The sequence below is a fragment of the Kosakonia sp. H7A genome (assembly GCF_003028445.1).
In the GTDB taxonomy this organism is placed as follows: Bacteria; Pseudomonadota; Gammaproteobacteria; order Enterobacterales; family Enterobacteriaceae; genus Kosakonia; species Kosakonia radicincitans.
This window is the reverse complement of sequence record NZ_PYTZ01000003.1, coordinates 1-57,671: the sequence shown is the minus strand read 5'-3', so window position 1 is coordinate 57,671 and position 57,671 is coordinate 1. Positions and strand designations below refer to the sequence as shown.

Annotated in this window: 54 protein-coding genes (1 of these 54 running past the window's edge); 21 read left to right on the top strand and 33 right to left on the bottom strand. The window is 52.9% G+C overall.

The features are described 5' to 3' along the window. Positions 1-337, top strand: partial view of an oxalate/formate MFS antiporter gene (gene oxlT, locus CWM66_RS13180; protein ID WP_071921729.1) — the 3' portion only. 926 nt of this gene lie to the left of the window's left edge; the window shows 337 of its 1,263 coding nt (coding positions 927-1,263); its start codon lies beyond the left edge, outside the window; its stop codon occupies positions 335-337. Positions 338-379: 42 nt separating this feature from the next. On the opposite strand, the gene ibpB is transcribed toward oxlT, so the two are convergent. Both ibpB and ibpA read right to left on the bottom strand, forming a co-directional pair. Next, complete coding sequence (gene ibpB / locus CWM66_RS13175) at positions 380-808, bottom strand: small heat shock chaperone IbpB (protein WP_071921730.1); 429 nt, start codon at positions 806-808, stop codon at positions 380-382. Positions 809-919: 111 nt separating this feature from the next. Further along, positions 920-1,333: a small heat shock chaperone IbpA gene (ibpA, locus tag CWM66_RS13170; protein WP_007369404.1), complete on the bottom strand. Its 414-nt coding sequence runs from the start codon at positions 1,331-1,333 to the stop codon at positions 920-922. A 311-nt stretch (positions 1,334-1,644) separates the two neighbouring features. On the opposite strand from ibpA, the gene CWM66_RS13165 reads away from it, so the two are divergent. Next, entirely contained in the window at positions 1,645-1,974 is a 330-nt protein-coding gene (locus CWM66_RS13165; protein ID WP_007369403.1) for a YceK/YidQ family lipoprotein, read from the top strand. A 1-nt stretch (position 1,975) separates the two neighbouring features. Here CWM66_RS13165 and CWM66_RS13160 read toward each other — a convergent pair whose 3' ends face one another. The 6 genes from CWM66_RS13160 to dnaA all read right to left on the bottom strand — a co-directional run bounded on the left by CWM66_RS13160 (position 1,976) and on the right by dnaA (position 10,512). Further along, a complete protein-coding gene (locus CWM66_RS13160; RefSeq protein ID WP_007369402.1) occupies positions 1,976-3,202 on the bottom strand; it encodes a DUF3748 domain-containing protein in 1,227 nt (408 codons plus the stop codon). 115 nt (positions 3,203-3,317) lie between these two features. Next, positions 3,318-4,130 carry a sugar-phosphatase gene (yidA, locus tag CWM66_RS13155; protein WP_007369401.1) on the bottom strand — a complete coding sequence of 271 codons (813 nt, stop codon included), beginning with the start codon at positions 4,128-4,130 and terminating at the stop codon, positions 3,318-3,320. A gap of 222 nt (positions 4,131-4,352) precedes the next feature. Beyond that, positions 4,353-6,767, bottom strand: coding sequence for a DNA topoisomerase (ATP-hydrolyzing) subunit B (gyrB, locus tag CWM66_RS13145; protein WP_007369400.1), 2,415 nt, complete (start codon positions 6,765-6,767; stop codon positions 4,353-4,355). Between the two features lie 28 nt (positions 6,768-6,795). After that, positions 6,796-7,869 carry a DNA replication/repair protein RecF gene (gene recF, locus CWM66_RS13140; RefSeq protein WP_007369399.1) on the bottom strand — a complete coding sequence of 358 codons (1,074 nt, stop codon included), beginning with the start codon at positions 7,867-7,869 and terminating at the stop codon, positions 6,796-6,798. 140 nt (positions 7,870-8,009) lie between these two features. Beyond that, positions 8,010-9,110, bottom strand: coding sequence for a DNA polymerase III subunit beta (gene dnaN, locus CWM66_RS13135; protein ID WP_007369398.1), 1,101 nt, complete (start codon positions 9,108-9,110; stop codon positions 8,010-8,012). 4 nt (positions 9,111-9,114) lie between these two features. Further along, entirely contained in the window at positions 9,115-10,512 is a 1,398-nt protein-coding gene (gene dnaA / locus CWM66_RS13130) for a chromosomal replication initiator protein DnaA (RefSeq protein WP_007369397.1), read from the bottom strand. Between the two features lie 604 nt (positions 10,513-11,116). Between dnaA and rpmH the strand changes: the two genes are divergently transcribed. The 7 genes from rpmH to CWM66_RS13090 all read left to right on the top strand — a co-directional run bounded on the left by rpmH (position 11,117) and on the right by CWM66_RS13090 (position 16,498). Next, positions 11,117-11,257: a 50S ribosomal protein L34 gene (gene rpmH, locus CWM66_RS13120; RefSeq protein ID WP_000831330.1), complete on the top strand. Its 141-nt coding sequence runs from the start codon at positions 11,117-11,119 to the stop codon at positions 11,255-11,257. Between the two features lie 16 nt (positions 11,258-11,273). Next, positions 11,274-11,633, top strand: a complete 360-nt coding sequence (gene rnpA, locus CWM66_RS13115; protein ID WP_035886831.1) for a ribonuclease P protein component — start codon at positions 11,274-11,276, stop codon at positions 11,631-11,633. Beyond that, positions 11,597-11,854 carry a membrane protein insertion efficiency factor YidD gene (gene yidD / locus CWM66_RS13110; protein ID WP_071531959.1) on the top strand — a complete coding sequence of 86 codons (258 nt, stop codon included), beginning with the start codon at positions 11,597-11,599 and terminating at the stop codon, positions 11,852-11,854. The genes rnpA and yidD overlap by 37 nt, the downstream gene beginning before the upstream one ends. A gap of 2 nt (positions 11,855-11,856) precedes the next feature. Continuing rightward, a complete protein-coding gene (gene yidC, locus CWM66_RS13105; protein ID WP_007369395.1) occupies positions 11,857-13,503 on the top strand; it encodes a membrane protein insertase YidC in 1,647 nt (548 codons plus the stop codon). Positions 13,504-13,605: 102 nt separating this feature from the next. Continuing rightward, positions 13,606-14,970, top strand: a complete 1,365-nt coding sequence (mnmE, locus tag CWM66_RS13100; RefSeq protein ID WP_007369394.1) for a tRNA uridine-5-carboxymethylaminomethyl(34) synthesis GTPase MnmE — start codon at positions 13,606-13,608, stop codon at positions 14,968-14,970. A gap of 197 nt (positions 14,971-15,167) precedes the next feature. After that, entirely contained in the window at positions 15,168-15,911 is a 744-nt protein-coding gene (locus CWM66_RS13095; protein ID WP_007369393.1) for a 4'-phosphopantetheinyl transferase superfamily protein, read from the top strand. A gap of 20 nt (positions 15,912-15,931) precedes the next feature. Beyond that, positions 15,932-16,498: an NADPH-dependent FMN reductase gene (locus tag CWM66_RS13090; RefSeq protein ID WP_007369392.1), complete on the top strand. Its 567-nt coding sequence runs from the start codon at positions 15,932-15,934 to the stop codon at positions 16,496-16,498. A gap of 36 nt (positions 16,499-16,534) precedes the next feature. Here the strand turns inward: CWM66_RS13090 and CWM66_RS13085 are convergent, their stop codons facing one another. Then, positions 16,535-17,872 (bottom strand): NCS2 family permease, encoded by a 1,338-nt coding sequence (locus CWM66_RS13085; protein ID WP_035886832.1) that lies wholly within the window; start codon positions 17,870-17,872, stop codon positions 16,535-16,537. Between the two features lie 168 nt (positions 17,873-18,040). On the opposite strand from CWM66_RS13085, the gene yieH reads away from it, so the two are divergent. Genes yieH through CWM66_RS13070 form a run of 3 tightly spaced genes read left to right on the top strand, consistent with a single transcriptional unit; the run spans position 18,041 to position 20,244 of the window. Then, positions 18,041-18,706, top strand: a complete 666-nt coding sequence (yieH, locus tag CWM66_RS13080) for a 6-phosphogluconate phosphatase (protein ID WP_007369390.1) — start codon at positions 18,041-18,043, stop codon at positions 18,704-18,706. Between the two features lie 26 nt (positions 18,707-18,732). Then, a complete protein-coding gene (gene cbrC, locus CWM66_RS13075) occupies positions 18,733-19,320 on the top strand; it encodes a PF03691 family colicin E2 tolerance protein CbrC (protein ID WP_035886833.1) in 588 nt (195 codons plus the stop codon). A 27-nt stretch (positions 19,321-19,347) separates the two neighbouring features. Next, the gene (locus CWM66_RS13070; protein ID WP_007369388.1) at positions 19,348-20,244 is read left to right on the top strand and encodes an ADP-ribosylglycohydrolase family protein; all 897 of its coding nucleotides are present in this window, start codon (positions 19,348-19,350) and stop codon (positions 20,242-20,244) included. A 44-nt stretch (positions 20,245-20,288) separates the two neighbouring features. Here CWM66_RS13070 and phoU read toward each other — a convergent pair whose 3' ends face one another. The 7 genes from phoU to glmU all read right to left on the bottom strand — a co-directional run bounded on the left by phoU (position 20,289) and on the right by glmU (position 28,600). Then, positions 20,289-21,014 carry a phosphate signaling complex protein PhoU gene (gene phoU / locus CWM66_RS13065; RefSeq protein ID WP_007369387.1) on the bottom strand — a complete coding sequence of 242 codons (726 nt, stop codon included), beginning with the start codon at positions 21,012-21,014 and terminating at the stop codon, positions 20,289-20,291. Positions 21,015-21,083: 69 nt separating this feature from the next. Continuing rightward, positions 21,084-21,857, bottom strand: a complete 774-nt coding sequence (gene pstB / locus CWM66_RS13060) for a phosphate ABC transporter ATP-binding protein PstB (RefSeq protein WP_007369386.1) — start codon at positions 21,855-21,857, stop codon at positions 21,084-21,086. Between the two features lie 46 nt (positions 21,858-21,903). Further along, positions 21,904-22,794: a phosphate ABC transporter permease PstA gene (gene pstA / locus CWM66_RS13055; RefSeq protein WP_007369385.1), complete on the bottom strand. Its 891-nt coding sequence runs from the start codon at positions 22,792-22,794 to the stop codon at positions 21,904-21,906. Then, entirely contained in the window at positions 22,794-23,753 is a 960-nt protein-coding gene (gene pstC / locus CWM66_RS13050) for a phosphate ABC transporter permease PstC (protein ID WP_007369384.1), read from the bottom strand. The genes pstA and pstC overlap by 1 nt, the downstream gene beginning before the upstream one ends. A gap of 123 nt (positions 23,754-23,876) precedes the next feature. Then, positions 23,877-24,917, bottom strand: a complete 1,041-nt coding sequence (gene pstS, locus CWM66_RS13045; protein WP_007369383.1) for a phosphate ABC transporter substrate-binding protein PstS — start codon at positions 24,915-24,917, stop codon at positions 23,877-23,879. A gap of 303 nt (positions 24,918-25,220) precedes the next feature. Then, positions 25,221-27,050 (bottom strand): glutamine--fructose-6-phosphate transaminase (isomerizing), encoded by a 1,830-nt coding sequence (gene glmS, locus CWM66_RS13040; protein WP_007369381.1) that lies wholly within the window; start codon positions 27,048-27,050, stop codon positions 25,221-25,223. Between the two features lie 179 nt (positions 27,051-27,229). Beyond that, entirely contained in the window at positions 27,230-28,600 is a 1,371-nt protein-coding gene (gene glmU, locus CWM66_RS13035) for a bifunctional UDP-N-acetylglucosamine diphosphorylase/glucosamine-1-phosphate N-acetyltransferase GlmU (protein ID WP_107146752.1), read from the bottom strand. 344 nt (positions 28,601-28,944) lie between these two features. Between glmU and CWM66_RS13030 the strand changes: the two genes are divergently transcribed. Further along, entirely contained in the window at positions 28,945-31,053 is a 2,109-nt protein-coding gene (locus tag CWM66_RS13030) for a right-handed parallel beta-helix repeat-containing protein (RefSeq protein ID WP_107146751.1), read from the top strand. 337 nt (positions 31,054-31,390) lie between these two features. Here CWM66_RS13030 and CWM66_RS13025 read toward each other — a convergent pair whose 3' ends face one another. The 13 genes from CWM66_RS13025 to asnC all read right to left on the bottom strand — a co-directional run bounded on the left by CWM66_RS13025 (position 31,391) and on the right by asnC (position 42,904). Next, on the bottom strand, positions 31,391-31,810 hold the full coding sequence (locus CWM66_RS13025; protein ID WP_035886837.1) for a F0F1 ATP synthase subunit epsilon: 420 nt from the start codon (positions 31,808-31,810) through the stop codon (positions 31,391-31,393). Positions 31,811-31,830: 20 nt separating this feature from the next. After that, positions 31,831-33,213, bottom strand: a complete 1,383-nt coding sequence (gene atpD / locus CWM66_RS13020) for a F0F1 ATP synthase subunit beta (RefSeq protein ID WP_007369373.1) — start codon at positions 33,211-33,213, stop codon at positions 31,831-31,833. A gap of 26 nt (positions 33,214-33,239) precedes the next feature. Next, a complete protein-coding gene (gene atpG, locus CWM66_RS13015) occupies positions 33,240-34,103 on the bottom strand; it encodes a F0F1 ATP synthase subunit gamma (RefSeq protein ID WP_007369372.1) in 864 nt (287 codons plus the stop codon). A 50-nt stretch (positions 34,104-34,153) separates the two neighbouring features. Continuing rightward, positions 34,154-35,695 carry a F0F1 ATP synthase subunit alpha gene (atpA, locus tag CWM66_RS13010; RefSeq protein WP_007369371.1) on the bottom strand — a complete coding sequence of 514 codons (1,542 nt, stop codon included), beginning with the start codon at positions 35,693-35,695 and terminating at the stop codon, positions 34,154-34,156. A 12-nt stretch (positions 35,696-35,707) separates the two neighbouring features. Further along, on the bottom strand, positions 35,708-36,241 hold the full coding sequence (gene atpH / locus CWM66_RS13005) for a F0F1 ATP synthase subunit delta (protein ID WP_007369370.1): 534 nt from the start codon (positions 36,239-36,241) through the stop codon (positions 35,708-35,710). 13 nt (positions 36,242-36,254) lie between these two features. Further along, positions 36,255-36,725: a F0F1 ATP synthase subunit B gene (gene atpF, locus CWM66_RS13000; protein WP_007369369.1), complete on the bottom strand. Its 471-nt coding sequence runs from the start codon at positions 36,723-36,725 to the stop codon at positions 36,255-36,257. Positions 36,726-36,783: 58 nt separating this feature from the next. Further along, complete coding sequence (gene atpE / locus CWM66_RS12995; RefSeq protein WP_007369368.1) at positions 36,784-37,023, bottom strand: F0F1 ATP synthase subunit C; 240 nt, start codon at positions 37,021-37,023, stop codon at positions 36,784-36,786. A gap of 48 nt (positions 37,024-37,071) precedes the next feature. Continuing rightward, entirely contained in the window at positions 37,072-37,890 is an 819-nt protein-coding gene (atpB, locus tag CWM66_RS12990; RefSeq protein ID WP_007369367.1) for a F0F1 ATP synthase subunit A, read from the bottom strand. An 8-nt stretch (positions 37,891-37,898) separates the two neighbouring features. After that, positions 37,899-38,279: a F0F1 ATP synthase subunit I gene (atpI, locus tag CWM66_RS12985; RefSeq protein ID WP_035941962.1), complete on the bottom strand. Its 381-nt coding sequence runs from the start codon at positions 38,277-38,279 to the stop codon at positions 37,899-37,901. 617 nt (positions 38,280-38,896) lie between these two features. Beyond that, positions 38,897-39,520: a 16S rRNA (guanine(527)-N(7))-methyltransferase RsmG gene (gene rsmG, locus CWM66_RS12980; protein ID WP_007369365.1), complete on the bottom strand. Its 624-nt coding sequence runs from the start codon at positions 39,518-39,520 to the stop codon at positions 38,897-38,899. Positions 39,521-39,614: 94 nt separating this feature from the next. Then, a complete protein-coding gene (mnmG, locus tag CWM66_RS12975; RefSeq protein ID WP_107146750.1) occupies positions 39,615-41,504 on the bottom strand; it encodes a tRNA uridine-5-carboxymethylaminomethyl(34) synthesis enzyme MnmG in 1,890 nt (629 codons plus the stop codon). A gap of 372 nt (positions 41,505-41,876) precedes the next feature. Beyond that, positions 41,877-42,326, bottom strand: coding sequence for an FMN-binding protein MioC (gene mioC / locus CWM66_RS12965; RefSeq protein ID WP_007369363.1), 450 nt, complete (start codon positions 42,324-42,326; stop codon positions 41,877-41,879). A gap of 119 nt (positions 42,327-42,445) precedes the next feature. Next, entirely contained in the window at positions 42,446-42,904 is a 459-nt protein-coding gene (gene asnC, locus CWM66_RS12960; RefSeq protein ID WP_007369362.1) for a transcriptional regulator AsnC, read from the bottom strand. Positions 42,905-43,054: 150 nt separating this feature from the next. On the opposite strand from asnC, the gene asnA reads away from it, so the two are divergent. Further along, a complete protein-coding gene (gene asnA / locus CWM66_RS12955) occupies positions 43,055-44,047 on the top strand; it encodes an aspartate--ammonia ligase (protein WP_072440502.1) in 993 nt (330 codons plus the stop codon). Here asnA and viaA read toward each other — a convergent pair. Both viaA and ravA read right to left on the bottom strand, forming a co-directional pair. Continuing rightward, complete coding sequence (gene viaA, locus CWM66_RS12950) at positions 44,044-45,495, bottom strand: ATPase RavA stimulator ViaA (protein WP_007369360.1); 1,452 nt, start codon at positions 45,493-45,495, stop codon at positions 44,044-44,046. The genes asnA and viaA overlap by 4 nt on opposite strands. Further along, positions 45,489-46,985 carry an ATPase RavA gene (gene ravA / locus CWM66_RS12945; RefSeq protein ID WP_007369359.1) on the bottom strand — a complete coding sequence of 499 codons (1,497 nt, stop codon included), beginning with the start codon at positions 46,983-46,985 and terminating at the stop codon, positions 45,489-45,491. Before ravA ends, viaA begins: the two co-directional genes overlap by 7 nt. 222 nt (positions 46,986-47,207) lie before the next feature. Here ravA and kup point away from each other — a divergent pair, with 222 nt between their 5' ends. From kup to rbsR, 7 genes are all read left to right on the top strand, one after another. After that, positions 47,208-49,076 (top strand): low affinity potassium transporter Kup, encoded by a 1,869-nt coding sequence (gene kup, locus CWM66_RS12940; RefSeq protein WP_007369358.1) that lies wholly within the window; start codon positions 47,208-47,210, stop codon positions 49,074-49,076. A gap of 203 nt (positions 49,077-49,279) precedes the next feature. Continuing rightward, positions 49,280-49,699, top strand: a complete 420-nt coding sequence (rbsD, locus tag CWM66_RS12935) for a D-ribose pyranase (protein WP_007369357.1) — start codon at positions 49,280-49,282, stop codon at positions 49,697-49,699. A gap of 7 nt (positions 49,700-49,706) precedes the next feature. Then, a complete protein-coding gene (gene rbsA / locus CWM66_RS12930) occupies positions 49,707-51,212 on the top strand; it encodes a ribose ABC transporter ATP-binding protein RbsA (protein ID WP_007369356.1) in 1,506 nt (501 codons plus the stop codon). A 5-nt stretch (positions 51,213-51,217) separates the two neighbouring features. Continuing rightward, a complete protein-coding gene (gene rbsC / locus CWM66_RS12925) occupies positions 51,218-52,183 on the top strand; it encodes a ribose ABC transporter permease (RefSeq protein WP_007369355.1) in 966 nt (321 codons plus the stop codon). A 26-nt stretch (positions 52,184-52,209) separates the two neighbouring features. Then, positions 52,210-53,100: a ribose ABC transporter substrate-binding protein RbsB gene (rbsB, locus tag CWM66_RS12920; RefSeq protein ID WP_007369354.1), complete on the top strand. Its 891-nt coding sequence runs from the start codon at positions 52,210-52,212 to the stop codon at positions 53,098-53,100. Positions 53,101-53,212: 112 nt separating this feature from the next. Then, entirely contained in the window at positions 53,213-54,142 is a 930-nt protein-coding gene (gene rbsK / locus CWM66_RS12915; RefSeq protein WP_107146847.1) for a ribokinase, read from the top strand. 3 nt (positions 54,143-54,145) lie between these two features. Further along, positions 54,146-55,138, top strand: coding sequence for a ribose operon transcriptional repressor RbsR (rbsR, locus tag CWM66_RS12910; RefSeq protein WP_007369352.1), 993 nt, complete (start codon positions 54,146-54,148; stop codon positions 55,136-55,138). Here rbsR and mdtD read toward each other — a convergent pair. Together mdtD and CWM66_RS12900 are read right to left on the bottom strand one after the other, a co-directional pair. Continuing rightward, positions 55,130-56,533, bottom strand: a complete 1,404-nt coding sequence (gene mdtD, locus CWM66_RS12905; RefSeq protein WP_107146749.1) for a multidrug transporter subunit MdtD — start codon at positions 56,531-56,533, stop codon at positions 55,130-55,132. The genes rbsR and mdtD overlap by 9 nt on opposite strands. Before the next feature lie 11 nt (positions 56,534-56,544). Then, positions 56,545-57,234: a FadR/GntR family transcriptional regulator gene (locus tag CWM66_RS12900; RefSeq protein ID WP_007369350.1), complete on the bottom strand. Its 690-nt coding sequence runs from the start codon at positions 57,232-57,234 to the stop codon at positions 56,545-56,547. Positions 57,235-57,671: the final 437 nt, after the last annotated feature.

Genomic DNA, 57,671 nt, shown 5'->3' with positions numbered 1-57,671 from the left:
GGCGTTGTGGTTGTTGTGCAAAGACGATCCGCTGCTGTTTGTTTTGCTCTCCGGGGTGGTTTTTTTCGGCTGGGGCGAGATTTTTTCACTTTTCCCCGCCACGCTAACCGATACCTTCGGCACGCAGCATGCGACAGCGAACTACGGCTGGCTCTATATTTCGCAGGGGATTGGTTCCATCTTTGGCGGGCCGCTGGCGGCGCTAATGTATCAGCAAACGGGAAGCTGGAATCTGGTGTTTGGCTGCGCCATCACGCTTGATATTCTCTGCGCGCTGCTGGCCTTTTTCGTGCTCAAACCCTGGCGGCAGCGTTTTTTGCAGCGCGTTCACGCATAAACAATAAAGGCTCCGTATGCGGAGCCTTTTGTTCTGCAACCGTTAGCTATTTAACGCCGGTCGATTGCTGATGGCAATCCGTTGCGGCGCCGCGCTTTCCGGCACGTTACGCAGTAGATCGATATGCAGCAAACCGTTGGCAAAGGTCGCGCCGGAGACTTCCATAAAGTCGGCCAGCGTAAAGCTCAGGCTGAACGGCTGTATCACCAACCCCTGATGCAACCATTTCGGCTCGTTGGCCGGTTTTTCCGGCGTGCCTTTAATGGTCAGGCGGTTATTTTCCAGCTGAATATCCAGCTCTTCCTGGCGGAAACCGGCCAGCGCAAGGGTGATGCGGTAGTGGTTATCGTCGCCTTTCTCAATGTTGTAAGGAGGGAAAGACTGCTGTTCAGTGGTGCTTTGCAGGGCGTTAGCCAGTTTGTCGAAGCCAATCCACTGACGAAAAATCGGGGATAAATCATAGTTACGCATGAGTGTTTCTCCTTCTAAGAAGCGAGTGAATACCTGCGAGCGCAATGGCTCACATATGCCCCCTGTCGGCGAGCATGTCGGGACCGGGCCGCCAGTGGCAACCCGGAACAATTAGTTAATTTCGATGCGACGCGGTTTTTTCTCTTCCGGGATCACGCGTTCCAGATCGATGTAGAGCAGGCCGTTCACCAGGTTGGCACCATTGACATGAATATTTTCCGCCAGCTGGAATTTGCGTTCGAAGTTGCGCTCGGCAATGCCCTGATAGAGGTAAGTACGCTCTTTTTGCTCGTCACTGTGGGAGCCTTTCACCACCAGCAGGTTGTCCTGCGCGGTGATTTCCAGTTCGCTCTCAGCGAAACCGGCCACAGCAATGGCGATGCGGTAGTGGTTTTCATCCACTAATTCAACGTTGTACGGAGGGTAACCGCCATTGCTCTGGTTCTGGTTGTTTTCCAGCAGATTAAACAGACGGTCAAAACCAATAGCCGAACGATAAAGCGGGGAGAGATCGAAATTACGCATACTTAAAAGCTCCTGAAATCAGCGAGATTTTTCCATGCCTTCCACAAGGAACAGGCCATTACCGTAACCCAACACCCTTCCGGCGTGTTTCTTGGTTACATTCCTAAAATATGGCTGACGGGTCTGATTTCAAGGGTGGAATACCGACTTTTTTTTGCACTTTCTGGCGCAATGCATAGACTGGGATCACAGCACAAAAGGACAAAGTGCGAGTACCGCCACAGAGCGGAACCCGAATGCTATCCCTTTCCCAAAAGGGAGGCTATAACCGCCTGAGTAGCATTCAAACTACAAACAACGATGATTAATCGATGATGAAAACAACGCTTATAGTTTCTGTTTTGCTCTACGGAATGATGTTGTCAGGTTGCTCAAGCGTCATGTCGCATACGGGCGGCAAAGAAGGGGTTTATCCTGGAACGCGCGCCAGTTCGGCCATGCTTTCCGATGATGAAACTGGCATTGGCACCAAGTCGCTGGTGGTACTGGATATGCCTTTTACCGCTGTCATGGACACCTTACTGCTGCCGTGGGATCTCTTCCGCAAGGATGATTCCATCAAATCACGGGTTGAAAAGAGCGAACAGGCAAACCTGGCGACCAACTCGGTGATCCCGCCAGCGCCCATGCCTGCTCCCTGATTTACAGTCGGGTTTCCGTCATCCACAGCTGGCGGAAGCCTTCCACCTCTTCCATCCAGGCGATCAGCTTCCCGTCTGGTGAAAACACCACGGCATCGGCAGACGGTGGATTTACGTGATCGGATGTCAAAAAGGTGATGTCACCGCGCCCGGCATCGCATAGCGCAATGCGGTTTTCCAGTACAAATCCCAGCGCCTCGCCGGAGGGATGCCAGTTAAAGGCCGACTGGATACCACCGGCAGTAAAAGTTAACTGGCGCGGTTCACCGCCGTCCGGGCTTATCAACCACAACTGCACAATACCGCGCTCATCACGCATCAAAAACGCAATCTGCGTGGCCTGCGGATTGCTGCGCACCCAGTGGCGCGGCACATTTACTAAGCCAGGATAACGGCGTTGGTGAGTGAATGTCAGACGCTTTTGCACCACGCCTTTTGGCGGCGCGGGCAGAGTTTGTTCGCTGCCCGCCAGCGGCGCATCACCTGCGGTTTTCCAGCCTTGTTCATCGCCAGGCAGCGCGACAATAAACAACTCCGGCACTTTTTCACCGCCTGTCGAAAGCGTATCGCCGATGAACGCCAGCCTGTCGTTGCCAACCCATCCCTCTTCGTAAGCACGATTGATATCGTCGCTGCCCGGCACGGGCGTGGATGTTGTGCGGCTGATCAGTACGCACCAGTGGCTGCCGCCATATTCACGCGGATGTGTGCAGGGCGGCGTTACCGGGCCAAACGGCACCGCAACGCCGACATTACGCAGATCTTTTGCCGGAGAAAGCGCATGCATAACGTGGTCGTTATAGGTAAAGCTGACGTTTTCACCATTCGGGCTGAACACATGCACGTGCGTGCCGCCGCGCAGCGCGCCCGGCGTGTAAGGCGCGGTGATATCCAGCGCATCCAGATTCCGCGTTACGCCCTTTTCCGTAATAACGCCCCGGCGATGGTGAAAATCATACTGCCAGTTGTCGTCAGGGTTTTCCGGGCCATGGATAAAAACATATTTTTCCGCCTGTGGGCTGACCGTCACCACACCAACATGCGCGCCGTCCGTTGCCGTATACAGCACTTCAACCTCACCACTGTGCACATTGACACGCTCAATGGTTTTCCCGGTAAACGATGCGCCGGAGGGGCGAACATCGAAAACCAGCCACTGGCTGTCTGGTGTCCAGCTATGAATATTGGTCAGTTGATGGTGACGCGCAGCGAAGGTGAGTTGTTTCATTAGCGGATAAACCCGGAAGCGGAGTAAGCGCTTCAGAGTAATGGATCCGAGGGGAAATGACTACGATTCGGAAAGCCACAAGCAAGAGCAATGCGCTCCTGCCTGCGAGAATCGCTTAGTTCAGGGCAAATTTCTCGATGGCGTAAGCAACGCCGTCTTCAAGGTTGGATTTGGTGACAAAGTTCGCGATTTCTTTCACCGATGGAATGGCGTTATCCATCGCCACACCCACGCCAGCATATTCGATCATTGCGATGTCGTTTTCCTGATCGCCAATCGCCATGATCTCGTCCTGCTTGATATTCAGCGCCTCGGCAAGGGATTTCACACCGGTGCCTTTATTGACTCGTTTATCCAGTATTTCGAGGTAGTACGGCGCACTTTTCAGCACGGTATACTTCTCTTTCACTTCCTGCGGGATGCGGGCAATAGCCTGATCGAGGATCACCGGGTCATCAATCATCATCACTTTGAGGAACTGCGTTGCGGGATCCATCTTTTCTGCCTCGCAGAACACCAGCGGAATCGTTGCCACGTAAGATTCGTGCACCGTGTAGTAGCTGATGTCCCGGTTTGCGGTGTAAAGCGTATTGCGATCAAGGGCGTGGAAATGAGAACCAACTTCGCGGGAGAGTTTCTCCAGGTAGCGGTAATCATCATAGCTCAACGTCGTTTGCGCTACCGTGCTGCCGTCAATGGCGTTCTGTACCAGTGCGCCGTTGTAGGTGATGCAATAATCACCTTCCCGCTCCATATGCAGCTCTTTCATGTAGCTGTGAACGCCCGCATAGGGTCGGCCCGTGGTCAGCACCACGTTAATACCGCGCTCGCGCGCAGCGGCGATAGCATTTTTAACGGCGGGAGAGATGGTGTGATCCGGCAGCAGCAGCGTGCCGTCCATATCGATTGCAATAAGTTTTATAGCCATGAGATCCCCAGATGAGATTTTTCAGGACCCATGCTAACGCGATTCCGCTCAAAAAACAGCAGCGCGACGGGGTGAAAAGGGGGACAGGAAGGGGAACCGGGATTCCCCTTTTTCGCCATAAAACGGAGGATTCAGCCTCCAGGCCTGATAAGCGCAGCGCCTCAGGCGCTTTTCGCCGGGTGGCTCTGCGTTTACCCGGCCTACAATTCGGCCTGTAAGCCGTTAAATATCGATATTCGCCGCTTTCAGGGCGTTCTCTTCGATAAACGCACGACGCGGCTCAACGGCATCGCCCATCAGTGTGGTGAACAGCTGATCAGCAGCGATGGCGTCTTTCACGGTCACGCGCAGCATACGGCGGCTTTCCGGATCCATGGTCGTTTCCCACAGCTGTTCCGGGTTCATCTCGCCCAGACCTTTATAACGCTGGATAGCGAGACCGCGGCGGGACTCTTTCACCAGCCAGTCCAAAGCCTGCTCAAAGCTGGTGACCGGCTGACGGCGCTCGCCGCGTTCAATAAAGGCATCATCTTCAATCAGGCCGCGCAGTTTTTCACCCAGCGTGCACAGACGACGATATTCGCCACCGGTAACAAACTCGTGATCCAGCGGATAGTCGGTATCGACGCCGTGCGTACGCACGCGAATGATCGGCTCGAAGTGACTCAGCGCACTGTTTTCACGTACATCAAACTTCCACTGGCTGCCGTGCTGTTCGTTCTCATTCAGCTCGGTAACCAGCGCGTTCACCCAACGAGACACTTTCTGTTCGTCGGAAAGATCGGCTTCCGTCAGCGTCGGCTGATACACCAGCGCTTTCAGCAGCGTACGCGGGAAGCGGCGCTCCATTCGACCGATCATTTTCTGTGCAGCGTTATACTCGGCAACCAGTTTTTCCAGCGGCTCTCCGGCCAGAGCTGGTGCGCTGGCGTTGGCGTGCAGCGTTGCGCCGTCCAGCGCAATGGCGATTTGATACTGATCCATCGCATCGTCATCTTTAATGTATTGTTCCTGTTTGCCTTTCTTCACTTTGTACAGCGGCGGCTGAGCGATGTAGACGTGACCACGCTCAACGATTTCCGGCATCTGACGGTAGAAGAAGGTCAACAGCAGCGTACGGATGTGCGAGCCATCGACGTCCGCATCGGTCATGATGATGATGCTGTGATAGCGCAGTTTGTCCGGGTTGTACTCATCGCGGCCAATACCGCAGCCCAGCGCAGTGATAAGCGTCGCCACTTCCTGCGAAGAGAGCATCTTGTCGAAGCGTGCTTTCTCAACGTTGAGGATCTTACCTTTCAGCGGCAGAATCGCCTGGTTCTTACGGTTACGGCCCTGTTTCGCAGAACCGCCCGCCGAGTCCCCTTCCACTAAGTAGAGTTCGGACAGCGCCGGGTCACGCTCCTGGCAATCAGCCAGTTTGCCCGGCAGACCGGCCAGATCCAGCGCGCCTTTACGGCGGGTCATTTCACGGGCTTTACGCGCAGCTTCACGGGCGCGCGCCGCATCAATAATCTTGCCGACCACGATTTTCGCGTCGGACGGGTTTTCCAGCAGGTACTCAGCCAGCAGTTCATTCATCTGCTGTTCAACCGCCGTTTTCACCTCAGAGGAGACCAGTTTATCTTTGGTCTGCGAGGAGAATTTCGGATCCGGCACTTTTACCGAAACCACAGCAATCAGGCCTTCACGGGCATCGTCGCCGGTGGCGCTGACTTTAGCTTTCTTGCTGTAGCCCTCTTTATCCATGTAGGCATTCAGCGTACGGGTCATCGCCGCGCGGAAGCCAGCAAGGTGAGTACCGCCGTCGCGCTGCGGAATGTTGTTGGTAAAGCAGTAGATGTTTTCCTGGAAACCGTCATTCCACTGCAATGCCACTTCCACACCGATACCGTCTTTTTCCGTGGAGAAGTAGAAAATGTTCGGGTGGATCGGCGTTTTATTCTTGTTGAGATATTCAACAAACGCCTTGATGCCGCCTTCGTAGTGGAAATGGTCTTCTTTGCCGTCGCGCTTGTCGCGCAGGCGAATAGAAACGCCGGAGTTGAGGAAGGACAACTCACGCAGGCGTTTCGCCAGAATTTCATATTCGAATTCGGTGACGTTGGTGAAGGTTTCATAGCTTGGCCAGAAACGCACCATCGTACCAGTCGATTCGGTTTCACCGGTGACCGCCAGCGGAGCCTGCGGCACGCCGTGCTCATAAATCTGACGGTGGACTTTGTTGTCGCGCTGGATCACCAACTCCAGTTTCTGCGACAGGGCGTTAACCACGGAAACACCTACGCCATGCAGACCGCCGGAAACTTTATAGGAGTTATCGTCGAACTTACCGCCTGCGTGCAGAACGGTCATGATCACTTCCGCTGCGGAAACGCCCTCTTCCGGGTGAATACCGGTCGGGATACCACGGCCGTCATCCTGTACAGAGACAGAGTTATCGCTGTGGATGGTGACGACAATGTCTTTACAGTACCCTGCGAGCGCTTCGTCGATAGCGTTATCTACCACCTCGAATACCATATGGTGCAGACCGGTGCCGTCATCCGTATCGCCGATATACATACCCGGGCGCTTACGCACCGCATCCAGCCCTTTCAGGACTTTGATACTGGAGGAGTCATAAGAATTCGACATCAACGTTTCTCGCTCATTTTATCTTGGGTTAATCCGTTATTTTACCCTTTTCCACGGTGAACATCTTCGAATTTTTGTCCGACATGTCCATTACGTGCTCGGCGCTGATCGCGCTGACAAAAACCTGTGACTGCGTGGCTTTTAACCGGCTGGCTAACAGGCCGCGCTTCTCGTCATCAAGTTCGGAGGCAAAATCATCTATCAGGTATAAACAGCGTCGTCCGCTTTCACGCGTTAAAAACTCGCCCTGCGCCAGACGCAGCGCGCACATCAGGAGTTTTAACTGCCCGCGAGACAGCGTATCTTCAACCGGCGCACCGTCCGCCCTGATGCGGAAATCCGCTTTATGCGGACCGTGAGCGGTGTAAGTCAGCATGCGGTCGCGCTCAAAATTGCGCTCCAGCACCTCACTGTAATCGGTCTCCTTTTCCCACCCGCGCTGAAACGAAAAAGTGAGGGAGAACTCCGGTAAAAACTGGCGGCAGGTATCAGCCATATCTTCCGCAATGGCGGCACTGTATTCGGCACGCCAGCGGCTTAGCTGTTCCGCCAGCGGGATCAACTCTTTATCCCACGGACGAAGCTGCGCATAGTGGCTCACCTGGCGCAATGCGGCGTTGCGCTGCTTCAGCAGGCGCTTGAGATTGCTCCAGGCGGTAAAAAAACCGCTCTCATTGTGAAAACAACCCCAGTCAAGGAACGCTCTTCGATATTTGGGGCCGCCATTGAGCAAAGTAAACCCCTCAGGGGTGATGAGCTGCATCGGCATCAGCAGAGCCAGTTCAGCCACTTTGTGACCGTCGGTGCCGTCAATGCGCACCTTGCTGTCACCGAGCTTATCTTTGGTCAAACCAATCGAGGTTTCGCGCTCTTCGCCCTGCAATCGCCCATGTAAAACAAACGATTCCTGCTCATGACGAATCACGCGGCCGATTTGCAAACTGCGAAACGCCCGGCCATGACCGAGCGTGTAAATAGCTTCCAGCACGCTGGTTTTACCACTGCCGTTGGCGCCGACGAGGAAATTAAAGCCGGGAGATAATGCGAGATCTGCATTCTCAATATTACGGAAATCTTTGATCAGTAATCGGGTTAGCGACATGATTTACTCATCACCAGGGCGTTATCGTCGCAGTTAGTCTGGTTACGGCCAGCGCACAGCAACCGGAGCGTACTGAAGTACGTGAGGATTGCGAGCACTGCCCGGAGCCAGAATAACAAGTAAGATAGCCCGATACTTTTCTACAAACGCATTGGCATGACGACATAGGCCGCGCTTTGACTGGCCGCATCTTCAATCTGCACGCTGGAAACTGAATCCGTCAGCAGAATACGTACGTTCTCGCACTTCAGCGCATTCAGTACGTCCAGCACATAGCTGACATTAAAGCCGATTTCCATTTCGCTGCCAGCGTAGGTGACGTCGAGAAACTCTTCGGCTTCTTCCTGCTCCGGGTTGTTGGCGGTGATTTTGATCTGGTTCTCACTGACATACAGACGCACACCACGGAACTTCTCGTTGGAGAGGATCGCCGCGCGGGCAAATGCCTGCTTGAGCGAATCGCAGCCAGCTTCCAGCGTTTTGTCAGGATTCTTCGGCAGAACGCGACGATAATCCGGAAAACGGCCATCAACCAGTTTGGAAGTGAAGATGAAATCACCGACGTGCGCACGAATATTGTTGCTGCCAATCTGCACGCGCAGCGGCGTATCGCCACCATCAAGCATACGCATCAACTCAATCACGCCTTTACGCGGCACGATCACCGAATGGTTCGGCAATGATTCGCCAATTGGCATCGAACAGACCGCCAGACGGTGGCCGTCAGTGGCCACGGTACGCAGCTCTTCGCCTTCGGTTTCAAACAGCATGCCGTTTAAGTAGTAACGTACGTCCTGATGCGCCATGGAGAACTGTGTCGCTTCGATCAGGCGCTTCATCGTGGCCTGCGGCAGCGTGAACTCCACTTCGCTTTGCCAGTCGTCCAGATTCGGGAAGTCCGCAGCGGGCAGCGTGGATAGCGAGAAACGGCTGCGCCCGGAACGGATCAGCATACGCTCGCCTTCCAGCTGCACGGCGATTTCCGCCCCTTCCGGCAGACCGCGACAGATGTCGAAGAATTTACGCGCCGGTACCGTGGTTGCGCCCTGTTCATGCGGCTGAACCAGCGCAACGCGCGCCACCATCTCCATTTCAAGATCGGTGCCGGTCAGCGACAGCGCGCCTTCAGTAACCTGAAGCAGCAGATTACCGAGAATAGGCAACGTCGGGCGACCGCCCAATGGGCCGCTAACCTGTTGCAGCGGCTTTAATAAATGTTCACGTTCAACGGTAAATTTCATAGCGTCACGAAGATAATGTTCTGATTAAATTGGAAAAATCTTCTTTGATATCATGGCTTTCTTCACGCAACTGCTCAATCTTACGGCAGGCATGCAGCACGGTAGTATGGTCGCGACCACCAAAAGCATCACCGATTTCCGGCAGGCTATGGTTAGTCAGCTCCTTTGCCAGCGCCATCGCCATCTGGCGCGGACGGGCTACCGAACGGGATCGACGCTTGGAGAGAAGATCCGCAACCTTGATCTTGTAGTACTCGGCCACTGTCTTTTGAATATTATCAATGGTGACCAGTTTTTCCTGTAGCGCCAGCAGATCGCGCAATGCTTCACGGACAAAATCGATGGTGATCGCGCGGCCGGTGAAGTTGGCATTAGCAATCACGCGGTTCAGCGCCCCTTCCAGCTCACGCACGTTCGAGCGCAGGCGCTTGGCAATAAAGAAGGCCACTTCGCCCGGCAGACGAATATCGTTTTCATCTGCTTTTTTCATCAGGATCGCAACGCGGGTTTCCAGTTCCGGCGGCTCGATCGCTACCGTTAAGCCCCAGCCAAAGCGAGATTTTAAACGATCCTCAACGCCATTGATCTCTTTCGGATAGCGATCCGATGTAAGAATGATCTGCTGATTGCCTTCCAGCAACGCGTTAAAGGTGTGGAAAAACTCTTCCTGGGATCGTTCTTTATTGGCAAAGAATTGAATATCGTCAATCAGCAGGGCATCAACGGAGCGGTAGTAGCGTTTAAACTCTTCGATCGCATTGTTTTGCAGGGCTTTTACCATATCCTGGACAAAGCGCTCGGAGTGCATATACACCACTTTGGCATTCGGCTTTCGCGCCACAATGCCGTTACCCACCGCATGCAGCAAGTGCGTTTTACCCAGACCTGTACCGCCATATAAAAACAGCGGGTTATAGGCACCACCGGGGTTATCCGCAACCTGGCGAGCCGCCGCGCGAGCCAGCTGGTTGGATTTACCTTCAACAAAGTTATCAAAGGTATGTTTCACATTAACATTGGAACGATAGGTCGGCTCTGCCGGCGCAGGAACATTGTCCCAGCCAGGACGCGCTGCCGGCGCTGCACGCTGAACGACGACCTGCGCCGCTTGTGCGGGCGCAGCGATTGTCGCAGGTTCTTTCAGCGACTGGCTGACCGGGCGGGAACCCACCTCAAAACGCAGCTGCGGGGCATCCGGGCCGCAGAACTCATTCAGCAGTCCATTGATATTATTAAGATATTTGTCTCTTACCCAATCGAGCACAAAACGGTTTGGCGCGTACAGTGCCAGCGTGTTATCGCTCAGTTCCGCCTGCAACGGGCGTATCCACATACTAAATTCTGTGGCTGGTAACTCATCCTGCAATCGGGCAAGACACTGCTGCCAAAGCGAAAGTGACACGGCGGACTCCACTCGAACGAAAATCGATAAATAAAAAGACAGAAACATTAAAGTTTTTTGACGCACATCGATAAGACCCAACCGGGTGACGTGCGAACCGCTATCTACGGTTTGTGCCCTAAGAACGATCCTGGATCGCGATCGGGACCGCGGATCATAGCGTAAACCGCCGCAGAGATCTTCTGTTTCTCACAGATTCTTTATGATTTATCCACAGGGCAATTCGGAACCGGCTAAGTGTAATCGATCCGCGCAGGCGTGCGGGACGTTTTAGTCCGCATATTGGAAAATTTAATGAGTAATGATGATTTCTTGCTTAAACGATCTAATGAAGATCCTGGAGGATCCTTGCGCTTTGCCGTTTGCCCCGTATAATTCTGCCCCCGGCGCGTCTTGCTCGTTTTCAGGCGTCGAATGCAGCTTATTTTTTGCGCGATTATGTGCGAAAATACGTGCGCTATAAGGAAAGAGAATTGACTCTGGAGTGTACAATTATTACAATCCGGCCTCTTTAATTACCCATGGCTTGCGCGCCTGTCGTTCGATATCCGTTCAGGCATACGCAAAAGTCAGTGAATTTATTCAAGTTTAGGTAGAAACCGCCATGAAACGCACTTTTCAACCGTCTGTACTGAAGCGCAACCGTTCTCACGGCTTCCGTGCTCGTATGGCTACTAAAAATGGTCGCCAGGTTCTGGCTCGTCGTCGCGCTAAAGGCCGCGCACGTCTGACCGTTTCCAAGTAATAAAGCTAACCCCTGAGTGGTTAAGCTCGCTTTTCCCAGGGAGTTACGTTTGTTAACTCCCACTCATTTCACTTTCGTCTTCCAGCAGCCACAACGGGCTGGCACGCCGCAAATCACCATCCTCGGCCGCCTGAATTCGCTGGGGCATCCCCGTATCGGTCTGACCGTCGCCAAGAAAAATGTTAAACGCGCCCATGAACGCAATCGGATTAAACGTCTGACGCGTGAAAGTTTCCGTTTACGCCAGCATGAATTGCCAGCAATGGATTTCGTGGTGGTGGCGAAGAAGGGGGTTGCCGACCTCGATAACCGTGCTCTCTCGGAAGCGTTGGAAAAATTATGGCGCCGCCATTGTCGCCTGGCTCACGGGTCCTGATAGCCCTGATTAGGGTCTATCAACGCCTGATTAGTCCGCTACTTGGGCCGCACTGCCGTTTCACCCCCACCTGTTCGCAATATGGAATTGAGGCATTGCGCAGGTTTGGTATGTTAAAAGGCAGTTGGTTGACAATGAAACGCGTATTAAAATGCCACCCTTTACACCCGGGTGGCGACGATCCCGTCCCGCCAGGACCTTCTAAAACCAGAGAACACTAACGATGGATTCGCAACGCAATCTTTTTATCATCGCTTTGTTGTTCGTGTCTTTCATGATCTGGCAAACGTGGGAGAAGGATAAAAATCCTCCTCCGGCGCAGCAGCAGACCACGCAGACTACGACCACCGCAGCGGGTAGCGCAGCCGACCAGGGCGTACCAGCCAGTGGCCAGGGGAAACTGATCACGGTGAAAACCGATGTGCTTGAGCTGACCATCAACACCCGTGGTGGTGATGTTGAGCAGGCACTGCTTCCGACATACCCGAAAGAGTTGGGCTCCAATGAGCCGTTCCAGTTACTGGAAACTACGCCGCAGTTTATCTATCAGGCACAAAGCGGCCTGACCGGTCGTGACGGCCCGGATAATCCGGCTAACGGCCCGCGCCCACTGTATAACGTAGAAAAAGATGCGTTTGTGCTGGCTGATGGTCAGAACGAACTGGCGATCCCGCTGACTTACACCGACGCGGCTGGCAATACCTTCACCAAAACCTTCACGCTGAAACGCGGCGAATATGCGGTGAACGTAGGCTACAGTGTGCAAAACGCCGGTGATAAACCGTTGGAAGTAGCAACGTTTGGTCAGCTGAAGCAATCCATCAATTTGCCTTCTCACCGCGATACCGGCAGCAGCAACTTTGCGCTGCATACCTTCCGCGGTGCGGCGTATTCCACGCCTGACGCGAAGTATGAAAAATACAAATTCGACACCATCGCCGATAACGAAAACCTGAACGTCAGCTCCAATGGCGGTTGGGTTGCGATGCTGCAGCAGTATTTCGCTACCGCATGGATCCCTCGTAACGAAGGTGCGAATAACTTCTATACCAGCAACCTGGGCAATGGCGTAGCCGCTATCGGTTATAAATCCCAGCCGGTACTGGTGCAGCCGGGTCAGACTACCGCGCTGAACAGCACCCTGTGGGTCGGCCCGGAAATTCAGGACAAAATGGCTGCGGCGGCGCCGCACCTGGATCTGACCGTGGATTACGGCTGGTTGTGGTTTATCTCTCAGCCGCTGTTCAAACTGCTGAAGTGGATCCACAGCTTCCTGGGTAACTGGGGCTTCTCCATCATCGCAATCACCTTCATCGTTCGTGGCATCATGTACCCGCTGACCAAAGCGCAGTACACCTCCATGGCGAAAATGCGCATGCTGCAACCGAAGATTCAGGCCATGCGCGAGCGTCTGGGTGACGACAAACAGCGTATGAGTCAGGAGATGATGGCGCTGTACAAAGCGGAGAAAGTGAACCCGCTGGGCGGCTGCTTCCCGCTGATTATTCAGATGCCTATCTTCCTGGCGCTGTATTACATGCTGATGGGTTCCGTTGAACTGCGCCATGCGCCGTTCGCACTGTGGATCCATGACTTGTCTGCACAGGACCCGTACTACATCCTGCCGATCCTGATGGGCGTAACGATGTTCTTCATCCAGAAGATGTCGCCGACCACCGTGACCGACCCGATGCAGCAGAAGATCATGACCTTTATGCCGGTCATCTTTACGGTGTTCTTCCTGTGGTTCCCGTCAGGTCTGGTGCTGTACTATATCGTCAGCAACCTGGTGACCATCATTCAGCAGCAGCTGATTTACCGTGGTCTGGAGAAGCGCGGTCTGCATAGCCGCCAGAAGAAAAGCTCCTGATACGCGAGCCGGGTAAGCGAAGCGCCACCCGGCAAAAGGAACAACAAACAAAGGGCGGTCAGTTGACCGCCTTTTTTATTTTGAGATTTCGGAAAACATACCATGAGCCATAACGACACTATCGTCGCACAGGCCACCCCACCGGGACGCGGTGGGGTGGGGATCCTGCGTATTTCGGGCGTAAAAGCGCGAGACGTGGCGCAGGCGGTGCTGGGCAAGCTGCCGAAACCGCGTTATGCCGACTATCTGCCATTCCAGGACGCTGATGGCAGCGCGCTGGATCAAGGCATTGCGCTGTGGTTCCCGGGCCCGAACTCCTTTACCGGTGAAGATGTACTGGAGCTACAAGGGCACGGCGGCCCGGTGATCCTCGACCTGCTGTTAAAACGCATACTGACCTTACCGGGGCTGCGCATTGCCCGGCCGGGCGAGTTCTCCGAGCGTGCGTTCCTTAACGATAAGCTCGATCTGGCGCAGGCTGAAGCGATTGCCGATTTAATTGACGCCAGTTCCGAACAGGCCGCGCGCTCCGCACTGAACTCGTTGCAGGGCGCTTTCTCTGCCCGTGTTAACCACCTTGTGGAAGCACTTACTCACCTGCGAATCTATGTGGAAGCGGCTATCGACTTCCCGGATGAAGAGATCGACTTCCTTTCAGACGGCAAAATCGAAGCCCAGTTGAACGACGTTATCGCCGATTTGGACGCGGTACGAGCTGAAGCGCGTCAGGGAAGCCTGTTACGTGAAGGAATGAAAGTGGTCATTGCTGGTCGCCCAAATGCAGGGAAATCGAGCCTGTTGAACGCGCTGGCCGGGCGTGAAGCCGCTATTGTGACGGATATTGCAGGCACCACGCGCGACGTATTGCGCGAGCACATACATATCGACGGTATGCCGCTGCACATTATCGATACCGCCGGTTTGCGCGAAGCCAGCGACGAAGTGGAACGTATCGGTATCGAACGCGCCTGGCAGGAGATTGAGCAGGCCGATCGCGTGCTGTTTATGGTTGATGGCACCACCACCGATGCGGTTGATCCGGCAGAAATCTGGCCGGACTTTATTGCCCGTCTGCCCGCCAGATTACCGATCACCGTGGTACGCAATAAAGCGGATGTTACCGGCGAGCCGCTGGGTATCAGCGATGTGAACAATCACTCACTTGTGCGTCTCTCCGCGCGTACCGGCGAAGGCGTTGACGTGCTGCGTCAGCATCTCAAGCAGAGTATGGGGTTTGACACCAGCATGGAAGGCGGTTTCCTGGCGCGTCGCCGGCACTTACAGGCGCTTGAAGCGGCCGCAGAGCATCTGCAACAGGGTAAAGCGCAACTGCTGGGTGCCTGGGCAGGTGAATTGCTGGCCGAAGAGCTGCGCCTCGCGCAGCAGAACCTGAGTGAGATCACTGGCGAATTTACCTCCGATGATTTGCTGGGCCGTATCTTCTCCAGCTTCTGTATTGGTAAGTAATCGTACCGAACGGCCATAAAAATGGCCGTTCCTGTTATAACGACGAAGCCTCGTAAAGTGCGGGATTGGCCAAACAAAGTGTAAATATCCCCGCCAGGACTTTTCAGAAACCAATTTCCGCATTAAAACCTATGGACTATGGGCGATAATATTCACTATCGATTCGATTCATTCAGACCATTATCACGGAGAGAAAAATGGCTACGCATTTTGCACGAGGGATAATTTCCGAAGGGCATCTTGTCTCCACGCGACTACCGGTGTCCTGTCACGATACGGCTCGCCAGCTTCCTGAGCATCGCCGAACACGTTTTCTTGCTTCCCGTGCATTACTCGCTGAAATGATGTTTATGCTGTATGGCACCAGCGAACTGCCAGAGATAGTCATTGAATCCAGCGGCAAGCCGAAGTTTGCCGACGTGAGGCTGCCGCACTTTTCGCTGGCCTATGCCGGGAATATGGTGGGTGTCGCCATTACGACTGAAGGCGAATGCGGTCTGGATATGGAGTTGCAACGCGCTACGCGCAGTTTTCACAGTGTGCACGCGCAGAAGCCCCTTTTCAGCAATAATGAACTGCTGTGGATCAATAACCAAAACGATCCCAACGAAGCGCAAACTCAACTTGTCACGCTGCGCCAGAGTGCAATGAAATTGATCCATCAAATGCACGATGATCAAGGCCTGCTGCAACTGTTGCCTGGCTCCGGACGTCTGCGTCTGACGCCGCTAACGCGGGTTGAAGTGATGTCTGATGCAGAAGATGTGCTGATCTGGTCTGTAGCGGTATCTCCGGCCATCGAAAGCCTGAAAATATGGGAATTCGATAGCCGTACAGGGTGGCGTTATCTCTCCGATGTGCAAACGCGCGCCAACGATCCCGCCTCCCGGTTAATGCGTTTCACCAGCTTGCCCGCAGAAAAAGCCCTGATCCTTAATTGATCCCATAATGAGGAGTCATCATGTCTGTTGAACTCAAGGTTGTGACCCTGCTCGGTAGCCTGCGTAAAGGCTCTTTTAATGCCATGGTCGCGCGCACATTGCCTAAGCTTGCGCCAGCGGGCATGGACATCACGCCATTGCCTTCGATTGCCAATATCCCGCTGTATGATGCCGATATTCAGCAAGAAGAAGGTTTCCCGGAAAGTGTGCAGGAACTTGCCGAACATATCCGTGCGGCTGACGGCGTGGTGATTGTGACGCCGGAATATAACTACTCAGTGCCGGGCGGCCTGAAGAATGCGATTGACTGGCTGTCTCGCTTACCAGAGCAGCCGCTGGCGGGTAAGCCGGTGCTGATTCAGACCAGCTCAATGGGCGCGATTGGCGGCGCGCGTTGCCAGTATCATCTGCGCCAGATCCTGGTGTTCCTTGATGCGATGGTCATGAACAAACCGGAGTTTATGGGTGGGGTGATTCAAAGCAAGGTTGATCAGCAGACGGGAGAAGTGGTTGATCAAAGCACGCTTGACCATCTGACTGGCCAGCTTACGGCTTTCGGCGAGTATATTCAGCGCGTTAAGCCGTAATGGAACCCCCTCCCGCAGCGCGAGAGGGGAAAAGCATTAATGCGCGTCGATAAAGACGATTTTCAGCAGGAACAGCACCGCAACCACAATCACGCATGGGCTGAGATCGCGCAGGCGGCCAGTACCGATTTTCATCACGCAGTAAGAGATAAAGCCCAGCGCGATACCTTCGGTAATCGAGAAGCTGAACGGCATCATTACCGCAGTGATAAACGCCGGCACGGCTTCTGTCAGATCATGCCAATTCACACGCGCCAGGCTGGATGTCATCAGCACGCCCACATAGATCAGCGCACCCGCAGCAGCATAGCCTGGTACCATACCCGCTAACGGCGACAGGAAGATCACCAGCAGGAACAGCAGGCCAACCACCACCGCAGTCAGACCGGTACGGCCGCCAACAGAAACACCAGAAGAAGACTCGATATACGCGGTAACAGAAGAGGTACCGATAAAGGCACCAGTCACCGAAGAGACGCTGTCGACAAACAGCGCCTGCTTCATGCGCGGGAACTTACCACTTTCATCCACCAGCCCGGCTTTATCGGTCACGCCGATCAGCGTACCGGAGGAGTCAAACAGGTTCACCAGCATAAACGAGAAGATCACACCCGCCAGGCCAATATTAAAGGAACCGGCCAGATCCACATTACCGACAACGCTTGCCACGCTCGGCGGCGCAGAAACAATACCGTGATACTGCACATCGCCCAGCAGCCAGCCCAGCAGTGTAGTAACAACAATCGACACCAGCACAGCGGCGTGAATGTTGCGCGACGCCAGAATAGCGATGATAAAGAAACCAAGAACGCCCAGCAGAACGCTGTGGGAAGTCAGGTTACCGATGCTCACCAGCGTCTCTTTGTTCGGCACGATTACGCCAGCGTTTTTCAGCCCCATCATGCCAATAAACAGCCCAATACCGCTGGTGATACCCACGCGCAGACTGACCGGAATATTGGCGATCATCCAGTAACGAACGCGGAACAAGGTAAGCAGCAACAGACCCACCGCGCCCCAGAAGATTGCGCCCATGCCGATCTGCCAGGAAAGCCCCATGGCGCCAACAACCACAAACGCAAAGAAGGCGTTCAGACCCATTGCCGGTGCCAGCGCAACCGGCAGGTTAGCTACCAGCCCCATCAGGATGCTGCCGAACGCAGCAATCAGGCAGGTGGTCACAAATACTGCGCTGGTATCCATCCCGGCGACGCCCAGAATCTGGGGGTTAACAAAAACGATATACACCATCGTCAAAAACGTCGTGAAACCGGCGATCACTTCGGTGCGTGCCGATGTGCCGTGCTCGCGTAATTTAAACACGCGGTCAAGCAACCCCTGGCCCGAAGCCTGGGTAGTGTGTTGTTGGCTCATTATCAATTTCCGGAATAGGGGGGGAAAATTCGTCGCTATCCTATACCAAAATGAGACAATATTGACGGTTATCACACACTTTTTTTCATTGAATTTGCTTATACGGCAACGATTACGTTTCGCTATCTGCGTTAAGTAAACGTTAAACTCGCAATAACAGGAAATGGCATGTCCCACATTGATGCAATATTTTTCGACTGTGACGGCACCCTGGTCGATAGTGAAGTTATTTGTTCCCGCGCCTATGTGCATATGTTTCAGGCTTTTGGCATCACACTGGCTCTGGAAGAGGTCTTTAAACGCTTTAAAGGCATGAAGTTATACGAAATTATTGATGTCATCGCCGGAGAGCGCGGTGTAAGCCTGGAGAAAGAGGCGCTTGAACCCATTTATCGTGCGGAAGTGGCGCGCCTGTTCGACAGCGAACTGGAAGTAATTGCCGGTGCGAACGCATTGCTGGATGCAGTGAGTGTACCGATGTGTGTGGTTTCTAATGGCCCGGTCAGCAAAATGCAACACTCATTGGGCAAATTAGGCATGCTACATCACTTTCCTGGAAAACTGTTTAGCGGTTATGACATCCAACGCTGGAAGCCCGATCCGGCGTTAATGTACCATGCAGCCAGAGCGCTGAATGTTGATCCTGTGAACTGTATTCTGGTGGACGACTCCTCCGCTGGGGCACAATCAGGAATCGCGGCAGGGATGGAAGTGTATTACTTCTGCGCCGATCCGCATAACAAACCCATTGATCACCCTAAAGTGACGACGTTCACTGATTTAGCGCAGCTGCCGGAACTCTGGCGTGCGCGTGGGTGGCATGTTACGCGTTAATCTAAACCACTAAACAGGATGTTTTTATGGCTCAGACAAACCGTTCTCTCCCGGTATTTAAGTACCACCCTCAGCCCCTGGACACGGGCGTCTTTTCACAAAGAAAAACTGTGACTTGCGCCTGCTGTGAACAGCTAACGGACGTGTATTACACCAACCCGTTTTACACCACAGCGGATGTCGATACCCTTTGCCCGTGGTGCATCGCGGATGGTTCCGCCGCGCAAAAATTTGGCGGCAGCTTTCACGATAAGTCCAGCATTGAAGGTGTGGACAGCCTGTTCGATGATGAGGGTGAATTTACCGGTTTCAAAAATCCGTGGCCGGAAGCCAGTTTGCAGGAATTGACTCAGAGAACACCGGGATATTGTGGCTGGCAGCAGGAGTACTGGCTGGCGCACTGTAATGATTTCTGCGCGTTTATCGGCTACGTTGGCTGGCAAGATATTGCTGACAAACTCGACCAGTTCGTGGATATTCAGGCCGATTGCGATGCCTTCGGCATGGATTATGAGAAATTACCGGAATACCTGCTCGATGGTGGCGACTGCCAGGGATATCTCTTCCGCTGCTTACACTGCGGCAAATTACGGTTATGGGCGGATTTTTCCTGAGCAGTTCCACGGAATAAGGAACAACAGATGTCGGAATTACTCGAACGTTATCAGGGCTGTTTGCTCGGCCTGGCCATCGGTGATGCCGTCGGCACGGCGGTGGAATTCAGTGCAAAAGATTCCTTTCCGCCCATCACCGACATGGTGGGAGGCGGGCCGTTTCATCTGCAGGCGGGGCAATGGACAGACGACACCTCTATGGCGCTGTGCCTTGCGGAAAGCCTGATCGCTCGCCAGGGGTTTGATGCAAAGGATCAGATGAACCGGTATATGAACTGGTGGCAATGGGGTTACTTAAGCGCCACCGGCCACTGTTTTGATATTGGTACGACAGTCGCACACGCATTGCAAAAATATGCGAATGACGGCGATCCGTTTGCCGGTTCCAGCCATCCCAGAACGGCAGGAAACGGTTCGTTAATGCGCCTCGCGCCGGTGGTGCTGTGGTATTTCCCCGATGAGTTATTGGCGCTGGAGTATGCCGAAGCCTCATCGCGAACCACGCATGCAGCACCAGAAGCGCTCGCCTGCTGTCGCCTGTTTGCACAAATGCTGATGAACGCCCTGAGCGGTAAAAGTAAGCGGGAAACGCTGACAGCTATCCCGCAGCTACCGGAACAGGAGAATCTGCGTCGCATAGCTGAAGGGAACTACCTGAAGAAAACGCGAGCGGAGATCTTCGGTACGGGTTACTGCGTGCAGAGTCTGGAAGCGGCATTGTGGTGCTTTGCGCAGGGTAAAAACTTTAAAGAAACTATCCTGCTGGCCACCAATCTCGGTGACGATGCGGACACCACCGCCGCTATCGCCGGGCAACTGGCTGGCGCGTATTACGGCATTAATGGAATCCCGCAGCAGTGGCAGGAAAAACTGTGGCAGTACGGGGATATTGATACTCTGGCGAGAAAGTTACTGGCCAAATAACCCTGCAACAAAAACCCCCTCACAGCGAGGGGGTTATCGCCATATCACTCTTTAACATCTTTTCCGGCGAGCAGTTTATCCAGCTCATCGCCGCCAACATGACGGAAATCTTGTCCCTTCACGAAGTAGAAGATGTATTCGCAGATATTCTGGCAGCGGTCACCGATACGTTCGATAGAACGGGCACAGAACAGGGCGGTCAGGACGCTCGGAATGGTGCGGGAATCTTCCATCATGTAAGTCATTAGCTGACGTACGATGCCTTCGTACTCCTGATCCACTTTTTTATCTTCGCGATAGATCCGCACTGCTTCGTCCAGATCCATACGGGCGAAAGCGTCCAGCACATCATGCAGCATCTGCACGGTGTGACGGCCCAACGATTCCAGGCTCACCAGCAGCGGCTGGTGCTGCTGAGAGAACTTCTCCAGCGCAGTACGGCAGATTTTGTCTGCCACATCGCCAATACGTTCCAGCTCGGCAATTGTTTTGATGATCGCCATCACCAGACGCAAATCGCTCGCCGTTGGCTGGCGTTTTGCAATGATGCGCACGCAGGCTTCATCGATGGCGACTTCCATCATATTAACCTGTTTGTCGCCTTCAACAACGCGCCTGGCCAGCTCGCTGTCCTGATTGTGCATGGCGGTGATCGCATCAGAAAGCTGCTGCTCCACCATCCCACCCATGGTCATTACCTGAGTGCGGATACTTTCCAGCTCAGCGTTGAACTGCCCGGAAATATGTTTGTTAAGGTTGAGATTGTCCATGGTGCACTCCAAATGCCCGACAGATTTCACGTGGTAACAAGGTCGCTTATACCCTCAGGGTGCAGCAAATCAACCATAGCGCCCGGTAATATAGTCTTCCGTTTGCTTCTTCTTCGGCTTCGTGAACAGATCATCTGTGTTGCTGAACTCAATCAACTCACCGAGATACATAAACGCCGTGTGATCGGAACAACGTGCAGCCTGCTGCATGTTGTGCGTCACAATAACCACGGTGTAATCCTGTTTCAGTTCCGTGATCAGTTCTTCGATACGACCGGTAGAGATCGGGTCAAGGGCTGAACAGGGTTCATCGAGCAACAGCACTTCCGGGCGAATCGCGATACCACGGGCGATGCACAGACGTTGCTGCTGACCACCGGAGAGAGAGTATCCGCTCTGGTGCAGTTTATCCTTGGTTTCGTTCCATAATGCGGCCTTGGTCAAAGCCCACTGTACACGCTCGTCCATATCCGGACGCGACAGCTTTTCAAACAGGCGCACGCCAAAGGCGATGTTGTCGTAAATCGACATCGGGAACGGCGTTGGTTTCTGGAATACCATCCCCACTTTCGCGCGCAGCAGCGCGATATCCTGCGTATTGGTAAGAATGTTGTCGCCATCCAGCAGGATCTCGCCTTCGGCTCGCTGCTCAGGGTAGAGCTCAAACATTTTGTTAAAAGTACGCAGCAGCGTGGATTTACCGCAGCCTGACGGCCCGATAAACGCCGTTACCTGATTTTTGGCAATATCCAGGCTGATGTTTTTCAGTGCATGGAATTTGCCGTAATAGAAGTTCAAATCACGAACCTGAATTTTGCCCGGCGTCGTATCAACCATACTCATTTATCTCTTTCCTCAACTCGACGCCGCTTTCGCCGCGTCGCAAAAATTAACCGTGTTTACTCTTCGCGAAAATGACGCGCGCCAGAATATTCAGCAGCAGTACGCAGAGCGTGATAATCAGCACCCCGGCCCAGGCCAGTTGCTGCCATTCGGCAAACGGGCTCATGGCGAATTTGAAAATGGTCACCGGCAGGTTAGCGATAGGCTGCATCATATCGGTGCTCCAGAACTGGTTAGAGAGCGCGGTAAACAGCAGTGGTGCCGTTTCCCCGGCGATACGCGCCACGGCCAGCAGCACCCCGGTCATAATCCCGGAAACAGACGCTTTCAGCGTAATGGAAGCAATCATCTTCCACTTCGGTGTACCCAGCGCATAAGCCGCTTCGCGCAGGCTGTCCGGCACCAGTTTCAGCATGTTTTCCGTGGTGCGGATGACAATTGGCACCTGCAACAGCGCCAGCGCAATCACGCCCGCCCAGCCGGAGAAGTGCTGCATCTGTGCGACGACAATGGTGTAGACGAACAGGCCAACCACAATTGATGGCGCGGAAAGCAGAATGTCGTTGATAAAACGGATAACTTCGGCCAGTAGCGATTTACGGCCATACTCCGCCAGGTAAATCCCCGCCATGATGCCGAGCGGCGTACCGACAATGGTCGACCACAGGATAAGCAGGCCGCTACCCGCCAGGGCGTTCGCCAGACCACCTCCTGCCGTATTTGGTGGTGGCGTCATTTCAGTAAACAGCGCCAGCGACATGCCGTCAAAGCCGCGCGTTACGGTAGATAACAGGATCCAGACCAGCCAGAAAAGACCGAACGCCATGGTCGCCATTGATAATGTCAGAGCAATGCGGTTTTTCAGACGGCGCTTAGCCTGCATTTTACGGCGCGATTCAGCCAGCTTTGTGATGCTTTGCATTTCGAGCGTAGCCATCAGCGAGCCCCCTCATTTTTCGCCAGGCGCATGATCATAAACTTAGATATAGCCAGTACGATAAAGGTGATCACAAACAGAATCAGCCCCAACTCCATCAATGCCGCAACATGCAGGCCGGACTCCGCTTCGGCAAATTCGTTCGCCAGCGCAGAGGTGATACTGTTACCCGGCATAAACAACGAAGCGCTGTCGAGTTGGTAGGTGTTACCGATGATAAAGGTCACCGCCATGGTTTCACCCAGTGCGCGTCCCAGACCCAACATCACGCCGCCAATCACCCCGTTTTTGGTAAATGGCAGCACAATGCGCCAGATAACTTCCCAGGTGGTGCAGCCAATGCCGTAGGCCGACTCTTTCATCATCACCGGCGTTTGTTCGAATACATCGCGCATTACCGCCGCAATGTAAGGAATAATCATAATGGCGAGAATAACCCCGGCCGCCAGGATCCCAATACCAAATGCCGGGCCAGAGAACAGTGCGCCAACAAACGGGATATTAGAAAGCACGTTGCCCACCGGTTCCTGAAAGTAAGTCGCGAACAGCGGAGCAAAAATGAACAGCCCCCACATGCCGTACACAATACTTGGAATCGCAGCCAGTAATTCAATGGCGATACCCAGTGGACGTTTCAGCCAGTTCGGCGACAGTTCCGTCAGAAACAGCGCAATGCCGAAACTCACCGGAACGGCGATCAGCAAGGCGATGACAGAGGTAACAATTGTCCCGTAAATGGGCACCAGCGCACCGTAAATATCATTGGGCGCATCCCACTCTTTGGTCCACAAGAATGAAAAACCAAACTTCTGAATGCTTGGCCATGAGGAGAAAATCAGCGACACGATGATGCCACTCAACAGCAATAGCACAATCAGCGCAGCCAGTCTTACCAGCGCGCTGAAAATCATGTCACCTTTTTTACCCGGAGGATTAAATGCCGGCTTGGTTGCAGCCATAAATTACTCTTCAGTTTAACGTCTTACGAATTTGCCCGGTGATGCTTACGCGGCCAGGCCTACAGAGGATCTGTAAGGCGGATGGTGTAAGCGCCATCCGCCATGTTCTAAAAAAACCAGCTGTTAGTACAGTGCTTTACCGCTGCTGTCTTTCACATTGGTTTTCCATGCAGCACGAACTTGTTCAACTACGCTATCCGGCAGGGTTGCGTAATCAAGGTCGTTAGCCTGTTTGCCGCCTTTTTTATAGGCCCAGTCAAAGAATTTCAGGACTTCAGCACCTTGCTCCGGCTTAGCCTGCTCTTTGTGTACCAGGATAAAGGTGGTTGAGGTGATCGGCCATACATCAGCGCCTTTCTGGTTGGTCAGATCCTGCGCGAAGGATTTGCTCCAGTCGATATTTTTAGCCGCATTGGAGAAGCTCTGCTCAGTCGGGCTTACAGCCTTACCATCCGCAGACAGCAGCTTGGTGTAGGTCAGGTTGTTCTGCTTAGCGTAAGCATATTCAACATAACCGATTGAACCCGGAAGACGCTGAACGAATGCCGCGATTCCGTCGTTGCCTTTACCGCCCAGACCGGTCGGCCAGTTAACGGTAGAGCCAGAACCGACTTTCGATTTCCACTCTTCGTTCACTTTTGCCAGGTAGTTGGTGAAGACGAATGACGTACCGGAACCGTCAGCACGGCGAACTACGGCGATGTTCTGCGAAGGCAGTTTCAGTCCTGGGTTGAGTTTAGCGATCGCTGCGTCATCCCATTTTTTGATATTACCCAGGTAGATGTCACCCAGGGTTTTACCGTCCAGCACCAGCTCACCGGATTTTATACCCGGGACGTTGATAGCCAGCACGATACCGCCGATTACGGTCGGAAACTGGAACAGGCCTTCCTGAGCCAGTTTATCGTCAGCCAGAGGGGCATCGGATGCACCGAAATCCACAGTTTTAGCAGTAATTTGTTTTACGCCACCAGAAGAACCAATACCCTGGTAGTTGATCTTGTTACCTGTTTCTTTCTGGTAAGTATCAGCCCACTTGGCATACACCGGCGCCGGGAAAGTTGCACCCGCACCAGTCAGGCTGGCTGCTGCATTAACAGCAAAAGCACTCAGAGAAAAGGTCGCGGCGACAACAGTTGCGACAGTGGTACGCATAACGTTCATAATGTCTCCTGCAAGGATCGTAAATCGTTGTTTAGTGGCTACGACGAGCAAAATAGGACACTTTGATGACAGTTATATGCAATCATTGTTACTGTTTGATGACAGCGGAAAAATATCGTTATCGCATGATATAAAAAAGATAAAAATCAAACTCTTAATAAAAAACATCACAGTAATATTTCAGTCATATTTTATTTTTGTGACAATAAAAAAGTAGTTGAAACGAATGAGAATTCACAAAATAAAGTAAAAAAAAGAGGTTGCCCGCCGGCAACCTCTTTCGCATTTTATGGCAGTAAATGTTTACTCTACCGTTACTGATTTCGCCAGGTTACGCGGCTGGTCAACATCGGTGCCTTTTATCAGCGCAACGTGATAAGCCAGCAATTGCAGCGGCACGGTATAGAAAATCGGTGCAATCACCTCTTCGACGTGCGGCATATCAATAATGTGCATATTGTCGTTGCTGGTGAAACCCGCATCCTGATCGGCGAACACATACAGTACGCCGCCACGGGCACGCACTTCTTCGATGTTGGATTTCAGTTTTTCCAGCAGTTCGTTGTTAGGCGCAACGACAATCACCGGCATATCCGCATCAATCAGCGCCAGCGGGCCATGCTTCAGCTCACCTGCCGCATAGGCTTCGGCGTGAATGTAGGAGATCTCTTTCAGTTTCAGCGCGCCTTCCAGCGCGATCGGATACTGATCGCCACGCCCCAGGAACAACGCATGGTGTTTGTCGGAGAAATCTTCGGCCAGCGCTTCGATGCGTTTATCCTGCGACAGCATCTGTTCAATACGGCTCGGCAATGCCTGCAAACCGTGAACGATATCGTGCTCAATGGACGCATCCAGCCCTTTCAGGCGGCTCAGTTTCGCCACCAGCATCAGCAGAACGGTAAGCTGAGTGGTGAACGCTTTCGTGGAGGCAACACCGATTTCAGTACCGGCTTTAGTCATCATCGCCAGATCGGATTCACGCACCAGCGAGGAGCCCGGCACGTTACAAATCGCCAGCGACCCCAGATAACCCAGCTCTTTGGACAAGCGCAGCGCCGCCAGCGTATCCGCCGTTTCACCGGATTGCGACAGGGTGATCATCAGGCTGTTATGACGCACAGCAGATTTGCGGTAACGGAATTCCGAGGCGATTTCCACATCACACGGCACACCAGCCAGCGCCTCAAACCAGTAACGGGAAACCATACCGGAGTTGTAAGAAGTGCCACAGGCAACGATCTGAATATGCTCAACTTGCGATAATAGCGCGTTGGCATTCGGACCCAGTTCGCTCAGATCCACTTCACCGTGGTTGATACGGCCGGTCAGCGTATTTTTAATCGCGTTCGGCTGTTCGTAGATCTCTTTTTGCATGTAGTGACGGTAGATACCTTTATCGCCCGCGTCATATTGCAGGCTGGATTCGATATCAGGCCGTTTTACCTGCGCGCCGGATTTATCAAACACGGTCACGCTGCGGCGAGTCACTTCCGCAATATCGCCCTCTTCAAGGAAGATAAAGCGACGCGTTACCGGCAGTAACGCCAGCTGATCGGAGGCAATAAAGTTTTCCCCCATGCCAAGACCGATAACCAGCGGGCTGCCAGAGCGTGCCGCCAGCAGAGTACCGCTGTCACGGGTATCCATAATCACTGTGCCATAAGCGCCACGTAATTGCGGGATAGCGCGCATAACCGCTTCACGCAGCGTGCCGCCCTGCTCAAGCTCCCAGTGAACGAGATGTGCGATAACCTCGGTATCCGTTTCCGAAACAAATACATAGCCACGCTCTTTTAACACTTCCCGCAGCGGCTCGTAGTTTTCAATAATACCGTTATGTACAACCGCAATATGATCAGAAACATGCGGATGCGCGTTACCTTCTGACGGTTCACCGTGTGTTGCCCAACGGGTGTGAGCAATACCAGTTCCACCATGCAGCGGATGCTCTTCTGCGGCCTGGGCCAGCATCTGGACTTTACCAAGACGACGCAGACGGGTCATATGACCTTCTGCATCTACAACGGCCAGACCAGCAGAGTCATAGCCACGGTATTCCAGACGACGTAATCCCTCGAGAAGGATTTCTGCAACATCACGTTGCGCGACTGCGCCAACAATTCCACACATATTTTTCGATTCCGATTTAGGCGTTATGCCTTTTGTTGTCGGTCAACCTGTATCGCCCCGAGCCTTGTAGAGAGTGGGGTTATTTTTATAGGTACTGCCTGCCGGGCGGAGGAATTATCTTTCCCCTCACCCTAAATTCATTATGAATACATTGCCGGATGGCGCTGCGCTTATCCGGGCTACTTCTTCTTAACCGGACGTATCCAGCCTTGTTTATTGATTTGCGGTACACGGCTGATAACCAGTTCATTTTCCGCAACATTGCGCGTTACTGTAGTTCCGGCGGCGATAGTCGCACCTTTGGCAACCGTAACCGGCGCCACCAGCTGTGTATCGGAACCAACAAACACATCATCGCCAATAATGGTTTTGTGCTTGTTTGCACCATCGTAATTACAGGTGATAACACCCGCGCCAACATTCACGTTGTCGCCGATTTCCGCATCGCCCAGGTAAGTCAGATGGCCCGCTTTCGAGCCTTTGCCCAGACGCGCTTTTTTCATTTCCACGAAGTTGCCCACGTGCGCACCGGCAAGCAGTTCAGCGCCAGGACGCAAACGCGCAAATGGCCCGATAGTGCAATCAGCTTCGAGACGCGCATCTTCCACCACGCTGTAGGGGCTGATTTCGCAGTCGTCGCCGATGTCGCTGTTTTTCAGCACGCAACCTGCGCCAATCTTCACACGATCGCCCAGTTTTACGTTGCCTTCAATGATGACGTTAGCATCGATCTCAACATCCCGCCCGTGCTCCAGCGTACCGCGCAGGTCGAAGCGCGCAGGATCGCGCAGCATAACACCAGCCAGCAGCAGCTTTTCAGCCTGTTCAGCCTGATACGCACGCTCCAGCCGGGATAGCTGAAGTCGGTTATTCACACCTTCTACTTCGCTCAGGCGCTGCGGATGCACGGTAGTAATCTCACGGCCTTCATGCCAGGCAAGGCTGATGATATCCGTGATGTAATATTCACCCTGCGCATTATTGTTAGTCAGTTTGCTCAACCAGCGTTTCAGATCGCCGCCGTTGGCAATCAGAATGCCGGTGTTGATCTCCGTGATCTTACGCTGTTCTTCAGTGGCATCTTTCTGTTCAACAATGCCTGTCACCGCGCCGTTTTCACGCGTGATACGCCCGTAACCCGTCGGGTCGTCGAGCACCACCGTTAACAGACCGATGCCGCCCTGCGGTTTCGCATCGCGCAGACGCTGCAACGTCTCCAGCGAGATCAGCGGCACATCGCCGTAGAGCATTAAAATATCTTCATCGTCTGCAAAGAACGGCGCAGCCTGCTGCATCGCATGGCCGGTGCCCAACTGTTCTGCCTGCAGGACCCAGTTAAGCTTGATATCAGCGAGATGTTGTTTGAGCAAATCGCCACCGTGGCCATAAACCAGATGAACATTATCGGCGCCGAGAAGATTAGCAGTATCAATGACATGCTGAGCCATCGCTTTCCCTGCAAGGGTATGCAGCACTTTGGGAATATCGGAGTACATGCGTGTGCCTTTACCTGCGGCAAGGATCACCACACTCATTTTTGTATTCAACATACGCGTCCTGACTGTCATTGGAGAAAGAAGTTAACCTCTTTCATATTGAAAATTCTACATATTTTGTAGCATGAAATGGAATGCTGGTGAAACGCCCAACATCCACAGTTACTGCGCTTTTGCGGGCTATTTTACCGACAAAGCAACCAGGTTTGCCGCTAAAAAATATCTCCATTTCTGTTTGCCGCTAATTCATACAATGGGTTAGCTGTTTTTTTTCATCCTGAATAAAGATCGTGCAAAAACAAAACGTCGTTTTGATCATTGGAGATTGTGACGCATAAAAAAGAAACAGCGTTTCATCTTGAAGATAATGGCGGGCAATAATCAATCAGGAGAATAAAATGAATTATAAAATACCTCTGGCTTTAACGGTTTGCAGCTCGCTTATCGCTTTTCCATCATCAGCCACAGTCTGGAAAGCAATCGCTTTTGGCCAATCGACCGACGTGAACTTTTCATCGAATGTTCTGCCGGAAAAGATTGGCGTGAATGATGTCACCATTGACGGCAAAAAACTCTCCGTAACGGACAGTGCCGATCTCTCCAGGTCCGTTACCCTCGAAAGCCGAGGAGGTAAAATCGCCAACGCTCATGACGGCCTGACGTTCTTTTATACCACTTTGCCTGGCAGTGAAAACTTCGTTTTACAGGCCACCGTGACCGTTGAGCAGTTCGGCCCGGAAAACGGCGCGAAACCCGCGGCACAGGAGGGTGCCGGATTGCTGGTGCGTGACGTGATTGGCAATCCGCGTCAGCAGCCGCTTAAAGAAGGTTATGAGGAGTTTCCTGCGGCGTCGAATATGGTGATGAATGCCATCATGACGCAGGATAAAAAAGACAATTTTCGCGTGAAGATGCAGGCGATCTCCCGTGAAGGGATCACGCAGCCCTGGGGTAATGCTGGTGCGGCAATAGTGAAACAGAGCTATCAGGAAGAGATTGATCTGCGCCAGACGCCGACCTTTCGCCTGAAACTGGAGCGCACCAACGACGGTTTTATCACGGCCTGGGCGCCGCAAGGCAGCGACCAATGGGTTAGCCGCAGCGTACCGCGCGCAGATCTTATCTCCATACAGGATAAGGATCATTATTACGTCGGTTTCTTTGCCTCGCGTAATGCCAAAATCACCATCAGCGATGCTTCGTTGACCACTTCAACGGCGCATACCGCTGTGACAAAACCCTGGCAGGCTAAACCGCTACCAGTCGTGGTGCAAATTGCCTCTCCTGCGCAAAGCAGCAGCGACAAATACACATTACAGGCACGAGCCAATTATGATGGCCTGTTCAGTACCCGGCAGGACGAAGTGGTGATCGGTAATGAAAAACCGGTTAAAGCGGGGGAAATGTATACCCTGCCCGCCACACTGAGTGGCAATGCCACGTTTGCAGTGACATTTATGCCCTCCAGCGCCAGCGACAATACGCCTGTCAGCCAGCAGATTAAGGTAGAGAAAATTGCCGGCCCGACAGCAGCAACGTTGTATGTCGCCCCCCAGGGTAAAAGCGAAGGTAAAGGTACGGCTGCATCCCCTCTGGATCTGACCAGCGCGATTCGCTTACTGCCGCCAGGCGGCAAAATTGTGTTGCAGGCCGGGGATTATGCACAAACGGAGATCCCTCTTTCCGCCAGTGGAGTGCGCGATAAACAGAAAATCCTGCAAGCGGATGGAAAAGCCGTGATCCACGGCTTGCTGATTGACGCCAGCTACTGGCACATTAAAGGTATAGAAGTGACCGAGAAAAGCTTGCGTATTCAGGGCAGCCATAACGTCATCGAAAAAGTGGTCGCCTGGCGTAATGACGATACCGGTATTCAGATTTCATCGCCGGAAAAAGTGGGCCGCGCCCTGTGGGCGAGCAACAACCTCATTGTCGATTCGGAATCCTGGGGTAATGAAGATCCGGGGAAAATTAACGCTGATGGTTTTGCCGTGAAGATGCGCGTTGGCGAAGGCAATCACCTGAAACGCTGCTATTCACATGACAATATTGATGATGGTTTTGACCTGTTTAACAAAATCGAGGATGGCGCAAATGGCGTTGTGGTGATCGAGGATTCTATTGCCAGCAACAATACCAGCAACGGTTTCAAACTGGGGGGCGAAGGGCAACCGGTCGCGCATCAGGTTCGTAACAACAAAGCGATAGGTAATCATCTGGATGGTTTTACCGATAACTTCAATCCGGGGAAACTGCGGGTTGAAAACAATATTGCTGTCGATAACCAACGCTTTAATTTCATCTTCCGTCCGGCCCCGTATGGCGATGCGTCAACGCAAGGCGTGTTTAGCGGCAACATATCTGTGCGCAGTAAGCCGGGAAAATATGATGATTCAGTGGTGGGGAATGTGGATGAGACGAACTACTTTATCGTCGACGGTAAAAGCGTAAATCTGGCGCAAAAAGAACTGGATAGTAAACCGTATCTGGTGCAACTCAGCCAGTGATGCCAGATGGCGCTTCGCTTATCACACAACGGTAAGCACGGCGCCACTCAGCGTATCAGCACATTAATGGTTGAACGTACCGAAAGAGATGTTCATGTTGCTGAAAAGAGCGATGATTTTATTGATCAGTTTCATGATGGCGTCCTGATAAGTGAGAGTGTTTTTTTGTGATTTACATCACAAAAAGAAGTCTACCCCTCATTTTTTAACCGATCAACATTTTTGTGATTCACATCACAAAATAATAAAACGCATTTTCAGTTCTGATTTTTCTGAAACGCAGCCATAAAAAAAGCCAGCCTGGAAATCAGACTGGCCTTTTAGGTTCAAGCCGGTGTTACATCGCTTTTTTGGTCAACTCGATAACACGCAGTTTCGCGATAGCTTTCGCCAGTTCCGCAGACGCCTGAGCGTAATCCACGTCACCGTGAGAAGCTTTAATGTGCTCTTCTGCTTTGCGTTTCGATTCCAGGGCTCGCGCTTCGTCGAGATCCTGACCACGAATAGCAGTATCAGCCAGAACGGTCACTGTGCCAGGCTGCACTTCAAGAATGCCGCCGGACAGATAGATAAACTCTTCATGACCGTGCTGTTTCACGATGCGGATCATACCAGGCTTAATGGCGGTGAGCAGCGGCGCGTGACCCGGGTAAATCCCCAGTTCACCTTCGCTACCCGTTACCTGGATTTTTTCGACCAGACCAGAGAACATTTGTAACTCTGCGCTGACGACGTCCAGGTGGTAAGTCATTGCCATATCACCCTCCGATTAAGGCGTTAAAGTTTTTTGGCTTTTTCCACGACTTCGTCGATGGAACCGACCATGTAGAACGCCTGCTCCGGCAGGTGATCGTATTCGCCTTCCATGATGCCTTTAAAGCCACGGATGGTGTCTTTCAGGGAAACGTATTTACCCGGAGAACCGGTGAATACTTCCGCTACGAAGAACGGCTGGGACAGGAAGCGCTGGATCTTACGCGCGCGAGCTACCACCAGTTTGTCGTCTTCAGACAGTTCATCCATACCCAGGATGGCGATGATGTCTTTCAGTTCCTGATAACGTTGCAGCAGAGACTGAACGCCACGCGCAACATCATAGTGTTCCTGGCCAACAACCAGCGGATCCAGCTGACGGCTGGTGGAATCCAGCGGGTCAACGGCCGGGTAGATACCCAGAGACGCGATCTGACGGCTCAGTACCACGGTTGCGTCAAGGTGCGCAAAGGTGGTTGCCGGAGACGGGTCAGTCAAGTCATCCGCAGGTACGTATACCGCCTGAACAGAGGTGATGGAGCCGGTTTTGGTGGAGGTAATACGCTCCTGCAGCACGCCCATCTCTTCTGCCAGCGTCGGCTGGTAACCAACCGCTGAAGGCATACGGCCCAGCAGTGCGGATACTTCAGTACCGGCGAGGGTATAACGGTAAATGTTGTCGACGAACAGCAGAACGTCACGACCTTCGTCACGGAATTTCTCTGCCATGGTCAGACCGGTCAGCGCAACGCGCAGACGGTTTCCCGGCGGCTCGTTCATCTGGCCATACACCAGGGATACTTTGTCGATAACGTTGGAGTCGGTCATTTCGTGGTAGAAGTCGTTACCCTCACGAGTACGTTCACCCACGCCCGCAAACACAGAGTAACCGGAGTGCTCGATCGCGATGTTACGGATCAACTCCATCATGTTTACGGTTTTACCTACACCCGCACCACCGAACAGACCAACTTTACCGCCCTTAGCAAACGGACACATCAGGTCGATAACTTTGATACCGGTTTCCAGCAGTTCCTGAGAGTTTGACAACTCTTCATAGGTCGGTGCTGCGCGGTGGATAGCCCAACGCTCTTCCTCACCGATGTCGCCTTTCATGTCTACTGGTTCACCCAGTACGTTCATGATACGACCCAGTGTTGCTTTACCTACCGGGACTTCGATCGGGTGCTCGAGGTCTTTAACTTCCAGACCGCGACGCAGACCGTCGGAGGAACCCATTGCGATGGTACGTACGATACCGCCGCCGAGCTGCTGCTGAACTTCCAGCACCAGACGCTCATTACCATTTTGCACCTCAAGAGCATCGTACACACGCGGTACGGCATCCTGAGGGAATTCGACGTCAACCACGGCGCCGATTACCTGGACAATTTTTCCAGTAGCCATCTTGAATCCTCTACGAATTAACCTGGTTATACCGCGGATGCACCACCGACGATCTCGGTGAGTTCCTGAGTAATGCTGGCCTGACGAGCCTTGTTGTATACCAACTGCAGCTCTTTAATCAGGCTGCCACCATTATCGGTTGCGGCTTTCATCGCCACCATACGTGCGGCCTGCTCGCTGGCCAGGTTTTCCACAACACCCTGATAAACCTGAGACTCGACGTAACGACGCAGCAGGGTATCCAGCAGCGCTTTCGGGTCTGGTTCATACAGATAATCCCAGGCTTTATGCTTCAAGCCTTCATCCTCTGAAGCCGGCAGCGGCAGCAGTTGGGTGATGGTTGGCACCTGAGACATGGTGTTGATAAATTTGTTGCTGACAATATAAAGCTTGTCCAGACGGCCTTCGTCATAGGCCTGCAACATCACTTTTACCGGTCCAATCAGTTCGGACAGGGAAGGGTTATCCCCCATACCTGTCACCTGCGCGACAACGTTCGCACCGACGGAATTAAAGAACGCTACGCCCTTGGAGCCGATCATTGCGAGTTCGCTCTGAACGCCTTTATCGGACCATGCTTTCATATCCGCCAGCAGCTTTTTGAACAGGTTAATGTTCAAGCCGCCGCACAGACCACGGTCGGTCGACACCACCAGGTAGCCCACGCGTTTAACGTCGCGTTCTTCCAGGTAAGGGTGCTTATATTCCAGATTACCGTGAGCAAGGTGACCAATCACTTTGCGCATGGTATCTGCATAAGGACGGCTGGCCGCCATTCTGTCCTGCGATTTACGCATTTTGGAAGCGGCGACCATCTCCATCGCTTTAGTGATCTTTTGCGTGTTCTGGACGCTTGCGATCTTACTACGTATCTCTTTTGCGCCGGCCATGAGCTTCTCCTCAATGCCTTGCGGCCTGCCCTAAGGCAAGCCGCCAGACGTTACCAGGACTGGGTTGCTTTAAAGGAGTCGAGGATGCCTTTCAGCTTGCCTTCGATCTCGTCGTTATAGCCACCGGTCTGGTTGATCTCTTGCATCAGCGGAGCGTGGTCACGGTCAACGTAAGCCAGCAGAGCGGCTTCAAAGCTACCGATTTTCGCCAGTTCAACATCCGCCAGGTAACCGCGTTCAGCCGCGAACAGAACCAGAGCCTGCTGCGCGACAGACATCGGCGCATACTGTTTCTGTTTCAGCAACTCGGTCACTTTCTGACCGTGGTCGAGCTGTTTACGAGTTGCATCGTCAAGGTCGGAAGCAAACTGAGAGAACGCTGCCAGCTCACGATACTGTGCCAGAGCGGTACGAATACCACCGGACAGTTTTTTCATGATCTTGGTCTGCGCTGCACCACCTACACGGGATACGGAAATACCCGGGTTTACCGCAGGACGAATACCGGCGTTAAACAGGTTGGATTCCAGGAAGATCTGACCATCGGTAATAGAAATTACGTTAGTCGGAACGAACGCGGAAACGTCACCAGCTTGCGTTTCGATAATCGGCAACGCGGTCAGAGAACCGGTTTTACCTTTCACTTCACCTTTAGTGAAGCTTTCAACGTATTCCACGTTAACACGCGCAGCACGTTCCAGCAGACGGGAGTGGAGGTAGAATACGTCGCCCGGGAATGCTTCACGTCCAGGCGGACGACGGAGCAGCAGGGAGATCTGACGGTATGCGACTGCCTGTTTAGACAGGTCATCATAAATGATCAGCGCATCTTCGCCGCGATCGCGGAAATATTCGCCCATTGCGCAACCGGCATACGGAGCCAGGTATTGCAGTGCTGCGGATTCAGACGCGGTTGCCACAACAACGATGGTGTTAGACAGCGCGCCGTGCTCTTCCAGCTTACGCACCACGTTAGAGATGGTGGATGCTTTCTGGCCGATAGCAACGTAGATACATTTAATGCCGGAATCACGCTGGTTGATGATGGCATCGATTGCCAGCGCAGTTTTACCGGTCTGACGGTCGCCGATGATCAATTCACGCTGACCACGACCGATTGGGATCATGGCGTCAACGGATTTATAACCGGTCTGTACCGGCTGATCAACGGATTGACGATCGATAACGCCCGGTGCGATAGCTTCTACGGCAGCGAAGCCGTCATTATCAACCGGACCTTTACCGTCGATTGGCGCACCCAGGGTGTTCACCACGCGACCCAGCAGGCCACGGCCAACCGGAACTTCGAGAATACGGCCAGTACACTTAACCTTCATGCCTTCGGCGAGGTCAGCATACGGACCCATCACAACTGCACCCACGGAGTCGCGCTCCAGGTTCAGTGCGATAGCGTAACGGTTACCCGGCAGGGAGATCATTTCACCCTGCATACAATCGGCCAGGCCGTGGATACGGATAACACCGTCGCTTACAGAAACAATAGTACCTTCGTTGTGAGCTTCACTCACAACACTGAACTGAGCAATGCGCTGCTTGATCAGTTCGCTGATTTCGGTGGAATTCAGTTGCATGCTCCAGTCCCCTTAAGACTGCAAGACGTCTGCAAGGCGCTCAAGACGGCCGCGAACGCTGCCATCAATGACCATATCACCCGCACGGATGATTACGCCTGCCATTACAGACTTATCGATATTGCAATTCAGCTTCACTTTGCGTGACAGACGTTTTTCCATCGCGGCGCTGATTTTCGAAAGCTGTTCTTCACTCAGTGCAGTTGCAGAAGTCACATCGACTTCTGCAATAGCCTCGCTGGCTGCACGCAATTGAATAAACTGCTCAAGAACATCAGGAAGCACCTTGATACGACCGTTTTCAGCCATCACCCGAATCAGGTTCTGACCTTTGTCGTCAAGTTGCTCCCCACAGACTGCGATAAACGACTTAGCGAGCGTTTCCGGCGCTAAAGCACCAGAGAGAAGCTCGGCCATGTGTTCATTTTTCGTCACCTCGGCAGCGAACGCCAGCATATCCTGCCAGCGGTCAACGCTCTGGTTTTCGACGGCAAAGTCAAAAGCTGCTTTGGCGTAGGGGCGAGCTACCGTTACAAATTCAGACATCAGCCCCTCCTCCTTACAGTTCAGCGACCAGTTTATTCACGATGTCGCTGTTAGCAGCTTCATCCACGGAACGTTCGATGATCTTCTCGGCGCCGGCTACTGCCAGCAGAGCCACCTGTTTACGCAGCTCTTCGCGCGCACGTTTACGCTCGGCATCGATTTCAGCCTGCGCTTGCGCGACGATTTTGTTACGTTCCTGCTCGGCTTCTGCTTTCGCTTCATCCAGGATCTGAGCACGGCGTTTGTTCGCCTGTTCAATGATAACCTGAGCTTCAGCTTTCGCTTTTTTCAGCTGGTCGGTCGCATTGGCCTGTGCAAGATCCAAATCCTTTTTAGCTCGTTCTGCGGAAGCAAGACCGTCAGCAATTTCTTTCTGACGTTTTTCGATGGCAGCCATTAACGGCGGCCATACATACTTCATGCAGAACAGAACGAACAGGACAAACGCGATGGCCTGGCCGAGGATTGTTGCGTTTAGATTCACAGCACAATGCCTCTTATCTGGTTAACGTTCTAAACAATTGCTTGTAAAGCAACCCTTACTACGCGACAGCAAACATCACGTACAGACCCAGACCTACAGCGATCATCGGGATAGCATCCACCAGACCCATTACGATAAAGAACTGAGTACGCAGCAGAGGAATCAGATCCGGTTGACGCGCTGCGCCTTCCAGGAATTTACCCCCGAGGATGCCGATACCGATCGCAGCACCGATTGCCGCCAGACCCATCATCACAGCGGCAGCCAAGTACAGCAGATCCATATTCAGGTTTTCCATGACAGTCTCCAGTTTGTTTCAGTTAAAACGTAGTAGTGTTGTTAAAAATCAATGCTCTTCAGATGCCATCGACAGATAGACAATCGTCAGAACCATGAAGATAAAGGCTTGCAGCGTAATAATCAGGATGTGGAAAATGGCCCATGGCACATTCAGAATCCACTGTGACCACCACGGCAGAAGACCTGCGATCAGAATGAAAATCAACTCACCCGCGTACATGTTGCCGAACAGTCGCAGACCGAGAGAAACCGGTTTGGACAGCAGGCTCACGCCCTCAAGGATAAGGTTTACCGGAATAAATACCGGATGGTTGAACGGCTGGAGAGTCAGCTCTTTAGCGAAACCGCCAATACCCTTCATTTTGATGCTGTAGAACAGAATCAGGATAAATACGCCCAACGCCATAGACAGGGTGATGTTGACGTCAGCAGACGGCACCACGCGCAGCGCAGGCAGACCCAGTACATGTTCAGCGATGTACGGGAGCAGGTCGATAGGCAGCAAATCCATCAGGTTCATCAGGAATACCCAAACGAAAATCGTCAGGGCCAGTGGCGCGATAAGCTTGCTTTTGCCGTGGTACATGTCTTTAACGCTACCATGAACAAAACCAATCACCAGCTCAATCGCCGTCTGGAATTTCCCTGGGACACCGCTGGTGGCTTTTTTCGCTACGCTACGGAACATCACCAGGAACAACAGACCCAGTACCACCGAAAAAAACATGGAGTCGATATTCAGCGTCCAGAAGGTGGCCGGGGGGTTATGCGGATCCACCATCGAGAAGGTACGAAGATCAATCTGAAGGTTATTCAGATGGTGACCTATGTACTCCTGTGGTGTAGAGATTTCTCCTGCAGACATGATGCCTCTTACCCTTTGTTGTTAATTACAGCGGGTGCCAGTATCTGAACAACCAGCACCGAAACCCACGTGACTATCAGCGGCAAAAAAGCCACCTTAAAAACCCCCAGCGCCACCACCAGTAACAAGAATGTTACCAACACCTTGAGCGCTTCACCGAAGGCGAAGGTCCAGGCCACGCGGCCTTTAGCAGGTGTATGCGCCTGATGACGCCAGGCAAAAATCATAAAAAACATATTCGGCAGTAAGACTGCCATACCTCCGCACACGGCGGAAATGCCCCAGAAGGGGTCTTTGAGGCTAAACAGCAATCCACTTGCCATTACCGCCAGAAACTGAATAAGCAGAAGCTTGCGAGCAACGTTTCGACTATAAAGCGACACAGACATGACGTTTCTTAACTCCTGCTCCCTTTGAGGTATGCCGCGTGTCGTATAAAACGTTCTTTATGGTCCGGAGTCAAGCATCAAAAAGCGGTCAAATTATACGGTGCGGCCCCGTGATTTCAAACAATAAGTAGCAAAAAGGTGAATAAATGTTTAAATATTTTTCCCGAGCGCTATTTTTAAACTTTTGAGGAAACTGTGAACTGTCGGGCAAAAGTGCGAATAACACCAAAAACCCAACAACAAAGCGTGCACTCGGTCACAAATTAAACATTTATGCGTCTGCAGGGTTAATCACGCAAAGAAATTACCACTTTTCAACTTTATGATATTCAAGACGATTTATCACAACTCTTTTTAAAACACCTGCCTATACATCGAAAACCTTCCATTGACATTTATAATAATTATTTTACATCCGTATTTCATTCTACCTGCCGACTTTTAGCGGGCTGATATTTTCGCTGTTGACTATTATTTCCATGAATCAAATTCTGGACGTTAAATGTCAGAAAAATCCTGGTAACAAGACGGTGAAATGTAACTGAACGTATCGCCCTTTTTTCCTTCGTTTTTTAACATCTAAGCAACAGCACGAAAGATACATTTTTTGATAAAAATTAAACTTTATTTGGCTTAACGATCACCAGATGACGTTCGCCTTCCAGGTGCGGAACATTCAGTTTAACAATAGCTTCAACGGCTAACTCCGCAGGTAACAGCGCGATCTCATCTTCCGGCACCAGACCTTTAAGCGCGTAGAAACGCCCCTCTTCACCCGGCAAATGGTGACACCAGTTCACCATATCATTCAGCGAGGCAAAGGCGCGGCTAATCACACCGTCAAAGGGCGGTTCGCCCGGGAAATCTTCAACGCGGCTCTGAACCGGCTCAACGTTGCTCAATTTCAGCTCATGCTGCACCTGGCGTAAGAAACGAACGCGTTTCCCCAGGCTGTCGAGCAGTGTGAAATGGGATTCAGGACGGACGATTGAAAGCGGGATCCCCGGCAAACCAGGCCCTGTACCAACATCGATAAAACGTGTCCCTTGCAGGTACGGCGCAACGACAATGCTGTCGAGAATATGGCGGATGAGCATCTCGTTCGGATCGCGCACAGAGGTCAGGTTATAGGCCTTGTTCCATTTGTGCAGCAGTTCGACATAGGCCACCAGCTGTTTCTGCTGTTCAACCGACAACGAAATACCTGCTTCATCCAGCAGACGAGAGAGTTTATTGAGCACAGTGAATACCTGTTGAGATACTAAGCGGCGGGCAGCGCGATGCGGCCCGTCCTAAAAGTTCAATCGGCCCGGCAAGCACTGCCGGGCAATACTATTAAGCGCTGCGGCGCAGCATACCTTGTTTTTTCAGCCATACCAGCAAAATGGAAATAGCCGCTGGCGTGATGCCTGAGATACGGGATGCCTGACCGATCGAGGAAGGTTTGTGATCGTTAAGTTTGGCGATCACTTCGTTGGACAGGCCATTCACCTGACGGTAATCCAGCGATGCCGGCAACAAGGTGTTTTCATTGCGCTGTTGTTTTTCGATCTCATCCTGCTGGCGTGCAATGTAACCTTCGTATTTCACCTGGATTTCAACCTGTTCAGCCGCCTGCTGGTCATCAAGACCAGGAGCGAACGGTGTCAACTGTACCAGTTGTTCATAAGTCATTTCCGGGCGACGCAGCAGATCTTCACCGCTGGCTTCACGCGATAATGGCGCAGTCAGGTGCGCATTCACCGCCGGAGCATGTTCCGATGATGGTGAAACCCACTGCGATTTCAGACGCTGGCGTTCACGTTCAATCGTTTCCAGCTTCTCGTTAAAGCGCGCCCAGCGTTCATCGTCCACCAGACCCAGCTCTCGACCAGCTTCGGTCAGACGCAGGTCGGCGTTATCTTCACGCAGCATCAGACGATATTCCGCGCGGGAGGTGAACATGCGGTACGGTTCTTTGGTGCCGAGCGTGCAGAGATCGTCCACCAGCACACCGAGGTAAGCCTGGTCGCGACGCGGCGCCCAGCCCTCTTTTTCAGCAGAGAAGCGCCCGGCGTTCAGACCGGCCAGCAGCCCTTGCGCAGCAGCTTCTTCGTAACCAGTGGTACCGTTAATCTGGCCGGCAAAGAACAGGCCATGGATGTATTTGCTTTCCAGCGTCGGCTTCAAATCACGCGGGTCAAAGAAATCGTACTCAATGGCATAGCCAGGGCGTACGATCTTCGCGTTTTCCATCCCCTGCATGGAACGGACGATTTGCATCTGTACATCGAACGGCAAGCTGGTGGAGATACCGTTCGGATAAATTTCGTTGGAGGTCAGCCCTTCCGGTTCCAGGAAGATCTGATGCTGGTTGCGATCGGCAAAGCGCATCACTTTGTCTTCGATCGACGGGCAGTAACGCGGGCCGATCCCTTCGATCACGCCAGCGTACATCGGGCTACGATCGAGGTTATTGCGGATCACGTCATGGGTTTTTTCATTGGTGTGCGTGACATAGCACGGTACCTGACGCGGATGCTGCGCGGCGTTACCCATAAACGAGAATACCGGCATCGGGTTATCCCCGTGCTGCTGCGCCAGAACGCTGAAGTCGATGGTACGGGCGTCAATCCGCGGCGGCGTACCGGTTTTCAGGCGGCTAACACGCAACGGCAGTTCACGCAGGCGACGCGAGAGCGGAATAGACGGCGGATCGCCAGCGCGGCCACCGCTGTAGTTATCAAGGCCGATGTGGATTTTACCGTCAAGGAATGTCCCGACCGTCAGTACCACAGCTTTAGCGCGGAATTTCAGCCCCATCTGGGTAACTGCGCCAACAACGCGATCGTTTTTCACGATCAGATCTTCAACCGCCTGCTGGAAGATCATCAGGTTCGGCTGGTTTTCCAGAGCGGTGCGTACCGCCTGACGGTAAAGCACACGGTCTGCCTGCGCACGAGTGGCGCGCACCGCCGGACCTTTGCTTGCGTTTAGTATCCTAAACTGAATGCCCGCCTGATCGATCGCTTTCGCCATCAGCCCGCCGAGCGCATCCACTTCTTTTACCAGGTGTCCTTTCCCAATACCGCCGATCGCCGGGTTGCAGCTCATCTGCCCCAGCGTGTCGATATTGTGTGTCAAAAGCAGAGTCTGTTGACCCATACGTGCTGCAGCCATCGCGGCCTCAGTACCTGCATGACCCCCGCCAATGATAATGACGTCAAAAGGATCCGGATAAAACATGGTGGTATGCCTCGCCTAAGCGGTTAGAAATTGGATTGAAGCCCGGGCCGTGGATTCTACTCAACTTTAGCCCAGTGAGAAAGATCCGGATCCCGGGTATTAAAAAGAAGATCTTTTATATAGAGAGATCTGTTCTATTGTGATCTCTTATTAGGATCGCGATGTCTTGTGGATAACCCGGATCATCGCTGTAAGATCAATTTATTAGAGAGGATCATTAGCTGTGAATGATCGGTGATCCTGAATCGTATAAGCTGGGATCAGAATGCCTGTTTATACACAGGCTGAAAACTAAACAAGAGTTGTTCATGGGATAACTACCGGTTAATAAGGCCTTTTAAGCACAGTTATCCACAACTGATCGCGCGATCTTTAATCGTTCTTGAGTAAATTTTTCCAGGATCCCAGCCATTCTTCTGCTGGATCCTCCGGAATATCGTGTTCAAGAATGTTGATCTTCAGTGTTTCACCGATCTGTTTCGCGCCATTTGCCTTCAACGCGTCCTCAATCTTCTCGATTGCCTGGCAGAAGGTGTCATATTCGCGACTGCCGATGCCGATCGCGCCAAAGCGCACCTGCGCGAGATCCGGCTTCTGTTCCTGTAGATCGTCTAAAAACGGCTGCAGGTTCTCAGGCAGATCGCCGGCACCATGGGTGGAACTGATAACCAGCCAGATGCCCTGCGGAGAAAGATCCTCTAATAGCGGGCCGTGCAGCGTCTCGGTGCTATAACCGGCATCTTCCAGCTTTTCAGCCAGGTGTTCCGCCACATATTCCGCACCGCCGAGGGTGCTGCCGCTAATAAGAGTAATATCCGCCATGAAAACCCCGCTCCGTTTATTCGCCATCCGGCGACAAAGTGAGGCGTATTGTACGCTGTGAAAGGCCTGGGATCTACCTGTGGACAATATGGGTATTAAGGAAGGAGAAAAACGCCCTGTTAAGGGCGGATCGTACGCATGATAGGGTTTTGCAGGGAGATCAATGTTTCCGTGGACTGAATTTCATCAATTGTTTGGATCTTGTTGATAAGTACCTGCTGCAGGGCATCGATGGATCGACACATTACTTTTATAAAGATGCTGTAGTGGCCGGTGGTGTAATAGGCTTCGGTCACTTCTTCCAGACTTTCCAGTTTCGCCAGCGCTGAAGGGTAATCTTTTGCGCTCTTCAAAATGATGCCAATAAAGCAGCAGACATCGTAACCCAGTTGCTTAGGGCTGACATCGATACGCGCGCCGGTGATGATCCCGGCTTGCTTCATCTTTTCTACACGCACATGAATGGTACCGGGGCTGACGCCAAATTGTTTGGCCAGTTCGGCATAAGCGGTGCGCGCATTGGCCATTAAAGCGTCGAGGATGCCGCGGTCCAGATTATCGATCTGATAATTTTCCATAGGGTTTTCTTATGAAGGATAGGGATTCTTTCTATTTTACCCGCTTATTTTATTGATTTAAAACCGTACTGGCCTTTTTAATTATGGATTATTGAGTTGAGGCGGCATTTTGTTGCTTAATTATCAGCAACAGAAGACAGGAGTAACATAATGAAAACCTCTTACATCGCCAGACAACGCCAAATCGCCTTCGTGAAATCTTTTTTCTCCCGCCAACTGGAAGAGAAATTGGGTCTGATTGAAGTTCAGGCGCCGATTCTCAGCCGCGTCGGTGATGGCACGCAGGATAACCTGTCAGGATGTGAAAAAGCGGTGCAGGTTAATGTGAAAACGCTGCCGGATGCCCGTTTTGAGGTGGTGCATTCGCTGGCGAAATGGAAACGACAGACGCTGGGCCAGCATGATTTCAGCGCCGGGGAAGGCTTGTACACCCACATGAAAGCCCTGCGTCCGGATGAAGACCGCCTTTCGGCTATTCACTCCGTTTATGTTGATCAGTGGGACTGGGAGCGGGTGCTGGGCGATGGCGAGCGCCATGTTACAACGCTGAAATCCACTGTTGAAGCGATCTGGGCCGGGATCAAAGCGACTGAAGCCGCCGTCAGCGAAACCTTTGGGCTTGTACCGTTTCTGCCGGAACAGATCCATTTTGTGCACAGCGAAACGCTGCTCAGCCGCTTCCCGGAACTGGATGCTAAAGGGCGGGAAAAAGCGATTGCGAAAGAACTGGGCGCTGTGTTCCTGATGGGGATTGGCGGCAAACTCAGCGATGGCAAGCGCCACGATGTGCGCGCTCCGGATTATGATGACTGGAGCACGCCTGCTGAGGCCGGTTTTAGCGGCCTGAACGGCGATATTCTGGTGTGGAACCCGGTGCTGGAAGATGCGCTGGAACTCTCTTCGATGGGGATCCGCGTAGATGCGGAGGCATTGAAACGTCAGTTGCGGATCACCGGTGACGAAGATCGGTTGCAACTGGAGTGGCACCAGGCGCTTCTGCGCGGTGAGATGCCGCAAACCATCGGCGGCGGTATTGGTCAGTCGCGTCTGACGATGCTGCTGCTGCAACTGTCGCATATCGGCCAGGTACAGTGCGGTGTGTGGCCCGCAATGGTTCGCGGGCAGGTTTCCGGCCTGCTCTAACGCCGCCAGCGTCGCAGCAGACGGCTGCGCATCCCGGTATCAAAACGCCAGATGTGATCGAAAATACGCATGATGCCGGGCTTACCATGTACCGACATAGCCACCGCGTGGAAGCGGTGCTGGTGAACGTTCTGCAACTCTTTCACTTTGCTAATGATATCGTCCGGCAGGCGCTGGGCGATAAAATCCGAGATCACCACGGCGTCGGCATCAAACCATTCGCCGCCCTGCATCCGTTCAATGATCGCCCGAAAACAGCTTGCCAGATCGGTTCCGCCACGAAAGCGCTGGCTCAGAAAGCGGATCGCCTGCTCAAGCCCCTGCGCGCTGGTCAGTTCATAACGCACAACTTCGCTGGAAAACAGCATAATAAAGCAGCGCCGTTTGTCCGCCAGCGCCACGCGCATCAGCGCCAGGCAGAATGCTTTCGCGCACTGCTCATTAAACCCGCCCATTGAACCGGAAGTATCAACGCAGACGATAAACGGCCCGCGCGGTTGCTCATCAAAATCCTGATGGATCACCGGGCGTTCGGTAACTTTTTCCCGCCAGGCATCGCCGTGCAGACGGTAGGTGAGCAGCTGCTTTTCCACCAGCCGCCGGTAAAACTCATATTCCAGTTCTGTAATGCCGAGCGTTGCCAGCTCCGGCGGCAACAGGCGCAAAATATCATCGCTCTGATGCAAACCATCGACCTGTTCCGGTACGGTTGCCGGTTCACGCACCAGCATGCGGAACGTTTCCATCGGTGCATCTTTACGCGGCACTGATTTCGCCTCCCGCGAGCGGCCAAGCTGCTCCGCCAGTTGCTGAAGCTCCGGCTGCTCTTTCAGAAAATCGCCATATTTGATGATCAACTGGTAGTCGCCGCGTTTAAGCTGACCGGCGCTCATATCCCACAAGCGTCCGGCGGCGTTCTCATTTTCGACCAGTACCGGCTCCAGCTGCCCGCTCAGCGTCATGCGCTCCTGCACCTCACTCAACAACTGCTCGCGTTCCTCTTCCAGCAATTGCTGATTAAAGGTGGTGGTTTGCACGACAAGGCTCAGACGCCAGCGCTGCAAAAAGAGGGTATGCAAAGCGGGTGTGAACTGCGGGTTATCCGTTACCATTTGCCGTGCCTGGGCGGCAAAAGGCGAATGCAACTTTTCCAGTAATGCCAGGATCTGCGGTAACTGGACGATAAATTGCGATGTTGAGAGTAGCTGGCTTTGCTGGTAACTCAGCACTTCTTCCGCCAGTTCCGGCGGCACAGCGGTCTCTTTCAGATGCTTTTTTAGCGCTTCGCGCCAGCGGGGAATATCTTCCGTGATCGCATGTTTTAAGCGCGGGAATTTTTCAAAAAACAGCGCCAGTTGCGGAGAAGCCAGCAGCAGAACGATAAGCTCTTCTACCAGCGTCTCTTCGCTGATGGTAAGCATCACATTCAGTGTTTCCAGCGTTAGCATTGACGCGCCTGTTGGATCTGTGCGCGGACGTCCTGCAGACTGGCTTCAATGCGACCCAACCAGTCGCCAGAGACGAACAGGCATTTTTGCTGCTCGCTAAAACGGGTGTGCTGCTGGTGCCAGGTGTTATCCAGCGCTTCCAGTTGTTGGGCTATCTCTTCCGGGACGTTTTCGGTAGTGGCGCCAGGCAGCGCAAGACGCGATCCCTGCAAACTGACATCGCGGATCACCAGATGAAGCGAGGTATCAACTTCAAGATTTAAAGGTTGCGCAAAACCGATACCGTTAAGCTTGCCGCGGATTTCACCGCCTTTCGCCAGCCACTGCTCCAGCGCATTGCGCTCAATAGTGACGTGAATTACCTGTAAATCGTGCAATTTTAGCGGCTGCTGTAACAGTAGCGTTAACAGCGGTTCGTTCAGACCTTCGGGTAAATCATAGTGCGGACGGCGGCTGAACATACCGCCCTGGCGGCTGACTTTCAGCGCGGTTTTGTCGCTTTGTTGCTGCTGAAGCTGCATATGACGCTGATTGATACTGGTGAGCTGTGTCAGCATCGATTGTTGCTGCCATGCGTGCCCGGTCATCAAAATATCCAGTTGCTGCTGCAACAAACGCAGGCTTTCGGCATCGTGCCACAGACAATCTTTCAGCAGGATCAAATCAATGGGGGCAACCGCATCGCGCCCGCTGAAAAAGGCGCTGGACTGTAATAAGCGGATAGCTTTTTTCCAGCGGCGATCGGAAACATACGGCGCATTCGGTAAGGCATCGAGCTGCTGGCGTAGCGTATAGATCAGCTCAAATACCGGATCGGGCAGTTTGACCAGCCCAATATCCTGTTGCCAACGCTGATATTCCTCGTCGGTGATTTGCAGTTCGGCGGGTACCGGGTTTTCGTTTTCGTCCTGCTGGCTGACCAGCATGGAGCGGAAATTCCCCTTCTCCTGCACTTTATCGAGCCACAGGCGGATTAACATGCGATCATACAGCGCTTCGAGGCTGCTGTCGGCTTCCGGCAGTTCGTTCGAGGCGGCCACCAGCAAACGCATCGGGATCTTCTCTTCGCTCGCGCCGTTACGGAAGCGACGTTCGTTAATGGCGGTGAGCAGGGTGTTGAGGATCGCCGGGCCGGCTTTCCAGATCTCATCCAGAAACACGATTTCTGCTTCCGGAAGATAACCGTCAGTTAAGCGCTCATAGCGCCCTTCATCTTTTAACGCCTGAATGGAGAGCGGACCAAAAACCTCTTCCGGCGTGGAGAAGCGCGTCATCAGGTATTCAAAGGCGCGGGCATGTTTAAAGGCGAATTTCAGGCGACGTGCGATCAGGCTTTTCGCAATGCCTGGCGGGCCAAGAAGAAATACGCTCTCGCCGCTCAACGCAGCCAGCAGGCACAACCGGATAGCGTGGCTACGCTCAAAGAGTCCTTTTTCCAGCGCGCTGCTTAAGCGGGAAATTCTTTCTGCTAATAAATGTGAGTGAGCCATAATAGATTTGCGTCCTTTCGCCGTGTTATCCGGCTTGCAAAAGCGAGTATAGACGTTTCCGAAAGGGCTTGTAATAGACTGAAGAACGGCTTTATTTTCATTGCGCCAGATTAATGTGGCCGCATTTAGGGGTACGATTTTGCAAATAATCGTGCATACTGTGCGCTTTTTGTGGGCCAAGGGACTAAGCACACATTTGTCATTCAAACAAAAGATTAGTCTATGAGCACTGATAATAAACAATCGTTACCCGCTGTCACTCTCGCGGCAATTGGGGTTGTCTACGGTGATATCGGCACCAGCCCACTTTATACACTTCGTGAATGTTTGTCTGGTCAGTTTGGTTTCGGTGTTGAGCGCGATGCCGTCTTCGGCTTTTTGTCACTGATCTTCTGGCTACTGGTTTTTGTGGTCTCCATTAAGTATCTGACATTCGTCATGCGCGCGGATAACGCCGGTGAAGGCGGTATTCTGACGCTGATGTCGCTGGCCGGTCGCAACACTTCGGCCAGAATGACTTCGATGCTGGTGATCATGGGATTGATTGGCGGTAGCTTCTTCTATGGTGAGGTGGTTATTACTCCCGCGATCTCGGTGATGTCGGCGATAGAGGGGCTGGAGATTGTCGCGCCTTCGCTCGATAGCTGGATTGTGCCGCTGTCGATTATCGTTTTAACCCTGCTGTTTATGATTCAGAAGCACGGTACCGGATTGGTGGGGAAACTGTTTGCACCGATCATGCTGGCGTGGTTTTTGATTCTGGCCGTACTCGGCGCGCGCGGTATTATCGAAAACCCTGAAGTGTTGCAGGCGCTGAATCCGCTTTGGGCGGTGAATTTCTTCCTTGAGTACAAGACGGTCTCTTTTGTTGCGCTTGGCGCCGTGGTGCTGTCGATCACCGGTGTCGAGGCGCTGTATGCGGATATGGGACACTTCGGTAAGCTGCCGATCCGCGTGGCGTGGTTTATTGTGGTGCTGCCGTCGCTGGCGCTGAATTACTTTGGCCAGGGCGCATTATTGCTGAAAACGCCGGAAGCGATTAAGAACCCCTTCTTCCTGCTGGCACCGGAGTGGGCGTTGATCCCGATGTTGATTATCGCCACGCTGGCGACGGTCATTGCGTCGCAGGCGGTTATTTCAGGCGTCTTCTCCCTGACTCGCCAGGCCGTGCGTCTGGGTTATCTGGCGCCGATGCGTATTATTCATACCTCGGAGATGGAATCCGGGCAGATCTATATCCCTTTCATTAACTGGCTGCTCTATTTTGCGGTGGTGCTGGTGATTGTCAGCTTTGAGCACTCCAGCAATCTGGCGGCGGCTTACGGTATTGCCGTTACCGGGACGATGGTGCTGACCTCAATTCTTTCCACGACCGTGGCACGCAAAAACTGGCACTGGAATAAAGTGCTGGTGGGGCTGATTCTGATTTTATTCCTGAGTATTGATGTGCCGCTGTTCTCGGCGAACCTCGATAAAATCGTCTCCGGCGGCTGGTTGCCGTTAACGCTCGGCATGGTGATGTTCCTGGTGATGACTACCTGGAAAAGCGAACGGTTCCGCCTGCTGCGCCGTATGCACGAACACGGCAACTCTCTGGAGGCGATGATTGCGTCGCTGGAGAAATCGCCGCCGGTTCGTGTACCGGGTACGGCGGTGTACATGTCCCGCGCGCTGAATGTCATTCCGTTTGCCATGATGCATAACCTGAAGCACAACAAGGTGTTGCATGAACGCGTGATTCTGCTGACGCTGCGTACTGAAGATGCACCTTACGTCCACAATGTGCGTCGGGTGCAAATTGAACAGTTGTCGCCAACTTTCTGGCGCGTGGTGGCAAGTTACGGCTGGCGCGAAACGCCGAACGTTGAAGAGGTGTTCCACCGCTGTGGTCTGGAGGGGCTCAATTGCCGGATGATGGAAACCTCCTTCTTTATGTCGCATGAGTCGTTGATTCTCGGTAAACGACCATGGTATTTGCGGCTGCGCGGTAAGCTCTACCTGGTATTACAGCGCAACGCGCTGCGCGCGCCGGACCAGTTTGAAATCCCGCCAAACCGGGTTATCGAGCTGGGAACACAGGTCGAAATTTAGCGTTTATCAAACCCCTCCTTATGAGGGGTTTTTGTTATTTATGCCTGTTAATTTCATTTAAGATAATCAAGCTGTTTTTTCATCACATTCAGACGCGAAACGTTTCGATATCGATCACACTTCTGTAACTGAGACATAGTTATAAGATTATTCTTTGTACTACACTGCGTTCAGCGAAACGTTTCGCTAGTGGAGCATAAAAAATGAAAAAAGGTCGTGTATTGAACACTGACATTTCGTCAGTTATCTCTCGTCTTGGTCATACCGATACGCTGGTGGTATGTGATGCCGGGTTGCCGGTGCCGCGTAATACGCAACGAATCGATATGGCGCTAACGCAGGGCGTACCGTCCTTTATGCAGGTGCTGGATGTGGTGACAACCGAAATGCAAGTTGAATCCGCTATCCTGGCGCTGGAAATCAAAGAACATAATCCGCAGCTCCACGAAACGTTGCTTAAGTCTCTTGAGCAACTGCAACAACACCAGGGAAACACCATAGAAGTGCGGTACGTTACGCACGAGCAGTTTAAAAAACACACCGCGGACAGTCATGCGGTGATTCGCAGCGGGGAGTGTTCCCCGTTTGCGAATATCATTCTCTGTGCTGGCGTCACTTTCTGAGGCCATCATGGACGCGTTACTGCAACTCAAGGGGATCGATAAAGCATTCCCCGGCGTTAAAGCGCTTTCCGGCGCGGCGCTGAACGTCTATCCTGGCCGTGTGATGGCGCTGGTGGGCGAAAATGGTGCCGGTAAATCCACGATGATGAAAGTGCTTACGGGCATCTATACCCGTGACGCTGGTTCGCTGCTGTGGCTGGGAAAAGAGACCACCTTTAACGGCCCAAAATCATCGCAGGAAGCCGGTATCGGCATCATCCACCAGGAATTGAACCTGATCCCGCAGCTCACCATTGCTGAGAACATTTTTCTCGGACGTGAGTTCGTCAATCGTTTCGGTAAAATCGACTGGAAAAAGATGTTTGCTGAAGCCGACAAGCTGCTGGCCAAACTGAATCTGCGCTTTAAGAGCGATCGGCTTGTAGGCGAACTCTCCATTGGCGATCAGCAAATGGTCGAAATCGCCAAAGTGATGAGCTACGAATCACAGGTCATCATTATGGATGAACCCACCGATGCCCTGACGGACACCGAAACTGAATCGCTGTTCCGCGTGATCCGCGAGTTGAAATCGCAGGGGCGCGGCATTGTCTATATCTCCCATCGTCTGAAAGAGATCTTCGAGATTTGCGATGATGTGACGGTTTTCCGTGACGGGCAGTTTATCGCCGAGCGTGAAGTGGCGACGCTCACCGAAGATACGCTGATCGAAATGATGGTTGGCCGCAAGCTGGAAGACCAATACCCGCGTCTGGATCAAGCGCCGGGCGAAGTGCGCCTTACTGTCAATAATCTGTGTGGTCCCGGCGTGGAAAACGTCAGTTTCACCCTGCGCAAAGGCGAGATCCTTGGCGTCGCCGGGTTGATGGGCGCTGGCCGCACCGAACTGATGAAAGTGCTGTATGGCGCACTGCCGCGCACCAGCGGTTATGTGACACTCGACGGCCATGAAGTGATCACCCGCTCTCCGCAGGACGGGCTGGCGAACGGCATCGTCTATATTTCAGAAGACCGTAAGCGCGACGGCTTAGTGCTCGGCATGTCGGTGAAAGAGAATATGTCGCTGACGGCACTGCGTTACTTCAGCCGTGCGGGCGGTTCGCTGAAGCATAAAGATGAACAGCAGGCGGTGAATGATTTTATCCGTCTGTTCAATGTGAAAACGCCATCGATGGAACAGGCGATTGGTTTGCTCTCCGGCGGTAATCAGCAAAAAGTGGCGATTGCCCGTGGTCTGATGACGCGGCCAAAAGTGCTGATCCTCGACGAACCGACGCGCGGCGTCGATGTTGGGGCGAAAAAAGAGATTTATCAGCTTATTAACCAGTTCAAGGCAGACGGGCTGAGCATCATCCTGGTCTCCTCTGAAATGCCGGAAGTACTGGGAATGAGCGATCGCATTATGGTGATGCATGAAGGGCATCTCGGCGGTGAATTCACGCGCGAGCAGGCCACTCAGGAAGTGTTGATGGCTGCCGCTGTGGGCAAGCTTAATCGTGTGAATCAGGAGTAAAAAAGATGACTACCCAGGCTGTTTCTGGTCGCCGTTATTTCAGCAAAGCATGGCTAATGGAACAAAAATCGTTAATTGCTTTGCTGGTGTTGATTGCGATTGTTTCGACCATGAGTCCGAACTTTTTTACCGTCAATAACCTGCTGAATATCCTGCAACAAACCTCGGTAAACGCCATTATGGCGGTGGGGATGACGCTGGTTATCCTGACCTCGGGAATTGATCTGTCCGTCGGTTCCCTGCTGGCGCTCACCGGCGCGGTTGCGGCATCGATGATTGGCGTGGAAGTGAATGCGCTGGTGGCCGTTGCTGGCGCGCTGGCGCTGGGGGCGGCTATCGGCGCCGTTACCGGGGCGATTGTCGCGAAAGGCCGCGTGCAGGCGTTTATCGCTACGTTGGTAATGATGTTGCTGCTGCGCGGCGTAACGCTGGTTTATACCAATGGCAGCCCAATCAATACCGGATTTACCGCTAACGCAGATATTTTTGGCTGGTTTGGTATTGGCCGTCCGCTCGGGATCCCGACGCCAGTGTGGCTGATGGCTGTGGTCTTTATCGCCGCCTGGTATTTATTGCATCAAACTCGCCTGGGTCGCTATATCTATGCTTTGGGCGGTAACGAAGCGGCGACGCGCTTGTCCGGCATCTCCGTCGATAAAGTGAAAATTATCGTCTACTCGCTGTGCGGCCTGCTGGCTTCACTGGCGGGCATTATTGAAGTGGCGCGTCTCTCTTCTGCACAGCCTACTGCTGGGGCCGGTTATGAACTGGATGCTATTGCTGCGGTGGTATTGGGCGGAACCAGTCTGGCTGGCGGTAAAGGTCGCATTGTTGGGACGTTGATCGGCGCATTGATTCTGGGCTTCCTCAATAATGGATTGAATTTGTTGAGCGTTTCCTCCTATTACCAGATGATCGTTAAAGCAGTGGTGATTCTGCTCGCGGTGCTGGTAGACAACAAAAAGCAGTAATTACCTACACAACAGGACTCGTGAATATGAACATGAAAAAACTGGCCACTCTGGTTTCTGCTGTTGCACTGAGCGCCACCATTAGCGCAAACGCGATGGCGAAAGACTCTATTGCTCTGGTGATTTCCACGCTGAACAACCCGTTCTTCGTCTCCCTGAAGGATGGAGCACAGAAAGAGGCGGATAAACTGGGGTATGACCTGGTTGTCCTGGATTCGCAGAACAACCCGGCCAAAGAGCTGGCCAACGTGCAGGATCTGACCGTTCGCGGTACCAAACTGCTGCTGATTAACCCGACAGACTCCGATGCTGTTGGTAACGCGATCAAAATGGCTAACCAGGCAAAAATCCCGGTAATTACCCTCGACCGCGTAGCAAGCAGCGGTGAAGTGGTAAGCCACATTGCGTCTGACAACGTGCTCGGCGGCAAAATTGCTGGCGACTACATCGCTAAAAAAGCGGGTGAAGGTGCGAAAGTTATCGAACTGGCGGGTATTGCCGGGACTTCCGCTGCACGTGAACGTGGCGAAGGTTTCCAGCAGGCCGTTGCTGCTCATAAATTTAACGTGCTGGCCAGCCAGCCGGCAGACTTTGATCGTACTAAAGGCCTGAACGTTATGCAGAACCTGCTGACGGCTCACCCGGATGTTCAGGCGGTCTTTGCCCAGAATGATGAAATGGCGCTGGGCGCGCTGCGTGCACTGCAAACTGCCGGTAAAACCGACGTGATGGTGGTGGGTTTTGACGGTACGCCAGACGGTATTAAAGCAGTAAATGACGGTAAACTGGCAGCAACGATTGCTCAGTTGCCGGAGCAAATTGGCGCGAAAGGTGTTGATACCGCAGACAAAGTGCTGAAAGGCGAAAAAGTCTACGCGAAAAACCCGGTTGACCTGAAACTGGTCATCAAGCAGTAATAAGCAGTTCAGTCGGTAGGCTTGAACCTGCCGCCTGGGGACAACGTAAAAATAAAGAAAAGCATGGCACGCGCCACCGGGAACGGTGGCGCACTTTATGGACAAGCTCATCATGAAAACCGCAGGCAAACTCGTCGTCCTTGGTAGTATCAATGCCGATCACATTCTTAACCTTGAATCTTTCCCGACGCCGGGCGAAACCGTCACTGGCAGCCAGTATCAGGTGGCTTTCGGTGGTAAAGGCGCAAACCAGGCGGTTGCCGCCGGGCGTAGCGGCGCTGATATCGCTTTTATTGCCTGCACGGGCGATGACGACACGGGCGTTCGTGTTCGTAAGCAGCTGGAAAGCGATCATATTGATGTCGCGCCAGTAAGCGTTGTTGCGGGGGAATCCACCGGTGTGGCGCTGATTTTTGTTAATGGCGAAGGTGAGAATGTCATCGGTATTCATGCGGGAGCGAATGCGGCGCTCTCGATTGAACGCGTAGAAGCGCAGCACGCGCTAATTGCGAACGCATCGGCATTGCTGATGCAACTGGAGTCGCCGGTAGAAAGCGTGCTGGCTGCCGCGCGCATCGCGCAGGAGAACCACACAACCGTTGCGCTTAACCCGGCTCCGGCGCGGGAACTTTCCGATGAACTGCTGGCGCTGGTGGACATCATCACACCAAATGAAACCGAAGCGGAAAAACTGACTGGTATTCGCGTTGACAGTGATGAAGACGCCGCGCGTGCCGCGCAGGCGTTGCATGCCAAAGGGATCAAGACGGTAATTATTACCCTTGGCAGCCGTGGCGTATGGGCAAGTGTTAATGGCGAAGGTAAACGCGTTCCCGGCTTTAAAGTCAAAGCCATTGATACCATTGCCGCTGGCGATACCTTTAACGGCGCGCTGTTGACGGCATTGCTGGAAGAGAAAACGCTGGATGAAGCGATCCGTTTTGCTCATGCGGCAGCGGCGATTGCTGTCACGCGTAAAGGCGCGCAACCTTCTGTTCCGTGGCGCAAAGAGATTGATGATTTTCTCTCTCAGCAGGGGTGAAACTTGGCCACCATGAAGGATGTTGCCCGCGTGGCGGGCGTTTCCACCTCAACGGTATCCCACGTTATTAACAAAGATCGCTTTGTCAGTGATGCTGTTCGGGAGAAGGTGGAAGCAGCGATCAAAACGCTGAACTATGCCCCTTCTGCGCTGGCGCGGAGCCTGAAAATCAATCAGACCCGCACCATCGGCATGCTGATAACCGCCAGTACTAACCCCTTTTATTCCGAGCTGGTGCGCGGCGTGGAGCGTAGCTGTTTTGAGCGCGGTTACAGCCTGGTGTTGTGCAATACCGAAGGCGATGAACAGCGGATGAACAGTAATCTGGAAACGCTGATGCAGAAGCGCGTCGACGGGTTGCTGCTGCTGTGCACCGAGACCCATCAACCTTCGCAAGAGATCATGCAGCGCTATCCTTCCATACCGACCGTGATGATGGACTGGGCGCCGTTTAACGGTGATAGCGATCTGATTCAGGATAACTCTTTGCTGGGTGGCGATATGGCAACGCAGTACCTGATCAATAAAGGATTCACGCGTATAGCCTGTATCACCGGGCCACTGGATAAAACGCCTGCGCGTTTGCGTCTGGAGGGGTATCGCGAAGCGATGACGCGCGCCGGGTTAACCATCCGTGAAGGCGATGAAATCGAGAGCGACTTTGAATTCGGCGGCGGTTTTGATGCCATGCAGGCATTACTGGCGATGAACGAACGCCCGCAGGCGGTTTTTATCGGCAACGATGCGATGGCTGTTGGCGCATACCAGGCTTTGTATCAGGCCGGGTTGAAGATCCCGCAAGATATGGCGATTGTCGGTTACGACGATATTGAACTGGCGCGCTATATGACTCCACCGCTCACCACTATCCATCAACCAAAAGATGAACTGGGTGAGCTGGCAATTGACGTGCTTATCCACCGTATTGCTGAACCGGGTTTGCAGCAACAGCGGTTGCAGCTCACGCCGATTCTGATAGAGCGTGGTTCAGCCTGATTTTTTGTGGCGCTCTTTGATCAGGTTGCGGCCATCTTTCGCTTTCAGCAGCATAAAGACCAGCGCGGAGAGCAGCGTGATAGCGCCCATGGTAATAAAGGTGTAGTGGAACTGCTCCACGGTATTAATGCTATCGAACCCTTCATAGAAACGCAGCACCGCAGCGCTGACCGCGACCCCCAGACTTATCGATAACTGTTGCGTGACTGCCAGGACGCTGTTGCCGCTGCTGGCATTTTCATCGGTTAAGTCCGCCAGAGTAATGGTATTCATCGAGGTAAACTGGGTGGACATTGCCATCCCCAGGATGAACAGCGGCAGCACCAGCATCCATACTGCCATCGCCGGCGTTTGCAGCGCGAACTGGGCAATCATCAAACCAATAAACAGCGTAATACCAACCAGCGTCTTGCGATAACCGAACCAGCGCAATATCTGTGTGACCGTGGATTTTGCCAGAATAGAGCCCAGCGCGGTTGGCGCCATCATGCAACCAGCAATCAGCGCGGGATACCCAAAACCGACCTGCAACATCAGCGGCATCAAAAACGGTACGCAACCCGTCCCCAGGCGGGAAGCAATGTTCCCGGCGATGCCGACGGAAAAGGTGCGGGTGTTAAACAGATTGAGTGATATCAGTGGAGCAGGGTGGCGACGCGCATGGCGAACGTAAGCCCAAAGCAAACCGAGACCGCTGAGGATAATCGCGAAAGCAATCCAGCTGGCGACCAGCTTCTCTCCAAATAACTCCATGCCGCTGGAAAACAGTACAAGGCTCAAACCAAAAAGGAAAAAGCCCCCCATATCGAAACTTCGCCGTGGCGTGGTGAAGTTCGGCATATATTTCCGCGCATAAAACAGGCCAGCTATACCAATCGGAATATTAATCAAGAAGATCCAGTGCCAGCTTGCCCAGGTGACCAGCACGCCGCCCAATACCGGGCCAAGAATCGGCCCGACAAGCCCGGGCATGGTGACAAAGTTCAGGACCGGCAGCAGTTCACTGCGCGGATACGCGCGTAGTAATGCCAGACGGGCCACCGGCATCATCATCGCACCGCCAATCCCCTGAATGACACGAAACACAACCAGCATTGACAGTGAGTTGGAGAGCGCGCACGCCAGTGAGCCGAGGGTAAACAGGCTTACCGCCAGCATAAATACCCGACGAGTGCCAAAACGGTCTGCCACCCAACCGCTCATCGGGATCAGCATGGCCACGGTCAGCGTGTAACTAATGATGGTGGATTGCATCGCCAGCGGGGAGCGGCCAAGGCTCTGTGCTATTGCGGGTAGGGCGGTGTTAAGAATGGTGGCATCCAGTGCCTGCATAAAAAAAGCCATTGCTGCGATCCATGGCAGGCCGGCCATACTGCGCGCTTTCTTCTCTGTCATACCAATTCCCGTTAATTAGGCGTATTCAGTAATAACTGGCTCGCCCGGAATGCGCTTTCGCCGTCGCTTTCCTGAATGGCGTCCACTATCGCCTGGTGAAGGTCGAGTTTGATCACTTCGTTTTGAGTTATAGAGGTAAAGTAGGTGTGGTAAATCGAGTGAAAGAGTGAAGAGAAAGAAATAAGGAAGGGGTTATCACTCATCGCGTAAATGTGTTCGTGCCAGGCCGTATCCACTTCAATCCAGCGTTCGCGGTTAAAGTCCTTTTTCAGGCTAACCATCTCTTCCATTAGGGTATTGAGATACGCTTTTTGTTCTGCGCTGGCGAGTGTTGCTGCGAGCAGGCAAGCCTGAGGTTCAAGGCTGCTGCGCATAATAAGGAAGTGCTGAATGATTTCCTTGAAGTTATCCTCGTGCATCCACCAGAACAATAATTCTTTATCAAGGAAGTTCCAGTTGTCGCGGGGCATTACCCGGGTGCCAATACGCGGGCGAGGCAAGACCATCCCTTTTGCGGTTAATGTCTTTACCGCTTCCCTGACTGCGGTGCGGCTGACGCCAAACTTCTCACCCAGTTCCATCTCACCCGGTAAAATCGAGCCCGGAGCATATTCACCTTTCAGGATCTGTTGCGCCAGTTTCTCTGCTAACACCCAGGAGATGTTTTTCTGCGCGGCAAGCTGCTGTGCGTTTAAAGGCATTTCTCACTTCCTTTTTTCTTTGTATCACTCGCTAGTATGCCATTCGATATCTGTCAGTGGTGGCAAAAACAGCAAAATCAGTTATTCATGCCTCTTTTTGCCGCGTTTTGTTGAAAAAAGACACGGTTGAAAACTTTTTTTAAATTAGGGGTTGTCAGCCAGAATTATCTCCCTATAATGCGCCTCCACTGACACGGCACAACGGCATACACACCGGCCTGTCAGGTGAAGAAATCTGAAAATAATCAGTTGACTTCACAGCGGGAAAGCGTAATATGCACACCCCGCGCCGCAGCGAAAACACAGCGGCACTGCTCTTTAACAATTTATCAGACAATCTGTGTGGGCACTCAGGTGACTGGATTCTTGATGTCTTCGGACAAAAAATGAATACCAAGTCTCACGGGTGAACACGTAATTCATTACGAAGTTTAATT

Coding starts and splice junctions, on each gene's coding strand:
- ibpB (WP_071921730.1), bottom strand. CDS start 808: ATGCGTAACTATGATTTATCCCCGATTTTTCGTCAGTGGATTGGCTTC.
- ibpA (WP_007369404.1), bottom strand. CDS start 1,333: ATGCGTAATTTCGATCTCTCCCCGCTTTATCGTTCGGCTATTGGTTTT.
- CWM66_RS13165 (WP_007369403.1), top strand. CDS start 1,645: ATGATGAAAACAACGCTTATAGTTTCTGTTTTGCTCTACGGAATGATG.
- CWM66_RS13160 (WP_007369402.1), bottom strand. CDS start 3,202: ATGAAACAACTCACCTTCGCTGCGCGTCACCATCAACTGACCAATATT.
- yidA (WP_007369401.1), bottom strand. CDS start 4,130: ATGGCTATAAAACTTATTGCAATCGATATGGACGGCACGCTGCTGCTG.
- gyrB (WP_007369400.1), bottom strand. CDS start 6,767: ATGTCGAATTCTTATGACTCCTCCAGTATCAAAGTCCTGAAAGGGCTG.
- recF (WP_007369399.1), bottom strand. CDS start 7,869: ATGTCGCTAACCCGATTACTGATCAAAGATTTCCGTAATATTGAGAAT.
- dnaN (WP_007369398.1), bottom strand. CDS start 9,110: ATGAAATTTACCGTTGAACGTGAACATTTATTAAAGCCGCTGCAACAG.
- rpmH (WP_000831330.1), top strand. CDS start 11,117: ATGAAACGCACTTTTCAACCGTCTGTACTGAAGCGCAACCGTTCTCAC.
- yidD (WP_071531959.1), top strand. CDS start 11,597: ATGGCGCCGCCATTGTCGCCTGGCTCACGGGTCCTGATAGCCCTGATT.
- yidC (WP_007369395.1), top strand. CDS start 11,857: ATGGATTCGCAACGCAATCTTTTTATCATCGCTTTGTTGTTCGTGTCT.
- mnmE (WP_007369394.1), top strand. CDS start 13,606: ATGAGCCATAACGACACTATCGTCGCACAGGCCACCCCACCGGGACGC.
- CWM66_RS13095 (WP_007369393.1), top strand. CDS start 15,168: ATGGCTACGCATTTTGCACGAGGGATAATTTCCGAAGGGCATCTTGTC.
- CWM66_RS13090 (WP_007369392.1), top strand. CDS start 15,932: ATGTCTGTTGAACTCAAGGTTGTGACCCTGCTCGGTAGCCTGCGTAAA.
- CWM66_RS13085 (WP_035886832.1), bottom strand. CDS start 17,872: ATGAGCCAACAACACACTACCCAGGCTTCGGGCCAGGGGTTGCTTGAC.
- yieH (WP_007369390.1), top strand. CDS start 18,041: ATGTCCCACATTGATGCAATATTTTTCGACTGTGACGGCACCCTGGTC.
- cbrC (WP_035886833.1), top strand. CDS start 18,733: ATGGCTCAGACAAACCGTTCTCTCCCGGTATTTAAGTACCACCCTCAG.
- CWM66_RS13070 (WP_007369388.1), top strand. CDS start 19,348: ATGTCGGAATTACTCGAACGTTATCAGGGCTGTTTGCTCGGCCTGGCC.
- phoU (WP_007369387.1), bottom strand. CDS start 21,014: ATGGACAATCTCAACCTTAACAAACATATTTCCGGGCAGTTCAACGCT.
- pstB (WP_007369386.1), bottom strand. CDS start 21,857: ATGAGTATGGTTGATACGACGCCGGGCAAAATTCAGGTTCGTGATTTG.
- pstA (WP_007369385.1), bottom strand. CDS start 22,794: ATGGCTACGCTCGAAATGCAAAGCATCACAAAGCTGGCTGAATCGCGC.
- pstC (WP_007369384.1), bottom strand. CDS start 23,753: ATGGCTGCAACCAAGCCGGCATTTAATCCTCCGGGTAAAAAAGGTGAC.
- pstS (WP_007369383.1), bottom strand. CDS start 24,917: ATGAACGTTATGCGTACCACTGTCGCAACTGTTGTCGCCGCGACCTTT.
- glmS (WP_007369381.1), bottom strand. CDS start 27,050: ATGTGTGGAATTGTTGGCGCAGTCGCGCAACGTGATGTTGCAGAAATC.
- glmU (WP_107146752.1), bottom strand. CDS start 28,600: ATGTTGAATACAAAAATGAGTGTGGTGATCCTTGCCGCAGGTAAAGGC.
- CWM66_RS13030 (WP_107146751.1), top strand. CDS start 28,945: ATGAATTATAAAATACCTCTGGCTTTAACGGTTTGCAGCTCGCTTATC.
- CWM66_RS13025 (WP_035886837.1), bottom strand. CDS start 31,810: ATGGCAATGACTTACCACCTGGACGTCGTCAGCGCAGAGTTACAAATG.
- atpD (WP_007369373.1), bottom strand. CDS start 33,213: ATGGCTACTGGAAAAATTGTCCAGGTAATCGGCGCCGTGGTTGACGTC.
- atpG (WP_007369372.1), bottom strand. CDS start 34,103: ATGGCCGGCGCAAAAGAGATACGTAGTAAGATCGCAAGCGTCCAGAAC.
- atpA (WP_007369371.1), bottom strand. CDS start 35,695: ATGCAACTGAATTCCACCGAAATCAGCGAACTGATCAAGCAGCGCATT.
- atpH (WP_007369370.1), bottom strand. CDS start 36,241: ATGTCTGAATTTGTAACGGTAGCTCGCCCCTACGCCAAAGCAGCTTTT.
- atpE (WP_007369368.1), bottom strand. CDS start 37,023: ATGGAAAACCTGAATATGGATCTGCTGTACTTGGCTGCCGCTGTGATG.
- atpB (WP_007369367.1), bottom strand. CDS start 37,890: ATGTCTGCAGGAGAAATCTCTACACCACAGGAGTACATAGGTCACCAT.
- atpI (WP_035941962.1), bottom strand. CDS start 38,279: ATGTCTGTGTCGCTTTATAGTCGAAACGTTGCTCGCAAGCTTCTGCTT.
- mnmG (WP_107146750.1), bottom strand. CDS start 41,504: ATGTTTTATCCGGATCCTTTTGACGTCATTATCATTGGCGGGGGTCAT.
- mioC (WP_007369363.1), bottom strand. CDS start 42,326: ATGGCGGATATTACTCTTATTAGCGGCAGCACCCTCGGCGGTGCGGAA.
- asnC (WP_007369362.1), bottom strand. CDS start 42,904: ATGGAAAATTATCAGATCGATAATCTGGACCGCGGCATCCTCGACGCT.
- asnA (WP_072440502.1), top strand. CDS start 43,055: ATGAAAACCTCTTACATCGCCAGACAACGCCAAATCGCCTTCGTGAAA.
- viaA (WP_007369360.1), bottom strand. CDS start 45,495: ATGCTAACGCTGGAAACACTGAATGTGATGCTTACCATCAGCGAAGAG.
- ravA (WP_007369359.1), bottom strand. CDS start 46,985: ATGGCTCACTCACATTTATTAGCAGAAAGAATTTCCCGCTTAAGCAGC.
- kup (WP_007369358.1), top strand. CDS start 47,208: ATGAGCACTGATAATAAACAATCGTTACCCGCTGTCACTCTCGCGGCA.
- rbsD (WP_007369357.1), top strand. CDS start 49,280: ATGAAAAAAGGTCGTGTATTGAACACTGACATTTCGTCAGTTATCTCT.
- rbsA (WP_007369356.1), top strand. CDS start 49,707: ATGGACGCGTTACTGCAACTCAAGGGGATCGATAAAGCATTCCCCGGC.
- rbsC (WP_007369355.1), top strand. CDS start 51,218: ATGACTACCCAGGCTGTTTCTGGTCGCCGTTATTTCAGCAAAGCATGG.
- rbsB (WP_007369354.1), top strand. CDS start 52,210: ATGAACATGAAAAAACTGGCCACTCTGGTTTCTGCTGTTGCACTGAGC.
- rbsK (WP_107146847.1), top strand. CDS start 53,213: ATGAAAACCGCAGGCAAACTCGTCGTCCTTGGTAGTATCAATGCCGAT.
- mdtD (WP_107146749.1), bottom strand. CDS start 56,533: ATGACAGAGAAGAAAGCGCGCAGTATGGCCGGCCTGCCATGGATCGCA.
- CWM66_RS12900 (WP_007369350.1), bottom strand. CDS start 57,234: ATGCCTTTAAACGCACAGCAGCTTGCCGCGCAGAAAAACATCTCCTGG.